Source organism: Nocardia sp. NPDC052566 (assembly GCF_044547285.1).
GTDB lineage: Bacteria > Actinomycetota > Actinomycetes > Mycobacteriales > Mycobacteriaceae > Nocardia.
This window is the reverse complement of record NZ_JBIUAF010000001.1, coordinates 1,730,147-1,787,817: the sequence shown is the minus strand read 5'-3', so window position 1 is coordinate 1,787,817 and position 57,671 is coordinate 1,730,147. Positions and strand designations below refer to the sequence as shown.

The following is a 57,671-nucleotide window of genomic DNA, read 5'->3' as shown; positions in this document are numbered from 1 at the left end:
CGTCGATGCCGAGACCCAAGCCGAGGCCGTCGCTTTCGCGTCCGGCGAGAAGTGGGCCGAGAAGCTGGCAGACGAGACATCGGCAGAGTACGTCCGCGGTCTGATCGAGACGGTCGTGCGGCGGATGGTCGCGCAGGACTCGCCCATCGACCTGACTGCCGCCGAGAAGGCGATGACGGTCGAGTTGGCAACGGCCATCCGTGCCGGAACCTCCGATGCCACTGTCCCAGCCGACGTCGACGCCTTCGCGCTCGGCGATATCGAGCTGATTCTGGCGCGGTTGGCTGCGGGTGACCGGTACCTGGTGCGGTTCGCCAAGATCCTGCTGCTGCGAGATATCCGTAAGCAGATCGAGGCGGTCGCGGCGCACGCACCGTTCGATCTGGCACCGGCCGACGTGAATCCGGAAGCGGGACTGGCTGTCACGCTGAACCGTCTACACGCGATGGTCGAAGCGGTCGAAGACTACGACAGTGTTGCCGCATTGACCCGGCTCGCGGACGACTACGAGGCCGCGAAGGCGGGGGAGGGGCGGCCCGGCCGACCTACGCCCATCGATGCGGCTAGCGCGCGTTTCGAGGTACTACTGCCGGAAATCGAGAAAATGCGCGCGCAGCGGGGCCGCGCGCGGCGGCGCCTGAACGCCCTGGTCTCGGAGGAACAGGTCGCCTTGGAGGACGGACACGTCGACGAGGCGCGCCGGGCCGCCTTGCGTCGGGCCGCCTTGACCGAGCAGGTGAACCGGTTCGAGCCGATCAAACGGACATTGGCAACCGCCCGCAAACTCAAACGGCAGTATGAGAGTTCGCGGGCTCGGGCACTGCGATTGAAAGACGAGCTGGATGAGGTCGATGCCCGCGGCCGCCAGCCGATAGCGGTCGAGCTCTGGGAGGCGCAGACCGAGACCCGTCGTCTGGCAGCGGAATTGGCGTTCACCGTCGCGACTCTCGAACATCAGGTGGCGCCCGAACTGTTCCTCGAACCGCGTCGAAACACCCGTCCGGCTATGGCCGACCCAGACAATGTCGGGTACGCGATGGCGTCCGAACACGATGGACGGACGCCGGGCGATCCGCTGCGGCCCTCGGCGGACCCGCACGGCGACGCAACGGACGCTGCGCCGACGACACCGCCGGATGCGTCGAAATCTGGTTTCCTGCAGTGGATTCGCGGCACCACCGAGCGCACGAATCCGCACTTCGTTCGGTTGTACACCGGGTCGGCGGTCTCCGCTATGGGGGGCGTCGGCCTTGGCATCTACATCCCGGTGCTGGTCAATCAGATGAGCGATTCCGGCGTATGGACGGGCCTGACGGTATCTGCCACCGAACTGGCGGGGGTGCTCGCGCAATACCCGGCCGGGCTGGTGGCCGACCGCTATGACAATCGCCGAACCATGCGAATCGCATCGATAGCTGGGCTGGCTGCCACAGGTATTACCGGTGGCTGGCTGCTCGCCGGTGCGCCAGGCGCACTGGGCGCGGTCGTCGGAACGGCGGTGGTCGTGAAGGTCGCTGTCGCGATCGGCGCGACCAGCACGACGGTCTACGGTCGGCAGCTGTCGCGCACCCAGGAAGAGCGCGCTACCGCGACAAATCTCGCACAGGTCTCCCGCTATGGCCCCGTAACCGTGGGTGCGTTCGGTGCCCCGATACTCGGGGGGATCTCGTCGGCACTGCCGTTCGGGGCGGACGCTGGATTGTTCGCGGTGAACCTGCGGATGCTGAGCAGACTCCCCGCGATGACGCCGGAGCCGACCGAGCGGGCGCGCGTGCTCGACGGTGTCCGCGCCTTGTGGCGCGACGTATACCTTCGCGGTGCGACCGGGGTCGGGTTCGCGGGTGGGTTTGGAAAGTCCATCAATGCCGTGCAGCAGGCGGCGGTTGTCAACGCCGCCGGTTACTCGGCGACAACGACCGGATTGCTGCTCGGGGGAGGAGGTGCGGGAGTTCTGCTCGCCGGGGTGGCGCCGAAGCGGCTCAGGGATCACATCAACCTGAAATGGATCCAAGCGCTGGCGCCGGCCACGGTGGCGGCTGTCGTCACCGAGCTCACTGTCACGACCAACCCGTGGATCATCGTGCCTTCCGTGGCCACTGCGGGTGCGGCCAACATGGCCAGTCTCACGAAGCTGGTCGAGTACCTGCCCGAGGTCGTTCCCGAAAGGGCTTTCGGCGCAGCGCTGTCCGGCTACGTGATGGCGGGCGGCACCGGCCTCTTCTTGGGCGGTGCGGTCGGCGGCTTGACTCTGGCGACGCTCGGCAGCACCGCGACCGGAGTAGTGGGCGCGGGAGTCTTGGGCGCAGCGGCGGTCGTGTCTGCGGGACTCGGCTACTACACCCGCAACTCATCCGGTCGACCGAGTGGACTGGGACAGGCCGGTGCTCGTACCCCGCAGCTGTGGGTCCCGGAGGGCGAACAGCCCCAATCGATTTGGGCGCAGCGGCCGGTACCGCCCGATGTACTGGTGTGGCCGCCGGCGGCAGGATCGGTGGAATCGGAGGCCACACCGCGAAATCCGGATACGGAACCACCGGCCGGTCGCGGCGAGATCGTCGGCCGGATGGCGAAACCGTGGCCGGATACGCGGGCCGAGGCGACGCCGTCCGAACCGGGAACCGGAGCGATGGTGCTACGCAGCGCGGACGACCAAGTGTTCCGGGCGAGTGGTTCGCGAACTGCGGGCGAGATCGTGGTCGAGGGGGAGGCGGTGTGGTGGCTGGTCGATGAGCCGTCGCCACCACTGCAGGATGAGCGGCCACTGAACCAGGTGCTGCAGAGACTGAAAGAGGAGGGTGTGCTTCGCGTCCGCACCATCGGTGCCGACGAGAAGAGGGTGCGAAACGCGTTGTGGCGCGAGGGGTTCGAGAACGTGCGAACGACCGCGGTGCGCGATGCCGCGACGGTACCGGATGGGCATCCGGCCCAGCGAGTCGAGATCACCGCGACAAAACCGGAGGCGCCTATCACAGATCTCGGGGCCGCTGCTGCCGCAAAGGTAGAGGTTGCCCGTCATTTTGGGGCGCTGGGCATCAAGACGATCGGATTCGACTACGTCGCGTTCCCGGTTGAGGTTGCGCGGCGGATGGAGTCCTCGATCATCCCGCTGACCCTGCAGTTGGCCGCCGACATCGACCTGACCGTCGCGGTCGAGCCCATCGACGAACACTCGTTTTCCATCACGCGCTACCGCGAAGGCGACGATGGGCGCGGTTCGGCAGAGTTGGTGATCAATCTCGCCGATGTCGGGGAAATGGCGGACTGGAGCGCCGAGGACTTCGCCAGCCTGCTGTCGCACGAGATGAACCATGTCGAGGACGCCGCGCGCAAGAGGCAGTTGAGCCGATACGTGCGCACCGCGCTGGAAGCGATGTACCAGGCGCACCGCGAGGAGATCGGCGACGACGTCGACTTCGGGACTTGGCACAACCAGATCGCCGACCTGGTCCGCAACCACGAAGGTGCTGGCACACCGAATGATCCCGAGATACTTCCCGATGACAACGAGTTGCTGGCAGAAGGCGTCGCCCACGGTGCCGACGACGCTCACACGCCGATCACGCCGCAGCAGGTTCTCCGACGCTGGGGAACGCCCGACGCCGAGATCCTCGACCTCGCCAAAGCGCGTCTGCTGGAGGACATCCGGGCACAGATCGCGGCCGTCGGCGAGCGGTCCCCCTTCATTTTGCGGCCGGACGAGTTGGCGATGTTCGGCGTTGAGCAGGCGCGTTCTCTCACGGCGACGGTGCACGATCCGGACGAGTCCGACTATGCCGAGAAGCGCGACTATGCCGAGAAGCTGCTGCGCCTCACCCTCGATTACGAGGCGGCGGCCCAAGCGGAACCGCTGGAATGGTTCCCGGATGAGCCGACACCGCGGAGCGTGTCGGAACGCGAGCAGGCGATGGCGGAGGAGATCGAGAACCTGCGATCGGAGCGGCGCACCGCGGAAATCGCGCTATCGCTGTTCGACCTCTCGCACGAAGACGAAGCAGATTTGACGCGCCTGGTCGAGCAAGTGCTGCGGATCGAACGGGCGTGGGAGGCAACGCAACAGGCGCGCGCCACGTCTGAAGAGGCCGAACAACGCGCATCCGACCTGGCCAACAACCTGATCGGACAACCCTCGCGGGGTGCGCCCGCTGCGGCGTTGCGACTCGCGTGGGCCGAGGTCGCCTGGCTGGTCAAGCAGCACGAAAAGGCTCTGGCGACAGTGGAAGCCAGCGTTATCGGTCCCCTCCGGCCCGCGAGCCCGCACAACCGGCCGCTGACCATCCCCGAGGCCGGCGCCCGAGCAACCGGAGACGACGGAACGACCGTTGTCGGCCACATGGCCAAACCCGATGGACACCTGACGCCAGAGCAGCGCGCAAGATTGGCCGAAATCCGCAGCGAAATCCGCGATTTGGGCGGCCACATATCAGAAATGGCGAGCGCCGCCCAGGTCCTGCGCACGCTGCGGACATTGCAGGCTGAAGTCACGCGCCGCATGGCCGAGCTCGGCACAATATCATCAGCACCCGAGTACAATGGAACGCAACCCCACGATCAACATACCGACGAACAAGCATCCCTCGGCCGACAATTTGTCGCCATCATGCGGTTGCAGCGCAGGCTGTTCGACGTGGCTCCCGAGCTGTTCGACACCGAAACAGCCACCGCGCGAACCGAACTCGACGATTCGGCCGCCGCATCATTGGTGTTGCCTTCACCTGAAGGCGATCGGTTGGACGTCGAGCATGAAGTTGGACGCAGGCTATCGGCGGGCCGCAACCTGCTCGACGAGCTCGACTATGACGAAATCGCAGCTGCTCGAGGCGATCACGAGAATGCGGGTGCTCGCCCTCTGCTCATGGCGATCTATCGTAGGCAGGGGTTCGACGGACTTCCCGAGGTCGCCAATCCGGCCGAACTCGACGCGATCGTGGCCGCGGGAGGAGCCGAGTTTTTCCGGGCTGTGTCGAGACGTGTCCGCGCGGCTCAGTTCCAGTCCGGCCCACATTTTCCCGGTGCCAGTGGCCAGGGAACATGGGTCACCACCCGCCGCGATGCCGCGATGGAGTATGCCAGTGGCGTCACTGCCACCGTGATGCGAATGGCCATGCGGCCGAACGCCAATGTCTCCGACGCGGACTCGTTGCGTCACCATCAGCGTGAAGCGCTCGCGGCTGTTCGGCGCGAGCAACAGAAACTGTCGCGACTGGAGCAGACGCCGGACGTCGTCGCGCGCCGCACGTCTCTTGGGCACAAAATGACAGTGCTGTCGGATCTCAGCTGTTTCGCCGCAGCGATGGGCATACAGGCGTACCGAATCCATTTCCGAGCCGATTCACCCGATGAGGACTGGTTGATCCTCGACCGTACGGCGGTGGTCGTCGAGGAAGTGGCGACGTGGGAGCAGACGTCCGACGCCGTACACGGCCTGCCGCTCGACGGCGTTCCCGGCGTTGCCGAACCTGTCGCCCCGGACAATCCCCGGGAGGCATACCAGCGCGCGCGAACAGCTGTGATCGATGCGTTCGAGATCTCGCTGGACGAGTTGCCCGAGAATCCCTTGCTTGTCGAACTGGCCGCGGCGCACGAGTCGATCGCTCGGCTGCTGGCGGTGGTTCGCAGCGCTCCGATCGACGAGCAGATACATCTGCGGATGCGGGTGGAGGAACTTGCCCGCGCGGTCGAGGCATTGCCCGAAGCTGGCGAGGCAATCCCGCAGGCCGACCTGCGAGTCGATATCGAGCCGGAGGGGCGGGTGTGGGTCACTGATGTCGACGAACCGGTCCGCGACGACGCTCCGCGAGATGACCCGCAGCGGCTTGCGCAGGTCCGGCGGCTCTCCGCCACGATCATCGAGCACGGCCGTGCGGAGCGGCGGGTCGCGGAAATCGAGCGTGCGCTCGCTGAGCATTCGCATGATGATCCGGATCGGCGTCGGTTGGCCGACGAACTGAACAGCGCTGTTGCCGAGAGTGATCGAGTTCAGGCCGAGGCTGATCGGCTGCTGGCGCTGGATACGGAATGGTGGCGGGCGTTCGTTCGGTACGAGCACTACCTCGGCGAGATCGATGAGCTGCGTCGAGAGTTGCGCACCGCACCGGCGGAGGCGCTGTCGCGGTTGGAATCGCTGCCGAACCTGGAAGCCGAAAGAGACGCCGCCGCACGCGAAATGGAACGCGTGGACCGGGGGTTGACTGCCGCGTTCCAAGCCAGGCAGCGCTTTTCGGACCCGGTCGACCCGGCTCAGCTCGAGGACGACTGCCATCCACTGGGAATGCTCACTCTCACCGGCCTCACCAACGCCCCTGTGCCGTCGTCGACACGGGAACCCGGTTTGGAAGGGACGCCGCTGTTCGTGAGCATGGCCGAGACCGGCGCGAGCTACCAACCCGTTCTCTCTGGCCGGGCCGCCTACGACAAAATCGTCGCGCGACTCGTCGCCGGGGCAACAGTACAGGTGGCAGTGGGGCTCGAAGATCTTGGCGGGCACGTACTCACAGTGATGAATAACGGTGGCCGATTCCGTGCGGTCTCCCACGGCGGCGCAAGATCACAGGCATTCACCGTGGACGTCCTCGGCGAAGGGCCCGTCCTCGTCATCGAGGTCAGCGACAGCGAATTCACTCATCCGCTGGACAGCGACGATCGGGCAGTACTCCTCGAACTCGCCGATCGTCGCGATGCCGCGTACACCGAATTGTCAACAGCCCGAAAGGAAATGGCGAGCCACCAGGAGAGCGGCGCCGAGCAGGCGGCGCGTGCCGCGGAATCCCGGGCTCGAGCCGCTGCACGCGAGGTCGAGTGGATCGAGCAGCTCGCTCTCGATCTGATCTACGGCGCGGACACCGAGACGGCCGCGATGCCGCAGCTGCACGCGGTGGTTGCTGACTCCGCTACGAGTGGGCCGGGGTGGGTGGATGCCGAGGCGGACGCGACGACGCTGGGGCACGCGGATCACCCGGATGGCGACGACGCGGTGCGGGAGCGTGAAGCGCTGGTGCGGGAGGAAGTCCGGCGGGCGGTCTACGGCGATGGGGCGGAGCCGGATGGCTGGTTGTTACATATTCCGGATGAGGAGTTCGTGCGGGTCTGGGAGGTGTTGTCGCACACCGCGATCGGGCGCGAGGCTGCCGCTGTGCTCCGCGAGGCGGGTGCGGCTGTGCGGTTCGCCGACCTCGGTGCCGGGCGTGTGATCGCTGCGGGCGAGGCGGACACGTTCAACGGCCGGACGATGGACATCGTCATCGATACGCATGATCGCTCCGATGCCGAGAAGGCCGCGGCCGTGGTGCGGATGGCGGAGCGGGTGCGGGCGATTTTGTCTGGGGTTGTCGAGGTGTTGTCGTCTCGGATCGCGGCGTTGGATTTGGCGGATCATCTTGCGGTTGAGGAGCGTATCGAAGCGTCTGCGTTCGGTCGGGAACTCGAGTTCGAGGAGCAGTTGGATGCTTCGGGGCTCGGGTATGTCACCGGTGTAATGCTCTCGAAGGTGGAGGTGGTGTATCGCGGCGAGATGCGGTCGGTGTACCGCGATGCCTTCCGGTCGGCTACCGAAGCGAGTGTTCGTACTGATCCGGAGTCGTCTGGGACGCGGCTGCGTGCAGTCGGTCATGAGGCGGGAATCGGTGCGTTGCTGGCGAACTCGCTGTACGGCGAGTACGGGCGGCCGGGTTCCGGGGCTGCATACCGCGCGGTGCAGCATGCGGAGTGGGAGGCGGCGAGACAGCCGGGTGGTGCGGCGGAGTCTTGGGTGGAATATGTGCCGCGGACACGAGACGCCGCGCGGCAGGTGCAGCGGTTGGTACGCGAGCACGCGGCGACCACCCGCGAACTGTGGCGGATCGAGGGCGCCTGGGATCGCGTGCTCGACTGGATGGACGACTTCCTGTTGGACGGATACGGGCGCAGACCTCGCCTGACCGCCGACACCTGGGCGGCCAGGCTCGAACTGCTCAGCCACGCGCACGAGGAGTTCGACGGTTTTGATTATATTGGCAGTTCCATCACCGCACAGTGCCTGATCGCCGAGCTGACCCAGCGCCATACGGAGCTGTCCGCCCGGCTCGAGGACGTCGGCCGCGCGATCGCGACCAGGGTCGGAGAGGACCTGCTGGACACATCACCCGCTGACGCCGAACTGGTGCGGCACGCTCATCTGGAGCCCGCGGATCTGGTCCGGGTCCTTGTCGACGAGTCAGGAACGGTGCGGGCGGCCCGCGTTCCGGACGCCTTCGACGTGCGGCCCGCCAGGTCCGAGGCGCTTCCGCAACCCGACGACGGCCGCGGTCATGCAACCGGTGACGCCGAAAACACGACGCGACACGAGAATCCGCCTTCTGAGCCGCGAAAGACGCTCAGCGACATAGCTTCAGATCATTGGGACTCGCAGCGGGAGCCGTGGACAAAGCCGCCATCTACCGATGGGGATAACGCGAACCGGATCTTCATGTGGGCGGTGTCGTTCATCGAACGGCACGGAATCGATGTCCGCGTGAGCCTCGAGCCGGACGCACGGGGCAGATATTGGTCAGGTGTGAACAACGAGATCGTCGGGTATCGCCCGGCGACGAATACCGTGGTATTGCCCCTCGGGACGGATGTTCATCAGGTCATGATCCGTGCTGCCGCGATGGCCGACATGCAGCGGGAAACACCCGACTGGGCGCGGGAGCGGTCGATCTTGCATCGGGAGGACTATGTCGGCCGGATGCTCGATCGGTGCGCCGAGGCCTATGCCCTGTCATTCGAGAGTGAACGCCTCTACCTTCCCGATCCAAATCTTGCCCCTCCCGACAACCTGGAGATCGTTTACCGGTTGGCCTTTGACAAGGCGTACAAGGTCGCATCCAAGGACTATCGTTACAAGCCCGCCATGCCTGTCGCGGCGCTGAACGCCGCCGCTTTCCGGGCGGGTGTGCGGGCGGTGCGGGCGGTGCTCCACGCCGTCGGACCGTTCGAGAATGGCGAGAGTTTCGCCACCAGGTACGGTGCCGATTGGGATCGGGCGCACGGGGTTCCGCCCGCCGCCGAAACGATTCCGGTGCCGCCGCCTGCTGATACTCCCGCCACGCGTATGCGGCGCAGCCGAGATTTCGCCCGGGAGTTCGAAACGTACCGGGAGCTGCGGAACGCGGGTCGCCCGATCGCGATCGGACATGTGGAGGGGGTCTATACCCGCGCCTACGACAAGGCGTACCGGAAGGCGGTCAAGGCGGCGGAACGTTCGCCTGATGCACCGAATCCGGAACGAGTCGCTTACGAGGCCGGGCTGAAGGGGGTGCGTCGCTTTATCGATGAGGTCGGGCTGGAGGCGGCCGAGATCGCCGTCGATGTGGTCCGCGCCTACAACGAAGGTCCGCATCGGCGCTGGGGCAACCCCTCGGAGCTGTCCGGCGACAAGGAGTCGCGGTCGGATCGTGACGATGTCGCGCCCCAGGTCTTGCGCTCCGGCCCGATGGCCGACTCCGGGCCGAGTTGGCCGGCGCGCGTGGATACCGACGTGGTCGAGGTGACGTTGGGGCACGCGGATCAGCCAGAAGGCGACGACGCGGAGTCGGAGCGCGTAGCGCTGGTTCAGGAGGAGGTCCGGCGGGCCGTCTACGGCGATGGGGCACAGCCCGATGGATGGTTGTGGGAGATTCCGGATGAGGAGTTCGTGCGGGTCTGGGAGGTGTTGTCGCACACCGCGATCGGGCGCGAGGCTGCCGCTGTGCTCCGCGAGGCGGGTGCGGCTGTGCGGTTCGCCGACCTCGGTGCCGGGCGTGTGATCGCTGCGGGCGAGGCGGACACGTTCAACGGCCGGACGATGGACATCGTCATCGATACGCATGATCGCTCCGATGCCGAGAAGGCCGCGGCCGTGGTGCGGATGGCGGAGCGGGTGCGGGCGATTTTGTCTGGGGTTGTCGAGGTGTTGTCGTCTCGGATCGCGGCGTTGGATTTGGCGGATCATCTTGCGGTTGAGGAGCGTATCGAAGCGTCTGCGTTCGGTCGGGAACTCGAGTTCGAGGAGCAGTTGGATGCTTCGGGGCTCGGGTATGTCACCGGTGTAATGCTCTCGAAGGTGGAGGTGGTGTATCGCGGCGAGATGCGGTCGGTGTACCGCGATGCCTTCCGGTCGGCTACCGAAGCGAGTGTTCGTACTGATCCGGAGTCGTCTGGGACGCGGCTGCGTGCAGTCGGTCATGAGGCGGGAATCGGTGCGTTGCTGGCGAACTCGCTGTACGGCGAGTACGGGCGGCCGGGTTCCGGGGCTGCATACCGCGCGGTGCAGCATGCGGAGTGGGAGGCGGCGAGACAGCCGGGTGGTGCGGCGGAGTCTTGGGTGGAATATGTGCCGCGGACACGAGACGCCGCGCGGCAGGTGCAGCGGTTGGTACGCGAGCACGCGGCGACCACCCGCGAACTGCGGCGGATCGAGGGCGCCTGGGATCGGGTGTTCGCTCGTTTCCAGGGCCTCAACCGCCGAATCCCCGAGGCGGAACAGGCCGACACCAGGGCGGCCCGGGTCGAGCAACTCTGGGAGCTTCATCGCCACACGGCCACTTACTTCGCCGGTGAGTTGAGCCTGATCACCGAACTGACGCAACGGCACAGCGACGCGTCCGCAGGGGTGAGGGCGACCGAGCGCGCGATCGCGACCAGGGTCCGAGAGGACCTGCTGGACACGTTACCCGCTGACGCCGAACTGGTGCGGCACGCTCATCTGGAGCCCGCGGATCTGATCCGGGTCGTCGTCGACGAGTCGGGAACGGTGCGGACGGCCCGCGTTCCGGACGTCTTCGACGGGCGCCGCGTCGGGGCCGAACCGCGCCCGCGTGCCGACGATGGTCCGAGGCAACCGAGCCAGGATGCTGAAAATACGGCGCGACAAGCGAATTCGGCAGCTCCGCCTCGGAAAACGCTCAGCGACTACGTTTCCGATCTCCAGAATGTGGTGCGCAGACGTACCAACCGGATGAACAGGGGTGCCACCCATATCGGCAGGTGGGCCGTTTCGTTGCTCGAGCAGTACGGAATCGACGTCCGCCTGAGTAACGAGGCGGAGGTTCATGACCGTTCCGGCGGCCGAGACGGGTCTAACGGCCCCGCGCATGGGTATCATCCGGCGACCAATACGGTGATGCTGGATACAAACTGGAGTCCTTCGTTTAGTCGGCGCTACTCCACTGATCTGATCCGTGCGGTCGCGATGGCCGATATGTTGCGGGAAACACCCGGCTGGGTGCGGGAGCGGTCGATCTTGCAGCGGGAGGACTATGTCGGCCGGATGCTCGACCGTCAGGCTGAGGCTCATGCGTTGGCGTTTGAGGCTGCAAGGAGCCTTGGTTGGTTCCGCGGCAAAACGATGCGCGCACGCTTACGAAAAGAAGTCAGCCGCTTACGAAAAGGAGTCAGCATTAAGGAGCCCGACTCCCCCGACGCGTTCCTCGTGGAGTTCGTCTATCTCGAGGCGTACCGCGACGCCCTGAAGATCACGGAGGATGCGCACCGCCGCGACGCGAGCGTGCCTGGCTGGGCGCTGAACGCCGCCGCTTTCCGGGCGGGTGTGCGGGCGGTGCGGGCGCAGTTCCACGTTGTCGGCCCGTTCGTGGGCGGCGAGAGTTTCGCTACCCGGTATGGTGCGGAATGGGATCGGGCGCACGGGGTTCCGCCCGCCGCCGAAACGATTCCGGTGCCGCCGCCTGCCGATACTCCTGCCATGCGCAGGTTGCGCAGCCTTGGTTTCGCCCAGGAGATCGAAACGTTCCGGGCGCTGCGGAACGCGGGTCGCCGGATTGCGATCGGACCTGTGGAACGGGCTTATACCGACGCCTACCATAAGGCGTATCAGAAGGCGGTCAAGGCGGCGGAACGTTCGCCTGATGCACCGTATCCGGAACGAGTCGCTTACGAGGCCGGGCTGAAGGCGTTGCGTCGCTTTATCGATAAGGTTGGTCTGGAGGCGGCCGAGATCCTCGTCGATGTGGTCCGCGCCTACAACGAAGGTCCGCATCGGCGCTGGGGCAACCCCTCGGAGCTGTCCGACGACAAGGAGTCGCGGTCGGATCGTGACGATGTCGCGCCCCAGGTCTCGCGTTCGGGCCCGATGGCCGACTCCGGGCCGAGTTGGCCGGCGCGCGTGGATGCCGAAGTGGCCGAAACGGCGTTGCGCAATGCGTGGAGCCGATTGGGGGCGGCGGGATGGATCGATGTCGAGTTCGCTCAGTGGCGGGAGTCGGTGCCCGAGATGGATCCGGCGAATCTGGTGGAGACGCTGACGAGATCCGCGGCGTTCATCCAGGAGAACGGATATCGGTACACGCGACCCGAATACGTCCTGTGGCGGTTGCAGTGGCCCGCGGAGGAAGCACCGCCTGGGATGACGAGTTTCGCTGAGCGGCTGCAGGACGCCATCGTGATGCGTGATCCGACGGTCGAAGACCTCACCGATGTCGGTGTCAGAGGGGCCGGACCAGTGGTTCAGAAGCTCACCTTCGGTGCTGACCTCATCGCGGTACGTAAGTACGCCACTGCCCGGAGCTGGGCCCACAAGGAGTATCTGGGTTCGTTGGTGGGCAGCAGGGTGGCCCAGGCGAAAGTGGCCCCCGTCTTCATCACGGATAAACCGATCATGGTCGACGGGAGCGTGCGCTACGAGGTCTACTCGGAATTCGCGGCCGGACGCTCCATCGCCGACGTGCGCCGTGATGCGGTGCTGGCGGGCAAACTGAAGAATTCCTTCGACCTCTGGTTCTGGTCATATGCCGACTCGGAGGAGGGGCGTCGCCGCGGGTTCCACGATCTCCTCATCGCAGAAACCGATCGCAACTCGTCAAACGTGACGGAAGATCTGGTCGCATACGACCACGAAGAGTCACCCGAAGCGCCCGTGTCCTCTAGCCATTTCGCAGCACGTCTCCGTGACTTCGTCGCCTGGTTCGGCCTTCGTGCGCTGGAGCGGTCCGCGCCGCAGGAGTATCTGGCGCACGCCCAAGCGGAACTCGAATCAGTGCGATCCGAGTACGAGGCGCTCGGGCATGGTGACTGGTATGCGAAGGTCCGGGGGCGGTTCGACGAGTTCGTGCAGACGGCCACCGACAAGGTTCGCGCCCGCATCGAGATGGAAATCGGAAAGGCGCGTGCCGAAGTGCGTATCGCCTCCGCATTGCGGGTGGCGTCCGGCGAGGATAGTGCCGTCGTGGCCGATGCGTTGTCACGCCGCCTACAGCCCGACGACCACACCGCCGTGGCTGCCGCGCTATCACGCCCGGAACGGACCATCGATGCACTGCGCGCGGCGGGTGTCTCGGCGGAGCTGCTCGACGAACTCGGTAAGGCAATGTCCGCCTACGACCGGATCATGGAGAACATTCGCGAGGCCGATATCGACGGCACGGTGTGGATGCGCCGCCTGGCCCATCGGGAAGCGTTGGTGCAGCACGGCGTTCGGCTCGCGCGGGAGGCGGGCGCCAGTCTCGCTGGGCTTCGTCCCGCCGGCAATCCGCTTGACGGGCTGCACCCGACGGACGACGCATGGTGCGGTCCTGCGCTTGCGGTATCCCTCAATTGGATTTACGGCCCGCATCGTGATGGCGATCCGGTGGCCGTGATTCCGGGCGAGCCGATCCAGCATCCGGGGATGGAGCCGGTCGAGTTCTCGGGGATCATGGGGGCGTTCAAGGAGCCCGACGCAGGTGGTCGCGAAGGGATCGCGACGTGGCTGTTCGGTGGCGAAAATGGGCAGTCGTATCGCGATGTGCCGGACGGGGTCCGGTTTGCCTACGCGGGTCGCGGTGCGGTAGTGGTCGAGACTTATGGTGAGGGAGCCGCCGCGCGGTCGCACACCTATCTCGTGATGAACGAACCCGTGGAGCGCGAAATTCTCGACTCCTACAGTCGGCGTACCGTCGTCGAAACCGGTGAATTGCCGATGTTCGACTTGGGCGGACACTTCGTCGGCATGTTTGATCCGGCTACTGCCAGCTCCCGGCCTGACCAAGTCCACGTATACAAGCGGCACGGATTCGGCGCCGCGGCTCGTGCGGAGGCTGTCGCAGCGGGAGCACGTCCAGGCGATCCGCTGTATCCGATCGATGCGGCCGGGTCACCGTTCCCGCATCAGTCGCGACCGGGACCAATCGCTGGCTGGTCGACACAGGATCGGCCGAATGACCCGTGGCCGGAGCATCGATTCGTCAGGGAGGTGGATTCGGTTGGGACGGCGGCGATTCATGCCTCCGTCGTCCGGATGCTCGGTGAGCGCATCGCGCGCGACGCGATTCTGGTTGGCGATCACGCGATCTACGAATCACTGGGTGCAGGCATGTTGCCCCAGCCCCAGGATTTCCGGGTGTCTGTTCCTGAGGCCGCCTACCGCTACCTGCGCGAGCAGCCGGGGTGGGTGGAAACACGGACGCCGGACGGTCGTGTGGTCGTGCGGCAAGGCGATTGGGAAGTCGGAATCGGGTTGGGCGTCGGCTTTTCGCACGAGGCGTTGCACAGCCGGGCTTGGCGCATGCGGGAACTCATGCCGGACGGGCACGTCAGGAAGGGACTGCGGATCGCGAGCCTGCCGGATGTCTACGCGTGGAAGCAGGGGCAGACCGGTCGGGACCCATGGCTCGCGACCCTGCGGCGGCACCTGCAGGACCCACTGAATCCGCCTTTGCCGCAGCATTTTCTGGCTCGCGAGATCGAGATGGTCAAGTCGATCCTCCCGGCCGATGTGCTCGGTCACCCCGAAGCCGAACGGTTTATCTGGCTGGCGGCCAACGGAATGCACACTGTGTTCACGCTCTACGGCGACCCGGACATCGGGCTGGCGAACCAGATCATCGGGGCTCTCGAGCACGAGGAATTCGGTGTTCCCGCGCTGTATCACAACGGGTTCGACCTGCTGGACGGTCTGCGGGAGCTGGTCCAGGACATGATCAACAACGGCGCCTCGCCGTTGGCGATCCTGACCGCGCTCGCCGCGGACGCGTACAGCGACGCCAAGTACGGCGGCGGCCGGTTCCGCGACAATCGCATCGGGTTCGATGAACTCCTTTCGGCCAGACTGGTTCACACCCACGCCCGCATGCTCGGTATCGACCGTGTGGCCGCGATGCGGCTGTATCAGGCAGTCCGTGGCACAACCTTCACCGAATCGATCGGTGCGCAACCTGGCGCGCGGCATCCGAATGACAGCTCGCGGGCAGTGACGGATGCGGATCTCGGTGGGCTCGGACGCGCTGATGCGGTGTGGAAGGCGCTCGCCTTGGCCGTCGAAGATATCTTCTCCGTGCGGTACTCGGCGGCGCGTGTCGGCGGCCGGGTCGCGGCCGAGCATGGCGTACGGATCCGGACGGTCGAGGAAGGCTTGGCCTTCGTCGACGCGTACGCCAACGCCCGCCCCAGCGACCTGCCTGCCGGTGTGAAGTCGAAGACTGTCCGGGAAGAGTTCGCCGAGCGTGTGCTCGAGAACCTCGGGTTCATGGATCCGGATACCGGACATCAATACTCGCCGAGCTATACCTTGGATGTTCCTGATCTCCGCCGCGAAAATGCGTATGTCGCAGGTGAACTCGGCTACATGCTGCTGCACGGCGAGATCACCGCAGCCAAGGCTGGCCGGATCGCCACGGAACATGGCGAGCGGATGGTCTTCAAGTACGACATGGCCCCCCCGACCGACTTCTTGGGCGCGGCACGTCGAGGGACCGACCCGGACCGGTCGTTGCGGGTAGCGTCCTGGAACATCGCGGGTGGGCGGCCGATGCGGTTGTCGGACAAGAAGTTCGACTACCTGCCGATCGATGCGCTGGGATTCGCACAACAACTGCGGCTGCTCGATGTCGATGTGATCTGCCTACAGGAGGTGGAGATCGCCGCGGACGGCACCTCCATCGCGGACCGGCTGGCCGACCTGCTCGGCTACGACAACGTTTTCGTGAGCCCGATGTGCCCCTCGCACATGGATACGACCAAGACGCTCGGCTTGGCGATCATCAGCAAACTCCCGATCGACGATGGTGTCTCGCACGAACTGCCGTCGCCGGATTTCGAACTTCGCTTCGGACCCAACCTCGTTCGGGCATACCCCCGGATCGTGCAGGTGGCGCGAATCGCCGGTGTGTCGGTGCTCAACGCACATCCGACACCGCTGGGTTCAGAGCACAGCTTCGAGCACGGGCCGGGTGCCGAATTCGCCATCGAGACCGGACAAATGCTGCGTTCGCTGATCCAAGGCCCGTCGGTCCTCGTCGGCGACTTCAACACACCACGGCCCGCCGCCGTGTACGGCGATCTCTTCGAAGGGCTCACGCCCTCGCGCGGGGACATCGTCAGCACAGTGCCGCAGGGCGGATCACAGGATCTGATCTGGGCGACAAGCCATTTCGGCGTTGCGGTCGGTGGAGTCTCCCGCCTCGGCCGTCGTACGGGCTTCTCGAGCGACCACTGGCCGGTGTGGGTGGACCTGTCGGTCACCGACCAGGAAGTGCGAGACGCACTGCAGGCAGCCCGCGACGACGACGCCACTGCTCCTCCATTGGCCGAATCGCTTGCGATGGTGCGTACTGCGCGCCGATGGGAGCTGCCGTCGGAGACCCGTCAACATATTCAGGATCTGGTGGACCATCGTCGCTTGATCGAGACACCGGCCGAGCCGCGGTCCGAGATCGCCGAGCTCAGTAGAGAGCTCGGCATTCCAGACAGCGAATGGCGCAAGAAGTCGCACCTCCACGATCGCCGCCAGGAGGCACGCGCTGCTGGCGATGTCGACGCGCTCGCCAAACTCGACCGCCTGGCCGAGGTGGTGCGCCAAGCGAAGGAAGTGGACAGCTTCGCCATGCAGATCTCCGCTGAGGTGGGGATGATCGCGGCCCGAGACTATCTGGAATCGCTTGGCGCCCGCGTGATTTCCGGGGGCGAGGAGTGGGTGCCCGATCAGTTCGGCCGTCTCGATGTCGTGGGGATTCTCCCAGGCGCCTCACCGCGGCTCATCGTCATCGAAGCCAAATCCAGCCTTGCTCTCCTCCAGGGCGACGTATCCGACATCGACGAGCTCCGCCTGGGCACCAGGACAATCGACGGGATCGATTATCAGCAGGGCACCCGGCGATACCTCGAATGGATGCTCGACAACGACCCCGCCCTGCAGGCAGATCCCGACGTGCAGGCAGCTCGTGCTGCGGGAGCCATCGATTATCTGCTCGTGCACACGCGGGCCCGCTACGACACATTCGCCGTCGTGATGGAGTTCGACATCACGCCCGATCATCCTGATGCGCAGCCGGGCCTTCCGAATAGCCGGCCGTCGGAACCTACAGGGCAGCACACTGATTCGAGCGCTCTAGTGGACGATGCGATTCCGCGCCCGCACCCGGGCGAACCCGCCGCCAGGTGGGCAACCGCGATGCGCACGCACCTCGCGCTTTCCACTGACCAGATGGATGCCCTGATCGAGGCGGGCACCGGCACATGGGAGGCGATCGAAACCGGCGATCGACAGCCGATGGTTCACGAACTGCTGGGGTTGATGCGCGCGGTCCCAGAACTTCGCTCCCTCTATGCCGTTCTCGGCGAGAACCTCGCCCCCGGACTCATGGACCAGGGCAGGCCAGCGTACCGGGAAGGCTACGCGGATGACGGAGAGTTCCTCCGGTACCGCCGTGAACGAGCAGGACTTGCAACTGAGTCCGCCGCCGGCGGCCGCGGTGCGGCTCAGTTGCCTGTCGGCGATGCTGCGGAGCGGCCGCAGGTACGTGACAAGGAACCGGATAGCGTCGAGGAGCGGTCGACGTCCGACGATTCGACGAACGAATCCACGATTCCTCAACCTGAGCCGGGTTCACCTCTATCGGTGTGGGCAGCCGATATTCGCCAGTATCTGGGGGCTGAGCCCGCTGAAATGGATTCGCTCACGGAGGGTGATGCCGGCTCCTGGGCGGCTATCGAAGCGGGCCATAGTGAGCTGACAGTCGAGCTTGCGCTTTCGTTGATGCGAAACGCTCCAGAAGTCCGACAGGTCTATCCCGCATTGGGTGAATCGCTGGTACCCGGCCTCAGGCGTCAGGATGTCCCAGAGTACAGCGAAGGTGCCGACCTTGTCGGCACGTACCTCCGGCGCCGCCGGGTGCTAGCTGGACTGAGCCAGAAGGTCGTCGCGAGTCGCTTGCACCTGGTTCGGCAGGCAATTTCATACATAGAAGCAGGTAAGCGTTCGCCCGAGCCACAACGCCTCGAAGAGATTGGACGGGTCCTCGGAATACCGCAGGGTGAACTCAAGGCCGCGCGGCGGTATCTGGATCTTCGCGCGGCGCAAGGACAGCCGCGGGGTGAAGGGCCGATAGATCCATTGGGTTTCACGCCACGACAGGGTGGCGAGTGGGCGCGGACGAGTCGCGTGGGTACGGGGTGGACGCAGGCCGAACTGGCTCGCCGTATGGGGTACTCCAGGCACCAAGTTGCGATGGTAGAAGCGGGGTTGGCGCCGCTTTCGGTGCAGTTCGTTCTGGCATTGGGCCGAGTTCTGCGGTTGCCGTCCGCGAATGTGTGTGCCTCCATCGAGCGCTTCTGTCCCCGCAATACCCGCGCCGGAGGAGCGGTGGATCCAATGGGGTTCACGTCCGCACAGGGCGGCGAGTGGGCCGGGAGAAGTCGCGCGGGTACGGGGTGGACGCAGGCCGAACTGGCTCGCCGTGTGGGGTATTCCAGACATCGGGTCGTGATGGTTGAAGCGGGGTTGGCGCCGCTTTCGGCGCGGTTTGTACTGGCGTTGGGCCGGGCTCTTGAGCTTCCGACCGTGATTGTCGCGGTTGCGATCGAGCGGTTCTGTCAAAATAGTGGCCGGTTGGCTGAGCGCGAACTGGCAGCCACGCGGACGTTTCTGTATCTCCGCGAGAAGGGGCCTGTGCATCCACTGAGTTTCGCTCCTGGGGATGGGCATGAATGGGTGCAGGTAAGTCGCCTGGGTGCTGGCATGAGGCTGGTCGACCTGGCTGGGGGCATGGGATACACCAGCAACCAGGTCGCGAGGGTCGAGGCTGGGGACTCACAACTTTCGGAACGGTTTGTTCGGGAGATGGGCCGGGCTCTTAGGCTCTCGGATGCCATTGTGTCTGCGGCAATCTCACATTTCTGCTCAAGCGCAGGCAATCTCGGCAGAGGCCGCTCAAAGCGGGCGTTCGAGGCGGGGCGGCGAAAGATTGTCACCGCGTACATCGAGGGGCCGACCAGTACTGAGCCCAGCGACACAGTACGGGGCGATCCGGGGGATGGGAGCGGTTCGGGCGGGTCGACGTCATCCAAGGGTGGTGCAACGGACGATATTCCGCCGATCGGCCGGTTGCTGGACGTCACTGAAGAGTTGGCTGACGATCACGACCTGACTGTCCAACTGCGTTGGCTAGAGCGGCAATACGGTCCCTTCCGGTTAGCCGGGGTTATCGCCGAGTACACCTTCGATCGATCGGCCGGTGCGCCGGCGCGGCCCGCTATCGATGTCGAGGCCGCTGTGGTTGACGATGCTGTGCGGCAGGTCGGCCGGATGATGGGGACGTTCCGGCGGGACGATTCCGGCAACGTCGTGTTCGAGGATGTCTGGATACACCTGGATGAAGACGCGCAGGGGCGTGGATTCTCTCGGGCGATCCTTGCCGCAGCGGAGTCCTTGTTCCCGCGCGCAGGGGTGCAGCGGATGAGGGTCATCGCCGATCACGATGGTACAGGGGTGTGGGCGAGGCTCGGATTCGCCTGGGATCCGGAGTATTTGGCGGATTCTGTCGGTGCGGTGATCGCGGGAATCGTGGAGGTTGACCAGTTCGCTACGCCTGCGGATCGGGAACAGTTGGCGCAACTGCGTGCCAGGTTTGCGGGTTCGCCGGATCAGTATCCGTCGCCGCGGGAGGTTGTGACGCTGCGCGGCGAGGACACTCGCCTCGGTGCGCGGATCATGGAACACGTTCGTTGGTGGGGGGTACGGGAATTCGATGTCATCGAAGCGGTGAGCGACCATGTGGAACAGCAGCCCGGTGGTGAGTTGGTCGGTCCGCATGTGCTCTCGACTGAGACCTATGACGCATGGCTCGAGGGTTTGCGGGCACGGGGCGTGGACACCGACCGGATGCTCGCTGATCTGACGACCGTGTGGGATTTCCTTCGGCATGACCCGAAGTGGGCACTGGATCCCGGTTGCGATGCAGTCGTGGTGCTCGGTAGCCAATGGGACAACATCGCGGCGGCCACTGCCGCGAATCTGTTGCAAGAGAAGGGATTACACGTCCCGGTCGTGTTCTCTGGCTATCGAGGGGAGGCGAGGGCGTTCCGGATGGAAGCGCAGCGGTTGGGTTTGCGGTCCCCGCTGGTGATTCAGGAGCCGTCGGCCGAGAACACCCAGGGGAATGCGCTGGAGTCGGCGAAAATGCTGGAGCGGGAAGGGATCGAGGTCGGGTCGGTGCTTGTGTTCGGCGCGCCCTTCCATCTGCGGCGGATACGGGCGACGTTCATGCGACAGTGGCCCGGCATTCGCCATGTCAGCGTGGTCGCTCCGAACGTTACGGTGGAGAACTACATCCGATTCGGTTTCCGGACCGACCCCGAACAGATCCCGGCCCCGGACGCTGTGGTTGCTGTGATCGTTTCCGAAGTGACCGGCCTATACGAATTGCCGGGTAAGGGTGTCGTGGTCGACCAGCCGATACCGGTGGAGGTTGCCGAGGCGTATCACAACTTGGCCGACACGTTCTCCTTGCGCGCCAGGAAGCTGTCGCTGGAGGAACAGGTGCGCGCCGCATTCGCGCAGGGCGAGCCGACCGTCGAGACGCTGAAGAAGGAGAGGCGGAACCAGCCGAGGGCCGCCGTCATAGTTCAAAAACTCACCTGGGACACAGCCGATTTCGCGTTCAAGGTGATCCGTAAGACCGTTGGTTCCGTCGTTCAGGCGAAGGCGGAGCTGCTGTTCTCACGGTTCGCGGCGCGTCTGTTCGACAGAGAAGATAATCCGATACCCGAGGTATTCGTCGGCGAGATCGGTGAAGGGGACACCCATGGTGTCACCGTCTATGTGGCCTTCGTCGAGGGTGTGACCGGACGAGAGCTGCCCGCTGTGTTCGGTGACATGCGCCGACTCGGTGACGACGCATGCTGGCCGTATTCAGACACCCTTGCGGGGCGCCGGATCGGGTTCCTGGATATGGCGCTGGGCCATCACGGTCGGGAGCGGGACGACTGGATGGCCGATCCGTCGCGTTCGGGAATCAGCAGTCCTTACGGCATCGACCACTCCAACGCCTTCCGCGGCGACCTCGAGCACGATCCGTTGCCCAATGATTACTTCGCCCGCCGGGCGCGCAGGATGATCGCACTGTTCGGCATGGCGTGGTTCGAGGCGGCGGGGGTGGACCTCGCCAAGGCGCGGCGGGTCGCGCAGGAAATGCAACCAGAGTTCGAAGGTTTGTCGGTTCCGGAATGGCACCGGCAGACGGGGGTTCGGCTCGACGCGATCGAGGAGCTGGCTGTCGACCGTGGCCGAATGGTGGCCGAGCTGCACGTGAGGGTGGGTGTCCAGCGTGATCTGGTGGAGCAGCGGCTGATGGATGTGTTGCGGGCGCGCGGCGCGTCGGCGGCGTTGGACGCAGCGCTGCGTCCGCTCGAATCGGCCGGGATTCTGCAGGAGCTAGACCTCATGCCCGACAGCGAGGCGATGCTCGAGCGTGTGCTCGCTCAACCATCCGAAGCGGTCAAGGCGCTGCGCCGCGCTGGTGCGAATTACGAACGCAGACAGGCACTTCTGAAGGCACTGGTCGACCATCGACGGATCGAACGGCAGCGTCGAGAGGCCATGGATTACCTTTCGTGGCACATCAGAAGGCTGGTCGACGAACAGGCTGACTTTGCGGAGAAGGCGCGCCGGGCCGGCATGTCGGAAGCGCCGACAGAGATTCCAGAATCAATGACCGCGGATGCGCGCCAATCCGATCCGTTGTGCGGGCTGCTGCTAGGAATCGTGGCCAACGCCTATCACGCCGACGAGGTCGTGAAGATCCGGGTGAACACGCTCGAAAGGACACCCGCCGCCGTCCTGGGGTGGTGGGCGCGCGCGGAGCTCGACCAGATCGGTGTCGGGGTCGTTGCTCTTCATACTGTGGCGGATCGCCTGCTGGGTGCGCGAGCCCACCAGTCCTACCGCGACGTCGACGAGAAGACGCGCTGGGAGAACCGAGGCCGCAGTGCGCTTCTCGTCAAGACTTGGGACACCGCCGAGCGCACAATTTCCCATGGTGCCTTCGTGTTCAACCACAACGGCTCGTTGCAGATGATCGATCTGGCGTCAGGATACTTCGGAGGATGGGATCCGGCGGTCGGGATCCCCGATGTCGACCCGAGTGCGGTGCACGCGTTCTGGCTGTCGGCCGGCGAACCCGATCACCCGCTGCTCGCGAGGAGTACGAACAAGGCCGCGTCCAAGTACGAGTTCCCGACTTCGCGGCAGAGGATTCCGCATCCCGACGAAATCGGCGAGCTGCCGCCGGATGGTGAGAACAGTGAAGCCGCTTCCCGCTCCGCGACACCGGCGGATTCGAAGGAGACAACACAAGCCGTCGAACCGGTCGCGAAAGTGCTTCGTGAGTACCCGGCGTTCCGCAAGGTGTGGGTCGGTGGCGCCCTGTCGGCGTTGGGCTCTGGAATTCAGCTGACCGCGCCGCCGATTATCGCTGTGCAACAAGGTTCGACCGAGCTCGCGGGTGCGATGTATTTCATGGCGCTGGCGCCGACCGCCTTCGAGCCTTTCGTCGGCGCGCTTGCCGATCAGCGGAGTCGCTGGCGGATTATGCAGGTCAGCGAGGCGGCGAATGCCGTCGTGATGGTCACCGCCGGCGGGTTGGTTTGGATGGACGCGCCCGGCCTGGAGTACGCGTTGGCCGCCGGTGTCCTTGCCAGCGGAACCGCGGGCGTGTTCTTCCGCAGCGCCCTGCGGGGCAGCGTGATTGATCTGATGCCCCCGTTGCCGCGGCAAACGGGCAGTCGATTGATCGAGAACACAACATCCATCAGGAGTGTTGGTGGCCGATTCGTCGGACCGATCCTTCTGGAGGCCAGGGCGCTGCCGTACTTTGCCACAGCTCTATTGAGCGCGGGCAACCTGGTGGGCTTGTCCAGGATTCGCGGTGACTTCGCACCCGCGAGCAATGAGGGGCGGCAGGATTTCCGCGCGGTACTGGAAGGCATTGGCAAAGGGACTCGGCTGATCAAGGCCGACGACCTGCTCCGGCACGTTACTGTCGGCACGGCGGCGACCACCGCCGCGTTCTACGCGCTCTCACTGCGGGGCTTCAAGGTCATGGTCGACTCCGACGTGCCCGGATGGCAGATCAGCGCGGCGCTCGGCGCACAGGCGATGGGCGGGATTGCCGCGGGCTTCGCGCCAGGCTCCCTATACGCCCGGATCGGTCTGGAACGACTGTATCCAGGGGCGCTCGTGGCGTTCACGGGACTGGCTGCGGCTCAAGCGGCATCCGATGGCCCGTTTGCGCTGGGTGCCACTGGTGCTGGCATTGCGGCGGTCGGCACAATTCTCAACGCGAGTTTGGCGAGTCACAGGGCCCGGGTGTTCCCGTCGACTCTGTTCAGTAGCGCGACCAGCGCTCAGCTCGTGCCGAGTAATGTCGGTGCCTTGCTCGGCGCCCTCGGCAGCGGGTTCTTGCTGGCCGAATACGGTGCGGAGTCAACGGGATGGATGGCGGCCGGCACCATCGGCGCCTTCGCCGCCACGACCATGTTGCGGACCACATTGAAGCCGTTCGGCCCAGCGCGCCGACTGGAACTCGAACCATCCGCCGAATTGGCGAGCGATGGTGCACACATGTTGGTGCGATACCTCGATGATATGGGGGTCTATCGGTATCTCGTGGTTCGAGCCGAGGATGAGCCCGGTGTGTGGCAACCTCCCGCAATCAGCTCGGAAACGGTCGACACCGCGCAGCGAAACCTGGCACCAGCGCTTGCGGCGGACCTCGGCGTCGATCCGGACCATCTGCGCCACTTGATCGTCACCGGACGTGATGCTCAGGGAGTTTCGACGTCCGCACCGCGCGGCACGGTGACGGCGGAGGTACCGGATCGGTTCGACCCGGCCGTGGGAGTACGCGGAGCCTTGGCTGGACGGTGGGTTGATCGGAACACCTTGCACGCCATGGGGATCGGTGGCGAACTGCATCCCGAGGTGAGCAGGCGGATCGGCAGCATGCTGGAGCTGTTCGAAATGCCGGAGGTGTTCGCGCGGTTCCCGGCGCACTACCGTGCGATCGGCGGCAATTACGCCGAGACGTTGGCCTGGGTTCGTGCGCACTTGCCGACCAATCCTGAGTGGCGTGGGGTCCCCGTGCCGGCGGTTGCCGCACTTTATGCCGCTACTCGCTCGGACTTCGTTTCGGGCCACCGCGAAGCGTTGCGAGCAAGCCACACGCAACTGCTCCTGGACCGATACGACGCCATCATGCGCGCGGCGGTTTTCGCGCTGCGATCGATGTCTCCGGCCGGCGGCCAGGTGCCAGCGGTCTTCGCCGATGCCGATGCCGACGTTTCTCTGGTTTCCGAATGGCATCGTGGGCCGTACGACCAGATGTTGCCGGAGCCACTCGCCGAGACGCTCGCTCGCACCTCGCCGACGAGGGAAGACGATCTGGACACCTGGCGAATTCGTCTAGGCAATCGAATTGCGGATGACCAGCACTCTCCTCCGTATGTTCTGCATTTCGGGGGCACAACGTCCGGGGATGCCAGGCAACTCCACATTGTCGTGGCTGATCACGTGAGCCCGGACGCACCGGGATTGCCCGGACTATTGACGGTCAAGCAGGTCATGGCTGACGTTCGGCCGGATATCGTGGTCGTGCTGGAGGATCCGACCCACGCCGAGCCGAGCGCTATTGCACGGACACCCCTGCGACGCATTGCGGCGCTCGATTACGCCTGCTATTTGGCGCGCCGAAGCGATACCCCAATCAGGAACGCGGCGCTGCCGCTGGCGGAGCTGGTAGATCGGATCTGGAACTTCGGCTTCACTCAGGATGACGTGGTGGCATTGGATCTGGTGCTACGCGTGCCGGTGTGGGCGCGGGATCGACAACTGACCGCCGCGGAATTCGACAACCTCGTTGCGGAGCATCTGGAGCGGATATACGCGGATCACTTGTCCGACACGGCCCCTGGTGACCGTATGGGTGTCGCCGGATTCCGGGCGTGGTGCGTTGAGCACGTTGACGTATCAGGTCGGACGGTCGCGACCCTCACCAGTGGAGATTTGGTTCCCCGCGCGGACGCGACCGATTATTTCGGTCAGCTGCTCTACCGCCGAGAGATCTTGGTCCTGGAACGGACTGTCGAGGTCCTCAACCGGGCCATCCGCTTCGGCTCTGTACTCCTGGTGTCGACCGAATCGCAGCTGGCGGGGCTGCGCGAGGTCTTCGAGGACGGCTTCCGTCACCATGATTCGAGGAAGCTGTTCGATGCGGTGGAGTCCAGTGAACCCGACATCGTGCGGGTACTGGAGTTGCCTCGGCTCGCGACATCCGCACTGCTGGATCCCGGCCTGCGGCAGTCATCGGACCCGTGGCAGGTTCGCGAATCGCCTGCACCGCCGTATACCGCGATCTATCGGGATGTGTTCGGGGAACACGAGAAACGTGTCCACTATTTCGCGACCGACAGGCAATACGGCAGGTCCGTCCGCCGTGCCATCGAGCAGCTACTCGATGAGATCGGTCCGCAATGTGTCGTCGTTGGTCTGCCGATGACGGCTCAGATCACCGAGTCGGCCACCGTGGACAGCGCGACCCGCGGCGTCGTTGCGGGAGACTACGCATCGATCGGCGCCATCGCACGCGGCATCGCCTGGGCAAGTGGGGAACCGGCAACCGCTGATATCGCCGAATTGGCGGCGCACGCGTCCAAGGACGAGGTGGCTCGGCATGTCCTGCATCAGATTCCGCGATGGAACAGGGACGTGCGGCTATCGGACGTCGAATTCCACTGGTATGTCGAGCAGTACCTGGACAAGGTCTATCGGGAGAATCTGTCGGGCGTGCCGAGCCGAGAGCGGTTGACGGCGTTCGAATTCGCGGGCTGGTGCGCCAAACATGTTGATGTGCCACAAGAATCGATCCGGCATCTCACCGAGGGAGAGCTCGAGCGACTGACTGCCGTGCCGGACTGGCTGGGCGTCTTGATCGAGGATCATGACCGGCTGCGGGACCGGGCGCTGCTGTCAGCTGTCGAGACGGCTCTGGCCGAGCATGACGTCGTCGTGATCGTCGGCGATGCGGCGAGTCACGGTCGACAACATCCCGTCTTCGAAAGTGTCTTCGGACATTGGGGTTATGACAGGCCCATCGAAACCGGCGGCCACGAACTAGGAGTCCGGTGGCTCGAGCGCTACGGCCCGAAGATCGACAGGCACGATCAGCCTGCTCCGAACTCGGCCAAGTCGGAGGGGTCCCGTTCGGCTGTGCAGATCCTCGACGGTGGCATCGCGCATGACCGGACGCTCGACGAGCGTCGGTTGAGGGTTTCGTTGGCGTTGTTCGCGGTGGCGATCGAGCAATCGAATGCGCGTGAGGGTGCTGTTGCGGTTCGGTTCGAAATGGATCGGGGGCGGCTGGACGCCGACAATTGGGGACCGACGCGGGATCGGCTGGAGAGTGGAGGATTCGACCATCCGGATGCCGGGGTATTGCTGGAGTTGATGCGTCGGCATGATGAGCTCGATGCCGAGCTGACATGGTTGATGTCGATCGAGGCCGATCGTTGGAATGCGGTGCGAGAGGTCGATTTCTGTGCGCGGCAGCTGCGGAAGCGAATGGAGGAGGCGAACCTTCCCGACCCGGATTCGATGTCGCAGAGGGATTTGCGCGCCCTGTTGCGAACGCATGCGTTTGAGCCGGGTTTGAAGTTGCTGGCGCGGCGGGATCGGTTTGCGGGTGAGGTGGGGGAGTTGGATGTGCGTTTGGGTGCGGCGTTGGCGGGGCGTCAGCGGGTGCCGGTTCCGGTGGATCCGGTGGAGTGGGAGAGTTTTTGTTCGCCGTTGGCTCGGTTGGCGGTGGCGGGGTTGACGGGGGATCGGTCGGTGTTGTTGATGTTGCGTGATGTCAGCGGTTTTGGCACGCCGAGTTTCGAGACGCAGGCTGGGTTTGGGCGTCGTTATGACTCGTTCGGTGGTCGTGCGGAGTTGGAGGCGTATGTAGAAGGCCTGCCGGATCGGGCGACGGTGGTGGCGTCGTTTGAGGCGGGTGTGCGTGAGGTGGATGGTTCGGGGACGCGGCATGTGGTGGTGTTGCATAACAATCGTGGTGCTGTGATGGAGTTGGTTTTGAATGGTGCGGTGGCGCCGGATCAGCGGGTGGTGGTGGGCCGGATTGATGCTGTGGAGATCACCACCAATGCTGCCAAGCGACCGACTCAGCGTCGCTGGGTGCGGGTCGGCCGGAATTCGGCGGGATCTGCCACGGCGCCACGGTTGAAGGAGTCGACGCGGGTCAAGTTGCTCGAGGCGGGTGCGTCTCGGCAGTACCTGCTGGCTGAGCGTGAAGCCGCGGAGCAGTTGCGCAATGAACTCGCCGAAGGCCTTGTGCCGGAACCGAAGACGAGTTTGAGCGAGCGTGAGCTGGTCGCGACGCTACAGGGGTTGCGGGTTCGGTATCCGGCACTCACCGCCGTGGTTGATTTGCTGGGTGAGGCGGCGAAGTTCTTCATCTTGGTGGACAACAAGATTCGTGACCTCGAACAGCGGGCACTGACGGCGTCGGGGCAGCCCGGTCCGCTCTGGACCGATCGAGGCACGAAGCCCGACCCCGCCAACCGCGGTGAATCCAATGCCACCCAGCCCGAAGCGGCGCTGACTTTCGTGCCGATGTCGGACCTGGTCAGAGAGAATCCAGCGTTCCGCAAGCTGTGGATCGGCAGTGCGCTGACAGGGATGGGCACTGGAATACAAGTGACGGCGCCGACGTTCATCGCCCTGCACCAAGGATCACCTGAACTTGCCGGTGTCGTTGCCTTCTTGGGAGTGGTTCCTGAGATTCTTGTCCCGCCGTTCGCCGGGGCATTCTCCGATCGGCACAGTCGTTGGCGGATCATGCAGGTCAGCGAGTGGGTGAAACTCGGAGCGGCGATCAGCGTCGGTGGTTTGGTCTGGAGTCATGTGCCTGGTCTGGGTTGGGTGCTGGGCGCGGGAGCCCTTGTCGGGGGGACTGCGATGGTGTTCTACGACAGCGCGGATCGTGGCAGCGTCATCGACCTGGTGCCCGTGGCGTCCAGGCCGACGGCGACTCGTTTGATCAACTCGACAGTGGCGATCAGGAGTGTCAGTGGCCGATCCGCCGGGCCTGTGCTGCTGGGAATCAACCAGTCGTTGCCGTATGCGGCGAACGGTTTGTCAATCGTAGGGAATCTGGTGAGTTTGCACCGGGTTCGTGACGACTTCGCCGCGGCGCGCGGAAATGGTGCGCGGACTGCACGCGGACCACTGAGCCGCATCGCGGCGGGTTGGCGGGTCGTGAAACGTGATGACTTCCAGAGTCATCTGGCTCTTGCATCGCTCGCTACGAGTTTCGCCTTTTCGGAGCTGACCTTTTGCACATTCAACACGGTGACCGCTGCCGGGCTGTCGGGTGTGGAAGTGGGCGTGATCCTCGGTTCCCAAACAGCGGGTGGGTTCGTAGGTGCGTTCGCGCCGGGATCCGTGCTCGGGCGAGTTGGAATCGCACCGCTGTACACGGGGGCACTTGTCGCATGGACGGGAATTGCCGCCATCCAGGCGATGACAGAGAATCCGCCTGCTCTCGCTGCGACCGGCTTCGTGATGACGGCTTTGGGCGCGGGTGTGAATGTGGGTGTGGAAGCATATCAGCACCGGTCGATTCCTGCGCCGCTCTACAGTTCGGCGACCAGCTTCAATAGGATGGGACAGGCTTTTGGCGTAGCACTCGGCTATTACACCGCCGGGGCGATAGTGAACGAACTCGGTGTGGGGCCAGCGAGATGGGCGTCGGTCGCCCTCTTGGGTACAGTCGGCACCGCGACATTGCTGCGGACCGTTTTCAAGCCGTTCGCTCCGCCGAGCACCGAGGGCGCGTATGTGCTGCTGCGGTACCTCGATGATCTAGGTGTCTATCGGTATCTGGTCGCGCGGGTCGAGGACGACGGTTGGCAACTTCCGGCCCTCACATCGAAGGCGGCCGATACAACAGGACATGAGCTGGTGGCGCCGCTGGCGGAGGATCTCGGTATCGGTGCGGAACACGTGCGCGACATGATCGTCGCCGGACGTGATCATGCCGGCGATTCGGGCGAGTCGGCCACAGTGACCCTGACGGCTGAGGTGCCGGACAGGTTCTCCCTCGCAGACGAGGACGGAGCGCTGGCCGGACGGTGGGTCGATCGGAACACCCTGCACGCCATGGCCGCCGGGGGCGAACTTCCCCCCGAAGTCGCTGAGCGAATCGATGGCGCCCTGGAGCTGTTCGAAGCGCCGCAAGTGTATGCACGGTTCCCAGCGGACTTCCGTGCGATCGGCGGAGAATACGCCGAGCTGCTGGCCTGGGTACGGCAGCAGGAGTGGCCATCCGACTGGCACGCCGTCCCGGTGGAAGGACGTGCCGCGGTTCGCGCCGTCACTCGCGCGAGCTTTGTGGCAGGGATGCGCGCGGACGATCGGTCCGAACATCGGCCACTGCGATACCGGTACGAGAACATCGTGCGGGCAGCGGAGTTCGCATTGCGATCGGTGCCGAAGAGCGAGGACATCGTGCCGTCGTTCTTCGTTGATGCCGACGCCGATGTTTCGGCGATCGAGGATCAGCGCGGGCGGTCGAACGGTTCGATACATCGCGAGTCGGCCGCCGACATGTTGGCACGGATTTCGCCCCCCGGGGATGCTGCATTGGACCCCAGGAGAATCCGGCCGGCAGCCGCCGTGACACCGGAACAGGGCGAGCTGCCATATGCCCTTCATATGCGGAAGGGACGGAAGGATGTATACGTCGTCGCCACCACCAGCGCCGACAATGATCCGCCCGGTCGTCCGACGCTGTTGACCATCAAGGAGGTGATGGACGAGGTCCGGCCGGATGTCGTTGTCGTGCTGGGCAAAGCGGTTCGCTTCAAGCGCAGCGACATCGCGCGGACGCCGCTGCGGCAGATCGACTCGCTTGATTTCGCGTCGTATCTCGCGCGCAGTAATGACATTCCGGTGATGGACGCATATTTGCCGATGGCGGAGCTGCGGCGGGAAATCAGAAGGTTCGGTTTCACCGAGCATGATGTGGTGGCGTTGGATGTCCTGCGGCAGGTGCCCGAGTGGACACGAAACGGGCAGGTGACCGACGAGGAGTTGAACGATCTCGTCACCCAGCATTTGGAGCGCGTGTACTCGCGTGAGTTGCCGGATACCGCAGCCGGTGATCGACTGGATGTGAACGGTTTCCGAGCATGGTGTGCCGATCATGTCGATGAGCCCGGCCATACGGCGTCGACGATCACCGGCGACGATCTGGTGCCGAAGGCGAACGCGGCCGACTATCTAGGTCAGCTGCTCTTCCGTAGTCAGACGCTGGAATTGGAACGAGTCGTCGAGCAACTCGACCTCGCCGTGAGCTTCGACGCGGTGCTGATCGTGGGCGGCGCGGATCGGTTGGGTCAGCTGCGAGGGGTGCTCGACGCTGCCTTCGGTCGCGCCGAACCGAGCACGCCGTCCAGCATCGCGCCGATGAGTGAGGCGGAAACGGTTCGGGAGTTGGCGCTACCTCGGCTCGAGGCCTCGGCATTGCTGGACCCCGGATTGCGACGTCGATGGGACCCGTGGCAGTTCTGGGAAGCACCACAACCTCCTTATGTGGTTTGCTACCGCGACGAATTCGGGGAGCGTGCAAAACGCGTCTACTACTTGGCGACCGGCGCCCAGCAGGGTCGGTCTGTCCTCGGTGCTGTCGAGCGAACACTCGACGAGATCGGCCCGCACCATCTGGTCGTCGGACTGCCGTTGGCGGCTCGTGGCGCGGATCCCGCTGTGGCGGACAAGTTCTCGCACCGCGTCACCGCGGGGGACTACGCGACCTATTGCGCGACGCTGCGGGGCGTTGGGTGGGAAGGCGGCGACCCGACGACCGAGGAGCTCGCGGCGGCGCTGGTGGGCCACGCGACCAAGGATGAGGTGGCATGGCATGTGCTGCACCAGGTTCCACGGTGGACCAGGGACGCGTCGCTGTCGGATTTCGAGTTCCAGTGGTATGTCGGGCAATACCTGGACAAGATCTATCGCGAGAATCTGACTGCCGTACCCAGCCGGGAGAGGCTGACGGCATTCGACTTCGTGAGCTGGTGCGCTGGGCACGTCGACGTGACGCGGCGACCGATACAGGACATGACGGAAAATGACCTCGAGGAGCTGCCCGCGCCCGTAGATCGACTGGGATCGTTGATCGAACACCAGGATCTGCTTCGTGACCAGACGCTGCTGTCACGTGTCGGGGCAGCTCTGGCCGACCATGACGTCGTGCTGGTAGTCGGTGATTTCGCGGGCCATGGAAGACAGCACGCGGCGTTCGAAGGTGTCTTCGGACAGTGGGAATACGACAAGGCGACCAGCACTGGTGCCAGTGATCTGCAGGCTGGGTGGCGCCAACGGTATGGCGCCGAGATCGTTGTCCGTTCTACGAGCGAGTCTTCGCCTCCGGCTAGGTCGATCGGACAGCTCGCCGCTGGTGACCGTGCTGTCGCCGAAAGCAGGTTGGATGTCTCGCTACGGTTGTATGGGGTGGCGATCGAGCAGAACAATGCGCTGTTGGGCGCGATGGCTGTCGCGTTCGAAATGGATGAGACACGGTTGGACTCCGGCAATTGGGAACAGGTGCGGGATCGGCTGGAGGGTGGCCAGATCGACCATCCGGACGCGGGCGCCTTGCTGGAGTTGATGCGCCGTCATGATGAGCTCGATGCCGAGCTGACATGGTTGATGTCGATCGAGGCCGATCGTTGGAATGCGGTGCGCGAGCAGGATTTCTCGGCACGTGCGCTCCGCCAGTGGATGGCGGCGTCGAACCATCCGGACCCGGATTCCCTGTCCCCGCAAAGACTGCGGATGCTGTTGTCGGGCGACGCGAATCGTGCGGGGGCCGAGTTGCTGGCGCGGCGGGATCGGTTTGCGGGTGAGGTGGCGGAGTTGGATGTGCGTTTGGGTGCGGCGTTGGCGGGGCGTCAGCGGGTGCCGGTTCCGGTGGATCCGGTGGAGTGGGAGAGTTTTTGTTCGCCGTTGGCTCGGTTGGCGGTGGCGGGGTTGACGGGGGATCGGTCGGTGTTGTTGATGTTGCGTGATGTCAGCGGTTTTGGCACGCCGAGTTTCGAGACGCAGGCTGGGTTTGGGCGTCGTTATGACTCGTTCGGTGGTCGTGCGGAGTTGGAGGCGTATGTGGCGGGGTTGCCGGATCGGGCGACGGTGGTGGCGTCGTTTGAGGCGGGTGTGCGTGAGGTGGATGGTTCGGGGACGCGGCATGTGGTGGTGTTGCATAACAATCGTGGTGCTGTGATGGAGTTGGTTTTGAATGGTGCGGTGGCGCCGGATCGTTGGGTGGTGGTGGGCCGGATCGATGCTGTGGAGATCACCGCGAATGCCGGCGCGGGGTTGCGACGTGGTCGTTTGCGGCGCGGGTTGAAGGAGTCGACGCGGGTCAAGTTGCTCGAGGCGGGCGCATCTCGGCAGCTGCTGCTGGCCGAGCGTGACGCGGCCGAGCAGTTGCGCAATGAACTCGCCGAAGGCCTTGTGCCGGACCCGAAGACAGATTTGAGCGCGCCCAAGCTGGCTGCGACCTTGACGGGGTTGCGCGCCCAGTATCCGGCGCTGAGCGCGTCTATCGAGCTGCTGAAGGAGGCTGCCGAGTATTTCGTGTTCGTGGACGAGAAGATTCGAGATTTCGAGCACAGCGCGGCAACAGCGTTGGGCCGGCCTGGGCCATTGTGGATCGAACGAGGCACCAACCACGACCCCGCGGAATCGCAAGAGCCACAAGAGGTGCGGGAACAGGTCGAAGAGGACGGCAAGCGTTCGCAACAGGATGAGCAGTCGCCTCTTCCAGGCCCAGGTGATCGAAAGGTTTGGCCGATCGTAGGGCCGCGATCTGCACCGACTACGGCGGCGAGTGGCCTGTATCCCGGCGACGTGCGGGTCTGGCCAGTTGCGGGGCGGGGGGAACAATCGTCACCGCCGTCGCCGGCGGCGGTGAACGATGGAGCCGGAGGTGGGAAGGAGCCGCCGATTCCATCCAGACCGGCGGAGGGTGAGCCGGAAGAGCAGGATGATGGTTCGCCAGAGGGTCGGCAAGATGTGGAAAGCGTTTCGCAGCAACCAGATTCGCTGGACGATGTGCCTTTGCCGGCGGAACGCGAACTCGCGGACTTGCGTGCGAGTCGAGCTGAAATGGCCGATCACCGTGATCATCTGAGACAGCGACTGGATGCGGCGGCGGCGCGGCTCGGCTGGACACTGAAGCGGAAACGGCACCTACCCGACCCGTTCGGGCGAGAGATGCTGGCGGACACACTGAACAGGCTGCGGGCCGCCCACCCCTCACCGCCACACGCACCAACGGTGAGGGCCCTGAGCACTGTGGATTCGGCCGAGAATCTGGACTGGTCGCTCTGGCCGGATGATCCAGACCTCATGAGTGTTCTGCGGGCGGAGCACCAACAGCTGCAAGCGGCGGGCATGGGTCCCGCGATCGACCAACTCGAGCTCCTGGCTTTGCAGGTCATCGAGGCCGAGGACAGTATCAAGGAGGTTGACGCCAAGCTTGCGCGATTGCGTCGCGCGCGCTTGCGGCAGGAGGAGTACGACAGATTGGTCGTGGAGCGTCGCCAGCTAGCTGAACTCCGAGACGAATGGGAACTGCGGCGAGACGGACTTGTCACGTATCTCGGGCCGCATGAGCTGTCCGGTGATGCCTTCGACCAGCGAGTAGCCAACCTGTACCGACAGGCGCAAACCGAGATCGTAGTGGTCCGAGGTGGACCGGAGGAGACCATACGTGTTGTTCGCCGACGAGTTTCGGCGGCCAAGTTGGCGGCCCGCCACAACGCGTTGAAGATGCTGGTCGAGAGCGTCGAGAAGGGCGATCGGTTCGACGCCGACATCCAGGAACTCGACGTCCGCATCAACGAACTCGAACAGCTCGGGGTGGACCGCGACCAAGCGCACACTGGCCGAGACATCGCGGAGTTGGAACGGATGCGGCTGGATTACGACGACTATGTCGACACGGTCTACTATCTGCATACCGCGCTCGCTGACACCGCGAGTGAATTGGGTATTCGGCCTGCGGACCTCGGCCCTACGCCGGCGCAACTCGAGGCGACGCTGGAGCATCACCGCGGGCGCGCGACACAGCGCGGCGATACAGGCCGACTGGGTCGGTTGGACGGCTTGGATGACCTGGCTCGCCGTGCCCTCGATCTCGAAAATGTGATCGACCGGTTGCGAGATGAGATGGCGGGCCTGGAAGGATCTTGGAGGCGCCTGGTCGTCTTCCTGGGCGGGCGAATGGTCACCGGTCGGGTAGCTGTCTTCGATAGTTACCCGACGCGCATCGTGGTATTCGGCCCGCGCGCGGAGCTGGGACTTGTACGTGGCGAAGTGGTTTATCCGAGCGCAGGTCACGATCGGGCGCTTGCGGACGCGATATACCGGGATGCAGGTGTGGCGCAGGCGATGACGCGGCAGCCGCAGATCGAATTCAGGCAGGTTGGTGTTGACAACGTCGGCCAGTTGCGATGGACGACTCTGAACCCGCCCCGTATCGAGCGCGTCGTTGCGGGGTGGCAGGGCGGTGATGTGGGTATGGAGCTGGTGCGCTGGCAGGACGGTGTGGGCACATGGAATTCGGTCCGCCCCAGCCGTCCGGATTGGAAATTCAAAACCAAACGTGATTGGGGCGATCCGCCTTTCGAGGATGAGGAAGGAGACCCCTGGTGGTCGGGGTTTGCCGACTTCGTCAATGACATATCCCTGGTGTTTTCCGTGCCGTGGGTAGACTCTGCTCGGGACCGGATATGGCCGGATGCTCTGAACTGGATGCTGCCGCCGAATGTCCCGGACGGGATGATTCCGAAGAACACGTTGCAATTCAATATGATGGCCGCACCGACCACCTATTTCCATGAAGGTGTTCCGGATAGCATGCTCTACGAGCTGCCAGGTGGTGCGCGGGTGTATTACGTGACGCGTCTGATTCGAATGCTGCTGGAGGCGATCAAGACGCCGCGAAATATGAGGAGAATCCAGAATCGCCCGACGATTGCTGACTGGCTCGATCGGCGCCCGGGGCTCATGAAATGGCCACCTTTTGCCACTGTATGGTCTGATTTCCCGTGGCGTCGCCCGCCCGACCCCGACGTGCAGCCGTTGGCGCGACGCTGGGAGGTCGCCAAACATGTGCCGGAAGATCAACTGGAGGTTGTTCCGGAACCACTTCAGCGTCAGTGGGATCTCGATGTTGCACGATGGCAAGAGGTGCAGGACTGGGCCGACGTCGAGTACGAGCGGATGCGCAACGACCCGGAGCTGGCAGATAAGTTGGTGGAAGGCCTGCGCCGCTATCGCGAGAAGATGCAGCACCTGGCAGCGCGGAATATGGTCAAGTTGGTTGCCAAGGAGCTGATCGACGACGAACGGATCGACAGGATTCCGGGTCCCGTTCCGCCGCGTCCTGAGCGCATCGGCCTGTTCGCGCGGCACATGCAGGACCAATTCGTAGAGAACAACGTTTCCGAAATCGTGGACATAGTTCTGAAGATTCGAGATGCGTTACTGGACGGGCAAACCCCGGTTCCCCTCGCTGACGAAGACATCGACCGCATCGCTCATGGCATCGCAGACCAGATGCGTAGCGGTGCGGCCGTCGCCGATGATGCGCCGCCGCCACCGCATTTCAAGCGGGAACAGATGCAGCAGCTCATCGACCACTTGATGTTCGACGAGCACCTCGTCGCTGATTATCTCGATCCGAACGGGCGGTTGACGCGCAAGCGGCTCGATCACGTCGCCCACGTCGTTGAGGCGATCGGCCGTATCGTCGACGGCAATTTGCTGAAGCAGGACATCGTATTTCTGGACGGTCACCTCGCTGAATCCAAGTACCTGCGCGACCACAAGGACGATGCGAGGACATGGCACGCGGCGCATACACATGCCATCGTGCTCGGCTTCGACTGGGACGCCGACCGGCCACCGCTGTCGGGCCGGTTCAAGGATGTGCCCTACGCGCCGCCGGCACTGCCGAAACCTGAGCCGCTACTGCCGCTCGAACGGTACGAACGCGATCTGGAATCGGCGCGACAGCATTTGCTCGACTGCGCGAATGCGGTGATCGAGCTCGCCGGATCGCTCTCGATCGATCCCGATGTGAGGTTCGAGCGTGATACTCCGATCGCCGCAGACGAGCCGCAGCAACAAGACACCGACCTGGTGCGAGTATTGGATGCCTTCGGTGCCGCTGCCGACGCTGTGCTGCGGCTCGAACAGGTCGTCGAAGAATACGAGTTGAACGGCGCGATGCGACGCTCGCTTCGCGACCTTCCCGCGATCGAGCCTGTCGCACAAGCAGATTCGGACGCACCGGAACAGCGCGAAGATATGTTGAATCGGTTGGCCGCGGCGAGTGCGGCTGCGGTGCGTGAGCGGGATGAGGCGAGAGCTGCCGGTGATCCGGACCGGATCGCGCGGATCGAGGCGCGTGTTGAGCGGCTCGACGAGGCGATGGCAATCGCACTGTGGGGCGATGGACCAGTGCCCGCCAGAGCGGTTCCAGCCGCGGAACAGGCTTTCGAACCGCTTGCGGGATCTCCTGATATCGCTCCGAGTCCCTGGCGCCAAGGGGTATTGGATCGGCTGGCGGCTGCGATTGCGGCGGCAGTGCGTGAGCGGGATGACGCGGGGGATGCGGAGCGGATTGCCAAGGCCGAGGCGCAGGTCGAGCGCCTCGATGAGGCGATGGCGGTCGCCCTGGAACGGCGTGAACGTATGTTGGATCGGTTGGCCGCGGCGAATGCGGCTGCGGTGCGTGAGCGGGATGAGGCCAGAGCCGCCGGTGATCCGGAGTGGATTGCGCGGACCGAGGCGCGTGTTGAGCGACTCGACGAGGCGATGGCGATCGCACTGGAGCGCGACGCGGCCGCCGCCCCACAGTTCCACGACGTGGGCGCGCAGTCTCTGGAGGAGGCGCTGGAGAGAGAGTTGGCGCAGGCGCAGGATCGGTTGGATCGAGCGGACGAGGCGCGCCGGACTGCCGAGGATTACGCCGACGCGGAGGCCGCGATAAGTCGCATCGAAGGTGAGCTGGCAGATGCTGAGGCCCTTGCCGAAGCGTTTACCGTCCAGGGTGATGAAACCGCCTCACACACCGGCGATGTCGGCGAGGCCCTGTCGACACAGCCGAACCTGGATGCACAGGAATTGCGCGATCTGCGGGCATTGCAGGAGGTCCTGGAACGCGAATTGGCGTACGCCCTGGATCGGTTGGATCGAGCCGAAGAGGCGCGCAGGGCTGCGGAGGACTACTCCGACGCCGAAGCCGCCGTGGCTCGGATCGAGGAAGAACTCGCTCGCGCCCAAGCAGAGCGCACAGATGTGGCTCCGGCCGCCACGGAACCCGAACCCGCGACGGAAACGTCGATGACTGGCGGCAAGATCGGGGCCGACCGCGATCCCGCCGGCGACCGGCCCGGAGATCGCGCTGCGCACGCAGGTTTGGACTCAGAGCGGGATCATGGCCCCTCCGATGCGCACCTGGCTGATCGCAACGATCGCCCCGGCAACGACGCCGACGCGTCACGGTGGCCGCGAGTGCCTATCCCGGCTGGGCCATCGATTCCGCCGGCGCCGCCTGTGCCTCCGGGACCCCCGATCCCGCCGGGGCCGCCGGCGTTGCTGCCGATCCTGCCGATCCCGCCAGGTCCACAGATACCGCCAGGTCCGGAGATCCCCCCAGGTCCGGAGGTCCCGCCAGGTCCACCCGTGCCGCCGACAGACGCCGCGATCTAGATGCGCATGTCTCGTCTCGTCAGGTGGTTGGGCGCGGCGGGAAATGTTGACCGCGAGTGGCTGATCGCGCGGTTTGAAGCCCACATGCTCCATCGCCGATCGTTCGACACGCCAGGGATTCCGGAAAACGTTGTCCGCAAACGCGAACGCCCCCACTCGAGGTCCAGCGGGGGCGCTTTCGTCGTGTCCGGGCTACGGCCGAGGCTCTGGCGGCGTGTACCTGGCGACCACCTCGAGGGGTTCAGTGGTGTGCTTCTTGGCGATTCGCATCGCCTCGACGGCACGCGGGCATGGGGGGTGGCAGTTGCGGTGGAGCTGCAAGATGCCGGTCGCCTGCTCGACGTCGAAGATGAAGGCTGAGCTGGTGCAGCCATCCCCACACCAGCTCACCTCGGTCTCGGCGGCCTTCACCGGAATGCCTTCGGCTCGGCCTGCGGCGGCAGAGGCGTGTACATCAGCGCACTCCGCAGGCGCAGGCACAGCGGCTCGTGGTTATGGTGCCTTCGGACCTCGGCCAGCGCCCGCTCTGCGGAAGTGCCGGGCAGCAACTTTTTGCCGCAGGATTCCCAGATCATGCGAGCCTCGCCGAGACGGTGCCGAGCCCGTGCGGGTCTGCGACGAGCGCAGGGGAGTATTCGGCGAGCTTGCGGGCTCCCAGCCAGCGAGGGCAGCGGGGTAAGCAGCGGTCGTTGATCCAACTCATCGGATGCTCCACTGGCCGGGGCGGACCTGACCGCTCTCGAAAAGCAGCTCTTGCGCAGCGGCTTTCGCTTCGCAGTCGTCGGTGCAGTTGTCCAGCGCCCGCAGGACGTAGAACGCATCCTCGGGGGTGTAGCCGTCGTGCGGAACGGAGTGGCACACGGCTCGCGGCAGCGAAAGCTGCTCTCGCGCTGGGAGTTCCCGGGCGGTGGTGGTCTGAGCCGGTATCGAGGTGCGTTTGCCGTCGAGCGCGAGCGCTCTGCGCAGGCGCGGCATGTAGTAGGGCGCGAACTGGGCCGCGATTCCGGCCGCGAGAACGACGACGGCGGCGGTTACCAGGATGATCGAAGTAGCGGGCATTGGGCGATACCCCTTGGTCACAGTGTTCCGTTGGTTAGGTGCACCCGGTGCCGGGGTGGTTCCGGCCACCGGGTGGGATAGGTGGCGGAGCCGGTTGAGCCATGTTCGGGGCAGGGCATCGACCCGACGCCGGGTACTGTGACCACGCTAAATTCGCGAACTACACCCAACAGGTACGGTCCGTACCCCATGCTTTCCAGTTACGCTTGAAACTGGATCGAGTGGTGGGAGGCCCGCAGTGGTGTACAGCCAAGACCAAGACGCGCCAATCGGAGAGCGGATCCGACGGCAGCGTGAACGGGTCGGGATGTCGCGCCCGGTACTCGCAGGCTTGGTAGGCAAGTCCGCTGAGTGGTTGAAGGCGGTGGAGAATGGCCGCCTCCAGACTCCTCGCTTGCCGATGTTGCTGCGGATCGCACGAGCCCTCGAACTTCAGGACCTTGCCGAATTGACTGGGAATGAGCACGCGGTGCCCGTTGAGGTGTTCGCTGGCGAGCGGCACACGGCGTTGACCGCGGTACAGGCGGCGCTCACAGACTTCCGTCTCGCTGTCCCTGACCGGACGGCGAGTATCGATCATCTCGCCGCCCGGCTGCGTCAGGCGTGGACAGTGCGCCACGGTAGCCCTGATCATCGGACACAGCTCGGGGCCGTGTTGCCGAGCTTGATCCGAGACGCCCAAACCGCCGCGCGAACGCAGCGGGACGATCGGCGCGCTGCGCGCCGAGTACTGGCTGGTGTCTATCAACTGGCAGATTTCTACGTCGCCTATCAGCCTGCGCCGGAGCTGGTTTGGTTGGTGGCAGACCGAGCGCTCAACGAAGGCTATGAAGCCGATGATCCGTACGTGATCGCATGCAGCGCGTGGGGAATGATCCAGGCGCTGAGGGACTCCGGCCGCTGGGAAGAGGCGATTGCGTTGGCACGCACGTCGATCGAGCGCCTGCAGCCCTTTCTCGAACTTGATACGACGTCGGATGAATGGCGGGGGATCGCGGGTGCGCTGGAGGCTGAGATTGCCTATGTCCACGCTCGTCGCGGTCGACATGGCGAGGCATGGGCGTGGTGGGAGCGCGCCGACAATGTTGCGAAGAACCTCGGCCCCGGGTACCGCCATGTGCAGACGTCATTCTCGATGCCGGTAATGTCCGCTCATGCAACAACCTTGGGTGTGGAGCTTCGCCGGTCGAGCGAGGCGTTGAAGGCATCGAAGGGGTTTGATGCCGAGCAGATCGTCTCGCTGCCGCGGCGGAGTCGGCATTTCATTGAGGTTGCCCGCGCGCATTTCCTGAAGGACGAGTCCATCGCTGCACTGGCGTTGCTGGTGAAGTCCGAAAGCACAGCGCCGGAGACCATCAGGTACAACGGGTTCGCGAGGGACATGCTGTACCAGATGACAAAGCAGCCACCGTCGGGCATGCGCCAAGACGTACGAGATCTGTGTCGCAAGGTCGGTCTTGCGAGTTAGCTCACCAGGGCGCGCACGCGCTGTATGACCGCATCGGGATCCTCGCCAGGCGCGAACTGGAGAGCGGGCTCGTCCAGTAGACGCAGAACGGCCGCGACCTCTCCAACCGTTGGGAAGGGAACCAGGTCATCGGCGATCACTCGGAAGACAGCTTCAGGGCGCGCCGGTGTTCCTTGCTTGATGGCGGCCACAACGGCGGCGAGCAGTTTCGCGATGTCGTAATCCACGTCCCGGCCTCCCGATAAGCCAGAATACCCGCGGTCTGGCGCAGGCGGGCGCGTCCCATGAAAGGGGACCGCTACTCGTCGCCGAGAGGCGGCGCCGGACTACTTCCGGAAGAGTCGCGGCGAAGATCGCCATTCGGACGTGTCGACGGCCGACCAGGAGCGTTGCGCCAGCGATTCGCTGTGCTCGCTGTTTACGCGAATATCACGGACTGATCGCGATGGACGGCCGTTGGCAATACCTCGCCCGTCGCTTGCCGTTCGGTGGGTTGGCCTCTGATATTGATGCCCGTCCGCTGGCCGCCGAGGTGCTGGAAGCCTTGCGGGGACCCGGAGTTGGAGCCCTCTCAAGTGCATCGAGGTGCCCGACAGGCCCTCTCGCTAGTCACCGACGAATGGTCGGCATACGCAGAGCTTGTCGCGCGGTCGATGCTGGTGATATGAACATGACCAGCCGTGTTGCTATACCTGCCTTGCCTCCCGGATTTCTGACCTTTTGGCAGCCGTTTCCCGCAGAAGAAGGTCCTGGAGGCGAGCGGCTTCGCGCGGAATGTACTGCCTGGGCACAGAGATTCAACATCGGAGGCAATGCTGAGCAGGCAATGGTCTACGGCGCTGTCGCGGCGGCGCTGGTTACCCATGTGCTACCGCACACGCCCAGCCCGATCAAACGACCGCTGGCCGACTATCTCGGGTGGGGCTGGTTCGCCAACGACCTCGCGATGCCGACCACTCCGAATGTTTCGTTGGCCGACTGCGTTCGAGCGATGAGCCGCTTCGCGCGCATGACCCACTCGCCGCGTGTATGGCAGGACGACGGGAACCCTGCTGAAGCCCCATTTCAGGAAGTGCTGCCCCGGTTGCGCGCCGCACTGAGTGACGCCCAGTTCCACCTGCTTATGCGCACGCTCGAAAGCTGGCTGTTCAACATGCTTTGGGAGACCGCACTGCGCGACCGCGGCACGCCCCCTGGCGTCAACGAGTATCTGGCCATGAGGTACGGGTCCGGCGGGCTGGACGTCATGGTTCCTCTGGTCTGCATTGCGGAAGAAGTCGAACCCTACTTGGCCACTTTCGGTTCCCCGCTGGTGGTCGCCGCCTCCGAGGCGGGGTTCCTGACCGCCGCGATCGACAACGACCGATACTCCTACTTCAAAGAGGTGGCGCTCGGACAGCGAAAGTACAACCTGGCGAAGGCTTTGCAGGCAGACGATCCCGACCTGGGCTTCGAGGAAGCCTGGCGGCAGGCCATCGTGATGCGTGACCAACTTCTGGCGCTGTACCTTCGTCTGCGCGACAAGGCGCTGGCCACAGCCGGTCCCGCGATGCACGGCTATTTTTCCGGCGTCGACCGGTCCATCGCCGGAAATATGCCGTTCTGCATCACGGCGCTGCGCTACCTCGATGCGAAGGCTGCCAACACCGTTCGCGTCACAGCTGACCGTCCGGCCCACGCGGTCTCGGACCGTGTTCCCCCATATCCCACAGTGACCCAGTGGGCAGACCTGCTATAACTTCGCCGCCACGGTCCTCACCATCGGCCGGCTCGGTTGAGGGCAATCCCATTGTCACGCAGGCGAAGAGCTCCGCATCGGTTATCCGCAAACGGTTCGTCACCAACTCCACCGCCATGTGTACGACTTCTCGCAGCGTAGGGGCGACGACCTGGGAATGCTCTAGGTGCTTCGACTTGTGTTCGATGCGGACGTGACAGCGCCACCCGCCGCTGGCCGGATACGGTGCTGGTCTGCTCACCACGATCGATGCTCGTGTGTGGGTGCTGAGGAGTTCGCCGGTGAGGAGGGGAGTTGCGGTGGTCGCGTCTTGTGAGCTCATCGCGCGAGATTTCGTTCACCACAACCGGAATGGATATTCTTGTTTGTCACCAGGGTCTCCCAAAAACTGCGGTCCCGAGGGAATGAGCGGTGGCTGATACGCCACGAATCACACGTGAGCGCAATGTTCCAGCAATTTTTACCCTGTCTGTTCGGGGACTAAACCCCACAGCTCGCGCTACATGAGGGTTCGCGGTAGTCCGGAATGACACGAACCCTGATGTCATCGCAGTTGCCCAAAATGGTGCAGCCTGCTGGAAACCGTTGGCGAACAATCACATACAGGCGATGACTCCGTCCCATCACGATGGACCGCTATTGGCGGCGGGTCTCGAAACGTGCGTCGGGGGTTGTGAGGTGATCCCACCAGCTGCGGATTACCGCATTGGGCAGGGGGCCTGTAAAGGGGGCTGGTGGATTGGCGGTGACGGCCATCGGGGGCTGGCTGCCGTAGCGCGGATTGCCAGCGTGCCAGTGGATCACATTGGTGATCATGTTGCCTGTGTCCTCGAGGAATCGGGACAGCGCTGGTCCGGCTGACACGGCGAGCTGGTTGCGTAGCCGGAGGTAGAGGTCCATGACGCGGTTCCAGGTGGTGATGGCCTCGACCGTAGCCTCGGTGAGGCTGTAACCGTGGTGATCCATCAAAGCGGTGACGAGACTGTTCTGCCCACCGCCTTGCTGGCGGTCCTTGTCCGCAGAGAAGAAATCGTTTACCCACGTCAACAGGAGCCCGGTGATCTCACGCAAAGTGCGTGCCGCAGGTTGCGCGTACTCGTTGCCGGGGATTTCCAGATCGTTGTAGACCTCCAGGGCGGAGAGGAACGCATTGAAGCCTGTCGACCACGCACGTATGACCGGATGGACGGTTGGGCTGATGGGGCTGCCCGCGATGCGATAGCTGGCTTCCCACGGGATTCCCTGGTGGTAGGTGCGGTATCCGGTAACGATTCGGTCGTACTGGATATCGGTGGCATAGCGGCGGAAACCACGGATCAGCTCGGCGAAATGTTCGGTGAACGGCAGATCGGTCAGAGGCGGAGCCCCCGGGTTCTCCAGCATCTGCTGCATTATGGCGCACGTCTCGATGATTTCGTCAAGGGAGGTGCGGGTTTCGAACCAGTCGTCCATCGCGAAGGCATACAGGAACCACTTGCCGCCCAGTTCCAGTCGTTCATCGATACCGTGTGGGCTGCAACAGGCCACATACGCGGCACTGTGGGAGTTCAGCAGTCGGGTGCGACTGTCGTCGTCTTCGGGTATCGGACAGGTGCTCATCCACAGCCGGGCACGCTCGTCTATGTCCAAAGCACGGGGGTGCACTACGGGGGCGATAGGGCAATACAGAGGTGGCAGGGCAATCATGATTCTCCTCGGGTGGCAGGCGAGCTGGATGGGCTGGAACGATGCCGCTTAATGAGGAGCGGGAGATCGTCACATGTCTCCAGGGGTGGGATGGCGATCTCAAGGTCGTGTGACGGTCGTCTGTTTGGTCGTGCTGCGGGGATTCGGTCAATGATCAGCGTCAGCAGTGCGGTGAGCGTGGCGGCACAATCGGGGTCGGGCATGGCGGTGTTTAGACACGTTGTGGCCAAGTGGAGTTCGTGTTCGATTTCGTGTAGCGCCAAGGTCCTGGCGCCCGTTTGCTCGATGGGGCGGACGGCCTGAGTGATCTGTTCGTCGGTGAAAGCTTCGGCGATGGGCTGGTAGAGGCGGGTCAACCGGGCTCCGGGCTCGGTGCCGGAGGTGAGGGCGGCTACCACGGGCAGCGACATCTTGCAGCGGCGGATGTCCGAACCTGTTGGTTTACCGGTGATCTCGGGGTCTCCCCAGTTGTCGAGCAGGTCATCGACGAGCTGCAATGCCATAACCAAATGCATACCGAACTCCTCCAGGCCGCGTTCCACGTCGGCGCCGCCACAGACGGCGCCCAGGGTGCAGGCGCATTCGGTCAGGGCCGCGGTCTTGGCGCGGGTCATGGCCAGACGCTGTGACAGCGTCACCTCACGGCTGGTTTCGAAGGTGACATCGGCACGGTACATCGTCGGACTGGACCACATCATCAGCGGCAATTTGGGCTTTGCCGCCGCGGCCGTTCGCTACCTTTCCCCGGAGGCAGCTCAGGCGATCACGCGCGTGGACAAGCCCAGCGACCGGGGACGGGAACCATTGCCGTACCCGATCATCGCATGGTGGGATCAGCTCGACGATGGCCGCCGGTCCGGTTGATACCCCGACCATCGTGGTGTCGACGGTCTGTTCAATGACGTAGGACCTCGAGCTGACTTCGCCACATCTGTCGAACCGTGTCACGGAGATTGTCGGGGGCTGCGAACCACATCGGCTGGGTTACCGGCATTCCATCATGACCGTCTCGTTCGACACTCGAGATTTCCAACTCGAAGCGCTCCAGATTCTCGGTGGACGCGGGTGGTAGTGGGCGAGGACGAGCCTTGATGTGGAATGTATCCGGGGGGCGCGCGCACGTTATGAGCGTCGGATTGCCCCTGTAGAGGTTTGCCGTGGTCCTGCTGTCCGGCCACACCACAATTCGCAGATGCCGATCATCGACCAGCAGTATTTCGCCGATGCTGAGCAGGCATGGGCGCGGGGTGTAGTCCTGGTCGGCGGTGACCACGATGAAGCACTGACCTTCGGCGCGCTCGCGCTCCGCGGCGCCGAATAGCTCCATGAGCTCGGCAGGAAGATGATCTGAGATGAATGTGGATATAGTCGATACCTCGTATGGTGTCTGGCAGATCAGGGTTCATCGGTCAAACGGTTTGACCGTTTTCCCGGCCCGACTTCGGCAGGGTCGAATTGTGCAAACTCGGATCGACCCGCCAGCGGCGCGTCAGCTGATTGTCGATCCGGAATTGATCCAAGACGCGGGCGACGATGTGCAGCACGATTTCGTCGACCGACTCCGGGTGGTTGTAGAACGCAGGCGTCGGAGGGACGATCGACACACCCACCTCACTTAGAGCCAGCATGTTGCGCAGATGAATTGTGCTCAGTGGAGTCTCTCTGGGCACGAGCACGAGCTTGCGTTGCTCTTTCAGCGTGACATCGGCCGCACGGTGTATCAGATTGTCGGCCAGTCCATTGGCGAGAGGGGCCAACGTGTTCATGCTGCACGGAATGATCACCATGCCGTCCGCCGGGTATGACCCGCTCGAAACCGGAGCGGCTTGATTGCCCTTCTGGTAGTAGGTATGGGCCAGCGCGCACACATCGGCCACGCTGTAGTCCGTTTCGATCCTGATGGTGCGCTCCGCCCACTCACTCATCACCAGATGCGATTCCACCCCCAGATCGCGCAGTGCCTCGAGAAAGCGGATGCCCAGGATGGCTCCGGTCGCGCCGGTGATGCCGACCACGAGGCGAGTCGGCCTATCGTGTCCCGCGCTGGGATGTCCGTCGCGAGTCGTCATGTCTGAGCGGCCAATTCGACAATTCCGACGGTGGCGCCGTGCGGGTCGCCCAGCAGTGCCGTCCGCTGACCGTGCACCGTGGACTCGGGGCGCACGAGTACCCCGCCGAGTTCGACAGCGCGGGCGATTGTTATCGCAACGTCGGTGACACCGAGGTATACGAGCCATCGATTCCGATCGCGAGCCGACTCCGTCGTCCGCGGGGATATGACAAGTTGGAGGCCATTGGTATCGACAGTGCCGAATCCGGACGTATCGCCGGCGCTGTGGTGGGCGAACTCCAGCCCAAAAATTGTCGAGTAGAAGATTTTGGACTTCTCGATATCAGGGGTTATGAGTTCGGCCATGCATATCGTGCCGGGCTCACCGATCACGTGGGTGCCGGGCACCGGGCCGCCCCGCCACAGATCGAATACCGCTCCGAATGGATCGGCAGCGAACGCGATGCGACCGAATTCCCCGATGTTGCGCGGAGCCATGGCCACATTTCCGCCGCACTCCACAATAATCTTGCAGACATGGTCCGGATCGTCGACCGCAAGATAGGGGCCCCACCCGGTGGGAACCTTGTCCGCGCGTGTGACGGTATGTGCCAATCCTGCGCAATCCATACCGCCGATGGTGGCGATGTAGTGCGGACCTACTACCCCGGGAGTGTACTCCCAGCCGAACAACTGCGCATAGAAGTCGCAATCTCCGGCCAAGTCTGCGCATACCAGCTCGGGGTGGACCAGGTCACCCTGGCGATGAATAGTCGATACCGCGGGCATGTGTCGAGTTCCCCTTACCGATAGAGGGCCAGCATCGAACGAAGGTAATCCCCGGCGGTTACCGAGGGGCCGGTGGATACCGGCCGAGGTTTCGTGCCAGCGAAAGGAAGCAGATCCAACGTGGCGTCGTGGTTGGGATTACAGAAGAACACCAGCGTCTGCCGTCGTCGACAGTAACCGACCCCGTCGTCGACCTCGATTACCCGATGCATTCGCGCGACCCATCGCCGCCCGGTCCAGCCAGCCAGCATGCTACCCACGTTGACGAGTAAACTTCCAGGAATGTTCGGAATGGACGCCCATTCCCCTGACTCCAGCTGAACCTCGAGGCCCGGACCGGTTGTCGAGAGAATCGTGAAGAAGCCGCGGTCTCGATGTGCGCCGAACCGAAGCGGTCCGTGGGTCCGAGCCGGTCGATTCCCGGGGTAATTGATCGACGTCAGCCAGCTGGTTTGAATATCCATCCGCTGGATGAAGAAATCCCAAGGAACTTCCAGTGCGGCGGCGAACAGAGCGCCGAGCCGCGAAGCCAGCGATCGTATCTCGGAATAGAGGGACTCGAACTCTTGGCGAAAACCCGCTACATCGTCGGGCCAAATATTTGCGGGAAAGAACTCCGACTCGCTCGGCTGCAGGCCTGCCTCCGTCTGGTCGAGGCCAATCGTGAAGGTCTCCTTGAGATCGTGTCCAGCGCTGGTTTCGGAGGTCGACGCGTGTAGCGTGCTGACGCCCCGGTAGCCGAGAAAAGAACTGTCCGCCGAATTGCATTTCGCTTTGGCATGGTCCGGCTGATCGAAAAAGGATCGCGAAACCGCATAGACCGTGTCTATCAAATCGTCGGATATGCCGTGACCTTCGATACGGAAGAAGCCGATTTCTCGGCACGCCCGATCCACTTCAGCGGCGACCACCTTCAGTTCTCCGGCCTCGACGGTGCGGCTCAGCTCAACTGTTGGAATCGAGTCCACCGTAATCCTGCCCATCCGTTTCACCCGCGTCCACAGGGCCTGTTCTGAACTGCGGGCATGCTATCCAGCCAGTTCGCCGGAGCCGACCGATATCCCCACGAGCGGGAATGCGAGGGACAGATCGAACGAAGACGCACGCCGCCCGACCCGCCGTCGACCCCGAACGACGGCGGCAGCAACCGCCACGCAGAACCGCTGGTCAGCACGTAAACCACTGTGGTGAACACCGCCCGTTCGTCGACCGGCGCGGTACCGCCGTCCTGAGGGCGACGTTCGAAAGCTGGCAGCAGCGGCTCGACCAACTTCCACAACTCATCGGGCACCACCCGCTTGGACAGCACGTCGGTCACGGCCGAACATCATGCTGCCCGACCGATTGCGACATACCGAAAACGACGTGAGACACTGTCTACCAACGGCATAAATCAACTGCCCGTTCAACGGTGTAGGGATGGGCAGGCATTGCGCGAACCCGGCTCCGTTGGCCATGACCGGAGCGGTCGAGGTGGCAGCTGTGGCCTGCGGAATCGAGCCGAATCCTGTTGCAGTGCAAACGTATCCGCGCCGCCTATCCCGAACGTGGCGACCGGTCCGCCGATCGGGCGGGCTGCCGACGGCGCCGATCTGGTATCGGTTCGGCGTCCGGGTGGTGGGTTGCGGCGATTGTCGGCTAGGGCTTGCCGTAGCCGCAGAACAGCGAGAGTGCTACAACAGCTGGATAGTTCGCCCAGCTCAGCTCGGGATTCCGCGTCGCGAGCACTGCCTGGTACAGCGGCGGGCCGAAGAACTGGCATGCGGGCGCGGTGTTCGTCGGCGGCTCTGCCGGGCCGGGAGGATTGGCGTTGGCGATGCCGGCACCGCTACTCGCCACGACCAACGTTGTCAGTGCGATCCCCAACGGGTAGGCGACGCGCTTCATCTCGGAACCTCCTGCGTATTCAGCGACCACCTGAACCGCCGAGCGAGCCGACCGCCGCATAGGTGATACTCACTGTCTCATGTACGTTGTTTGCGATGAGCCTATAGCAACTGTCTGGCTACCGTCCAGGCGTTGGGTTGAGGCGTACGTCGCAATTCCGGTGCCATCCACCTGTAGCACTGACTGCTGGGCATTCGTCGATCAGCATGATGCGCAGAAGCTGGTTGACGTCGATCGATCTCGTACGCCTGGACCTGTTGGTAGCCAATGCCAGCAACCGCGCCGGTGAGCGAAACATGCCGCTGCACAGCACGATCCCCGCGGCGGAGCGGATGTTGGCGGTGGTGGCCCTACAAGTCGGGTCGGCATGCCGTCAAGTTGTGATAGCAATGAAGCTATCCAGGCCGCTGACCGCCGGGCACACAGCAAGGCGCCGCTGATTGTCGGCCGACGGGGAGAAAGACGATGACGCTCGACCTACCGCAGGGCTTGCTGACCTTCTACTGTCCGCTCGCGGGGCCGGTCAGCGGTGAAGCCGATGCTTTGCGCAAACGCACCCTGGCCTGGGCCCATCGGTTCGACCTGGGCGAAGGCGACGATCAGCGCGCTGCGCTGTTCGCCCAGACGGGCGCAACCATGGCCGCCTACCTGAGTCCCCTCGCGAAGGGTGATGTCGCGCAGGCATTCTCGGACTACAACGCGTGGGCCTGGGCCGCCAATGACCGCAGCGGATCGGCTGAGCATGGTGAGAATCAAGCCCGTTCCCCGCGGAGATGGTGCCACCACCAGGCTATGGTCGGATAGGGCAGCGGTTCGCGACTGAGTCCTTCCGGAGTGGCGGATGTGGTCTGGTATGTCCGGCCGGCGGCGGGGTTGAGGTAGCGGGCCGCACGGGCGCCGAAGGCGACATTGCCGGCAATGACAAGGTCGATACCTGTGAAATATTTGTGCAGGTCGGGGCTGGCATCGGTGCGGACTTGGTCGCGTAATCGCAGGTAGAGAGCCAGGATTCGGTCGCGGATGGTTACCACACCGCGCATGGATTCCGCTGCGGTCAGGCCGGGGGAGTCGACGCGCAGCGCGCTGGCGAGGGCGAGCTCGTCCTGATCGAGTGCCCGCTCTCTTACGCTCGAGTAGCGTTCGTTGTCCAGGGTGGCGACCGTGAGGCCCGCTTCGGCGGCGGCCTGAACGAGGGGGCGGGCGAGCTCGGCGTTGGTTGGTTCGATGTTCTCCACGAGGTGGATGTATCCCTGGGTGGCGTACAGGCCGACGGAACCAATCCGCATGGCCATGTACTCGTTCACGCCGGGAGGGATTCCGCGTTCCCGCAGTGCGGTCGCCCACACCAGCTGGAACAGCCAGATCTCTTGGCGGCGCCAGAACCGCTCGAACTGCACTGCGCTGCAGTGGGCGCGAATTCGGATGATCGTGTCCCGCAGGGCATTCTCTGAAGTCGTGGTGTCATCAGCCCATGAGTCGGGTGATCGTGTCATACGTGCCAACCGGCTCAGCTCGTGGACCACCTCACAAGTCCGTGGTGGCGATCCATTGATTGTTGCGTCGGCGACGTCGTCGGGGACGAAAGCCCATGCGCTGTAATCCGCCAATGCCCGCTGCATCGGCCCTGTAGCATGTGGAAAAGCATATGCCAGAAGCGAGGCGCCGGAGTGGCCGTACACGGCGGCCACGTCGGGATCGCCTCCGCCGATGTGCTTTTCGCGCGCCCAGGCGACGCACTCTCCAGTGAGAGTCTGTCGATTCGGGGCGACTTGGGCCTGGATCGGCATCCAGAAACTCAGAAACCCTTCGGGCAGATCCGCAGTCATCACAGGCCCCCAGCTATTGATTCCGAACGTGCGAGCTCTTGGCCGCAGGATGACGAATTGATAGGTGCTGCAGAACTCTGATCCCGATGGCCTCATCCCGTGACCCGGTACCCATCATGTCACCGCGCCCTCCGAAAGCGCTGCCGAACCCGCTTCACTTGGGGCTGGACGTCGGACCGGCGTCTACCGCAGTCGGTCGGTATCACCCGGCCATCCAGTTCCGCTGCGGCAATTCGCGTGTTTCTCTGTGGCTGAAGGTTTTTGGGGTCGGCTGTCGAGCCCGATCTCTCCGACCAGAGAGGCTTGCCAGCACTGGGAGCAGATGGGTCGATTATCCAACCGAGCCCCAAGAATACAGGTTCTGATCGGTTCGACGGCGGCAAGCGGGCGCTGTTCGCATGGTCGCCCGGGGCATATGCGGAGGCCGCACGTATAGATCCCCAGCAGCGCCTCTTTCTCGAGACGACATGGGAGGCGCTGCAGGATGCGGGCATCGTTCCCGAACGCCTCGCTGGCACGAAAATCGCTGTGTATAGCGGTATTTCGAGTCACGGCTATGCCGTACTCCAGATGAATCCGGTCAATCGTTACCTCATCGGCGGTCATACGATGACGGGAATCACCAATTGTATTGTCGCCAACCGTGTCTCGTACTTGCTCGATCTGGACCTGCTCACGGACAAGACCGCCGAACAGTGCTTCCGCGATATGCGGCGCAATGTCGATCGCCTGGAATCGTGGGCGGATTCGTTTGAGCAGGAAGTCGCCAAGCGGTTCGAGCTGCCCAAGCAAATGCTGGCCGCGACGGCGTTCGACGGTCCTGCTGCTTAGCGGCCGACAGCAGCGCAATCGATTCCGGCACACCAGATGCGTTGAATCCGGCGGGTGGTTCGGATGTCGGTCAGTGGATCGCCGTCGATCAGAACCATATCGGCGCGGAGTCCTGTCGGCAAACTCGTACGGTGAGTCGCCCGCGGATTCATACTGGTTGACGAGGGACGTTATCCCGGATCGCGAGATCGCCTGCTGGACAGGAGAGCTCCATGCCCGAATACGGCACAATGCCGGCGGCTACGAATCGTGACCCGACGTGGGCGCCGGCGCGTCGCGTGTTGGCCGATGCGCGCACGCTGGCATGGCCAGCGTTGCGAGCCGCGGTGAGTACCCTTCCAGGCTCGATACGACCGGTCTGCGAATACCACTTCGGTTGGCACGACCACACTGACGGCGCAGGCGGTGGAAAAGGTATCCGGGCCGCGCTGGTCCTCGAATGTGCCCGAGCGGTTGGCGGGTGTCCCGATGACGTCGTTGCGGCGGCCACCGCGGTCGAACTGATCCACAACGCATCGCTGATTCACGACGACATCATCGACGCCGATGCCGTGCGTCGTCACCGGCCGGCGGTGTGGAGTGTCTTCGGTATCCCGACGGCCATTCTCGCGGGGGACAGCCTGTTCTTCCTCGCGATACAAGTTGCCGCCCGTTGCCCGGCACCGGCGGTGCTCGAGGTGGCCGACGCTACCCAACGACTCATCGACGGTGAGCACGCCGATATTGCCTTCGAAACAAATCGCCGCGCCACCCTCGAACAATGCGTAGCGATGGCGCAGGCCAAAACCGCGGCCCTCATGCGATGCGCGTGCGTCCTCGGTGGGCTGTGCAGTGGCGTCGACCCCGAACGCAGCCATCTGCTCGGCCAGTTCGGCACGCACCTTGGCATGGCATTCCAGCTCGTCGACGACCTGCTCGACATCTGGGGTCACCCCGAAAACACCGGCAGGCCAACCGGTTCAGATCTGCGTCGACGCAAACTGTCCCTGCCCGTGGTAGCCGCGCTCGCCTCCGGCACCGACGCCGGAACCCGGTTGGCCGACTTCTATGAGCCCACCGCCGGGTCCCTCACCGACCAGGAGACGACGCAGGTTGCAGACCTCATCGAGGAAGCCGGTGGCCGACTATGGGCGCGACAAGAGATCGAGAACGAACTCGAGTCGGCCACGGCGTGCTTGAAAACCGCTGTTCCCAGCCAAGGTGACGCCATCAAGTTGACCGCGTTGATCGAACTGATCAAGAACCGAATTCCGTAGCACGTCAACAAGATAGCCCTCTTCCAGCCCAGCATGGCCGCGAAGGCACGAACGGGAGCCCAACCGTGGACGCCGCCGATAAGATCTCCTCCGCGATCCCCACTGCGCCTCGGGCGATGCCGCTGCTCGGGCATATTCCCGCTCTGGTGCACAACCCATGGCGATTTCTGATCTCCCTGCCGCAGTACGGCGAGATGGTCCAAGTTCGCATCGGCCCGAAAAGGGTAGTTGTGGTGTGCGATCTGGACCTGACTCGCCGGATGTTGCGTGATGACCGCACTTTCGACAAAGGCGGACCTACTTTCGACGGGAGCCGTGAAGTGGCCGGTGACGGCTTGGTGCTGTGCTCGCACAGTCGCCACCGTCAGCAGAGAAGGCTGGTCCAGGGCGCATTCCACCCAGACCGTATTCGCGGCTACGCGCAAACGATGACCGGACAGGTCACTCGGGTGATCGACTCCTGGCGCGACGGACAGGTTCTCGACGTATACGCCGAGATGAAGAAGGCCACCTCCAGGGCCACGACTTCCACCCTGTTCTCCAATTCGCTGCCCGAGCCAATCCTCCAGCAGGCGGTTTACGACTTGACGGTACTGTTCGAGGGGTTCTATCGCCGAACACTGATGCCGCGGTTGCTGACCAGGGCTCCAACTCCCAGCAACCGCCGTTTCGAACGTGCGCTGGCCCGGCTGCGGCACACCATCGCCGAGGTTGTCGCCGATCGTCGCACGTTCGACGGTGACCGAGGTGATCTGCTGTCGGCGCTGGTGACCGGGCGCGCCCCAGTCGCAGCCGACGGCGATCGTTCGGAGATGTCCGATGCCGAAATCATCGACCAGGTCATCACCTTCTTTCTCGCGGGCACCGAGACCACTGCGGCATTGCTGGCCTGGGCGTTGTACTTCGGCGCGGCCAACCCGGATATCGAACAGCGGCTGCACGCCGAGGTAGACATCGTCCTTGCCGGGAGATCGCCCGCCCACGTCGACCTGAACCAACTGAAGCTGACCGGCCAGATCGTCACCGAGACCCTGCGTATATGTCCGCCCGCATGGCTTGCCACTCGTGTCACCACCAGCGTTACGCGCCTCGGCAAGTACACGCTGCCGGTCGGCACGTCGGTCGCCTACAGTCCGTACCTGCTTCACCACCGTGGCGACCTATTCACCGAGCCCGAGCGCTTCGACCCCGACCGATTCGATCCGGCCCACCACCTCGTTCCGCGTGACGAGAGGTTGCTCCCCTTCGGGGACGGCCCTCGCACCTGCATCGGTGACCGGTTCGCTATGACCGAAGCCACACTCGCCCTCGCGACTATCGCCGCCCGCGTGCGGTTGGAGCTCGTTCGTGGCCAGCCTGTTCGTCCTGCCCTCGGCATCGTGCTGCGGCCGGCTCACCTCCGCATGCGGATGCGCTTACGCACTCGACCAGATTCTCCGAGAGCCGACAAACACTGAAAGCGGAGCCGGGCACGATTCATCACAAGTGGGAGGCCGGGAAGGCGATGAATATTGCGGAATACTGGGGCTTCTCCGGCAGGGGAGTCACGATCTGGTGCCCCTTTCCCTCCGGGAAGCACCCTGAAACCGACAAAGTGCAGGTCGAATCAACGAAGTGGGCTACCCGATATGGCCTATGTCAGGGAGGAGAAGACAGCAACGCGCTGAACTTGGGTGGATCGATGGGGCTTTGTCTCCCGTTCGCAAGGTTCGAATCTCTCCTTGCTGTCGCCTGTTACAGTCAGTGGGGATTTCTTTGGGACAGCTACCTGGACGACCTCGCAGCTGATCCCGTGGCGCTGGGCCTGCATGTTGCCGAGGCGGTCCGAGTGGCACGGGAGCCCTGTGCGGCGCCTGTTCCGGATGATAAATGGTTGCAGAGCTTGCGTGACTGCTTTCGTCTGATGGAGGGATGTTTCGGTCCCACCGATATGTACCGGCAACGAGCGGAGGGGTTCGCGTGGTACACAGGACAGATGTGGAAGGGTATGCTGCAGAATCGTTCGCAGCCGCCTACTGTCGCCGAGTTCCTGCGGATGCGCCTGAATAAGTCAGGTATGGTGATGGCAATACCATACACGGCGGCGGCCAGCGGACATTCGTTGACGGATGAGGAATACTGCGATATCGCCGTACAGGCATTCGCCGAGGCGACGGTCCTTTCGATTGTGATCGCCAATGAGGTGATCAGTCTTCCCAAAGAGATCATCGTCGGCAACGCGAAACTCAATCTGGTCCAAATTGTTGCCCGGGAGCGAGGAATCGGCGTCGCCGAGGCCGCCGGCGCGGTGTGGGAGCTGTACGAGCGGATGGTGTGTTTCGTACGTCGGCGACAGAAGGCCCTGCTGGCTGATCCTCGGCTGAACGTGGCCCGCCTCGCCGTCGAACTTCCGTTCTGGATTTCCGGTGGCCTGGAGTTCATGATTCGCAGTGCGCGGTACGTAGGCGAGTCGGTGATCGGTCGCGACGCAATGCCCCGAGTCACGATGGTCTCGGAGGAACCGGTGTTCTGGAGTCAACGCGACCACACCGCGCCCCCCTATCCGGACATCGCCTGGTGGTGGCGTACTGAGCAGACCGCGGCAACCGCATTTCGATAAGGGTGGCAGGTTCAGGATTCCCAGTGCTGCCAGAGCAGCGCGCGCGCCTGGGATGTGTCCAGTTTGGCCAAGCCCCAGACGGCCCAATCTCGAAGCGATTTGTCGGGGTTGTTGAGCTGTGCGGACAGGATGGGCAGCGCCTCTGGTGATTTTGTTCCTCCGATGAGTTCGAGTAGCCAGCACCGGAGTCGGCGGTCTTGTTCTTGTTCGAACTGTTCGATGAGGTCGTCCAGATGCTCGGCGGCGTGCTGACGCAGCTGATGGAATCCGTCTTCCTGCTGCTGCGGGTTGCTGCCTCGCATGAGGCGCATAGCGTCGCGAAATTCACTGCCAGTCGATGGCGGCTGTGGGTAGGTTGGTGCGGTGAGGGTACGCCAGCGCTGTGTCACGTACGCCTGCTTCTGGATTTCGACGCCGCCGCGCATGAGCCGCTCCCAGGCCGCCGAGTAATCGGGAATCCATTCGTGATTTTGCTCGGCCGCGACCTTCGCCAGGCATCGGCCGAAAACCTCAGGCCCTTCTTCGACGAGTGCGAGTGGCAGCTCTGCTCGTGCGTGCGCTGTCCCCACGGCTTCGAAAACGTGACCTGTCTGATCTGTCTCGAATGGCACCGTATTGACCTGTCCGATCAGGAAGGCGAGGAGTTTGGCGGTGGATCGGATTCTGGTCGGAAGGTCGTAGAGAAACCGCTGGCCGCCGGGCAGTTCGGCGAATTCGGCATAGATGTACTCGGCTGCGGTCTGCAGATCCGTGCTGTCGAAATCAGCCGCGCTGCGCCGCAGTAGTTCCAAATCGGCGTCGGTCACGTGCAGCGTGATTTTCGCGGTTGTCATGATGCTCCTCGGCAGAAATGGGTTCCCTGTCCGAGAGCGGTTGTCGTCGGTACTCGCACAGACACATGTCCCGGGAGAGGATGGCAGACGTCGATCGTAGGAAGCGGCTAGTGACAGAGCCCGTTGTGTTCCCAATCCTGGGGAGTGGTTGACATTTCGCGGTCGGCGGGCGAGGCCGTCGCATTCCGGCGATCCGAGAGAATCCCGCTGAGGGCATCTCGCGCGGTGCCCGGGGTCAGCGGATCGGCCTCGATGTGGACTGCCGCGAATCCGGATCGCCGCAGTGCGGCTAACCGCCCTTCGGTACGTGCCCAGCCTCGTACCGTCAGCAGCTCGGGCCGCGAGTACAGCGGCCAGGTACGGCCACGAGGAATCGCGAACATCACGACGATCGTCTCGCTGAGTTGATTGCGGCCAAGCGCGCGCCACGCCCGTTCAACCGCTCTCGCTGTGGCGGCCGGCCCACCGGCGCGGCGTGGGCCCGCACTCAATCCGGTACCCGGCTGATCCACGATCAGCACATCGATGTCGTCGTCGAAGTCCTGTGCGAGGTGCGAATAGAATCGCGCGTGCAACCCCGGCGCCGGAACGACCAATACGGTGAGCGACGGTGTTCGACGCGCGGTGTGGTGTTCCACGTGCACGGTCGCTCCGCCTGGCGATTCCAGCTGGTGATGTTCCGGCGGTCGGAGCATCGGCGTGCTGACGCCGGGCTGCGCCGCAATGAATTCCGTGGTCGGTCGCAGGACCGTTTCGCAGGCTTGCGCGCGTCGCGGCACGAACGTGGCGTCGAGGATCGGCCTGGCTCGGTGGAGCAGCATGAGGGCGGCGGCCTCGTCGGAGGTGAGGGTTGGCGCCCATCCGGTGTGACGACGGAAGCGCGAAGCGTCGACAGGCGGCTCGCCCGCGGTAATCCAGTCGCCGGAGTATTTGCTCAATCGCAATGCAAACAGCAGATCCGCTATCGGCTGTCCGAGCTTCATGGGCAGGTCGGCCAGCACCTGACCATGCATGGCCGCAAGCCGGCGCACGGGTGTGGTCTCCCGTGGCGCGATATTGAACACTCCGCTGAAAGGCTGGCGCACCACGAGGTGGTAGGCCGTCGCGAGGTCATCCTCGTGCAGGTATTGGAAGCTCGATGAGTTCGCATCCGGGATGGCCAGGAATCTTCCCGCCATGGCGGCGATTCCGTCGTTGGCGAAGTGGGGTCCGACGATGTAGGTGGGACGGAGGACGGTGATTCGCATGGCGTAGGGGTGACGCCGCTGCCACCATTCCACGTAGTGCTCGACCATCGCTTTGCCGTGATGGTGGTAGCAGTTGCGGTCGCCCATCGGAAAGGTGTTCTCGTCGAGCGGATCTCGGGTGCCCGGGTTGCCGTAGGCGTTGACGCTGGAGGTGATCACCAGATGTCGCGCACTCGCCCGCGCCGCGGACTCGAGCACATTGATCGAACCACCGATGTTGATGTCATCGGTCAGCTTCTTGTCCCTGATCTCCGATACCACGAACGCTAGATGGATCACTGTGTCGCAGCCGTCGAAGGCATCCTCGATCGCCGGATCGCGGATGTCCAACCGGACGTGGCGGAACTTGGCATGACGAATG

The 57,671-nt window shown here is 64.1% G+C and carries 21 protein-coding genes and 1 pseudogene (2 of these 22 running past the window's edge); 9 read left to right on the top strand and 13 right to left on the bottom strand.

Going from position 1 to position 57,671, the window contains the following annotated elements; all coding sequences use genetic code 11:
* Nucleotides 1-38,041: the 3' portion of an MFS transporter gene (locus ACIG5A_RS07290; protein ID WP_397238713.1), read on the top strand. 5,189 nt of this gene lie to the left of the window's left edge; 38,041 of the gene's 43,230 nt are visible here — the last part of the coding sequence; its start codon lies off the left edge, out of view; its stop codon occupies nt 38,039-38,041.
* Nucleotides 38,042-38,448: 407 nt separating this feature from the next.
* On the opposite strand, the gene ACIG5A_RS07285 is transcribed toward ACIG5A_RS07290, so the two are convergent.
* Entirely contained in the window at nt 38,449-38,616 is a 168-nt protein-coding gene (locus tag ACIG5A_RS07285) for a hypothetical protein (protein ID WP_397238711.1), read from the bottom strand.
* Nucleotides 38,617-38,740: 124 nt separating this feature from the next.
* On the bottom strand, nt 38,741-39,100 hold the full coding sequence (locus ACIG5A_RS07280) for a hypothetical protein (protein ID WP_397238709.1): 360 nt from the start codon (nt 39,098-39,100) through the stop codon (nt 38,741-38,743).
* A gap of 238 nt (nt 39,101-39,338) precedes the next feature.
* Here ACIG5A_RS07280 and ACIG5A_RS07275 point away from each other — a divergent pair, with 238 nt between their 5' ends.
* Nucleotides 39,339-40,568, top strand: a complete 1,230-nt coding sequence (locus tag ACIG5A_RS07275; protein ID WP_397238707.1) for a multiprotein-bridging factor 1 family protein — start codon at nt 39,339-39,341, stop codon at nt 40,566-40,568.
* Here the strand turns inward: ACIG5A_RS07275 and ACIG5A_RS07270 are convergent.
* Nucleotides 40,565-40,795 carry a hypothetical protein gene (locus ACIG5A_RS07270; protein ID WP_397238705.1) on the bottom strand — a complete coding sequence of 77 codons (231 nt, stop codon included), beginning with the start codon at nt 40,793-40,795 and terminating at the stop codon, nt 40,565-40,567. The genes ACIG5A_RS07275 and ACIG5A_RS07270 overlap by 4 nt on opposite strands.
* Nucleotides 40,796-41,232: 437 nt before the next feature.
* On the opposite strand from ACIG5A_RS07270, the gene ACIG5A_RS07265 reads away from it, so the two are divergent.
* Complete coding sequence (locus ACIG5A_RS07265) at nt 41,233-42,306, top strand: hypothetical protein (protein ID WP_397238703.1); 1,074 nt, start codon at nt 41,233-41,235, stop codon at nt 42,304-42,306.
* Between the two features lie 636 nt (nt 42,307-42,942).
* Here the strand turns inward: ACIG5A_RS07265 and ACIG5A_RS07260 are convergent.
* Nucleotides 42,943-43,935: a hypothetical protein gene (locus tag ACIG5A_RS07260; protein ID WP_397238701.1), complete on the bottom strand. Its 993-nt coding sequence runs from the start codon at nt 43,933-43,935 to the stop codon at nt 42,943-42,945.
* Between the two features lie 53 nt (nt 43,936-43,988).
* A complete protein-coding gene (locus ACIG5A_RS07255; protein ID WP_397238699.1) occupies nt 43,989-44,690 on the bottom strand; it encodes a polyprenyl synthetase family protein in 702 nt (233 codons plus the stop codon).
* Nucleotides 44,691-45,184: 494 nt separating this feature from the next.
* On the opposite strand from ACIG5A_RS07255, the gene ACIG5A_RS07250 reads away from it, so the two are divergent.
* Nucleotides 45,185-45,313 carry a hypothetical protein gene (locus tag ACIG5A_RS07250; RefSeq protein ID WP_397238697.1) on the top strand — a complete coding sequence of 43 codons (129 nt, stop codon included), beginning with the start codon at nt 45,185-45,187 and terminating at the stop codon, nt 45,311-45,313.
* Nucleotides 45,314-45,401: 88 nt separating this feature from the next.
* Here the strand turns inward: ACIG5A_RS07250 and ACIG5A_RS07245 are convergent, their stop codons facing one another.
* The 5 genes and pseudogenes from ACIG5A_RS07245 to ACIG5A_RS07225 all read right to left on the bottom strand — a co-directional run bounded on the left by ACIG5A_RS07245 (nt 45,402) and on the right by ACIG5A_RS07225 (nt 48,718).
* Nucleotides 45,402-46,061 (bottom strand): UbiX family flavin prenyltransferase, encoded by a 660-nt coding sequence (locus tag ACIG5A_RS07245; RefSeq protein ID WP_397238695.1) that lies wholly within the window; start codon nt 46,059-46,061, stop codon nt 45,402-45,404.
* Nucleotides 46,058-46,831 carry a VOC family protein gene (locus ACIG5A_RS07240; protein ID WP_397238693.1) on the bottom strand — a complete coding sequence of 258 codons (774 nt, stop codon included), beginning with the start codon at nt 46,829-46,831 and terminating at the stop codon, nt 46,058-46,060. The genes ACIG5A_RS07245 and ACIG5A_RS07240 overlap by 4 nt, the downstream gene beginning before the upstream one ends.
* 14 nt (nt 46,832-46,845) lie before the next feature.
* Nucleotides 46,846-47,799 (bottom strand): isopenicillin N synthase family dioxygenase, encoded by a 954-nt coding sequence (locus ACIG5A_RS07235; RefSeq protein ID WP_397238691.1) that lies wholly within the window; start codon nt 47,797-47,799, stop codon nt 46,846-46,848.
* Nucleotides 47,800-47,954: 155 nt separating this feature from the next.
* Nucleotides 47,955-48,122: pseudogene (locus ACIG5A_RS07230) on the bottom strand (transposase); the annotation flags it as partial.
* Between the two features lie 347 nt (nt 48,123-48,469).
* The gene (locus ACIG5A_RS07225) at nt 48,470-48,718 is read right to left on the bottom strand and encodes a hypothetical protein (protein WP_397238689.1); all 249 of its coding nucleotides are present in this window, start codon (nt 48,716-48,718) and stop codon (nt 48,470-48,472) included.
* Nucleotides 48,719-49,183: 465 nt separating this feature from the next.
* On the opposite strand from ACIG5A_RS07225, the gene ACIG5A_RS07220 reads away from it, so the two are divergent.
* The gene (locus ACIG5A_RS07220; RefSeq protein WP_397238687.1) at nt 49,184-49,522 is read left to right on the top strand and encodes a hypothetical protein; all 339 of its coding nucleotides are present in this window, start codon (nt 49,184-49,186) and stop codon (nt 49,520-49,522) included.
* Here ACIG5A_RS07220 and ACIG5A_RS07215 read toward each other — a convergent pair.
* Nucleotides 49,471-50,544, bottom strand: a complete 1,074-nt coding sequence (locus ACIG5A_RS07215; protein WP_397238685.1) for a hypothetical protein — start codon at nt 50,542-50,544, stop codon at nt 49,471-49,473. The two genes, ACIG5A_RS07220 and ACIG5A_RS07215, sit on opposite strands and share 52 nt — an antisense overlap.
* A gap of 303 nt (nt 50,545-50,847) precedes the next feature.
* Here ACIG5A_RS07215 and ACIG5A_RS07210 point away from each other — a divergent pair, with 303 nt between their 5' ends.
* The 4 genes from ACIG5A_RS07210 (at nt 50,848) to ACIG5A_RS07195 (ending at nt 55,230) form a co-directional block, all read left to right on the top strand.
* Nucleotides 50,848-51,375: a beta-ketoacyl synthase N-terminal-like domain-containing protein gene (locus tag ACIG5A_RS07210; RefSeq protein WP_397238683.1), complete on the top strand. Its 528-nt coding sequence runs from the start codon at nt 50,848-50,850 to the stop codon at nt 51,373-51,375.
* 212 nt (nt 51,376-51,587) lie between these two features.
* Nucleotides 51,588-52,631 (top strand): polyprenyl synthetase family protein, encoded by a 1,044-nt coding sequence (locus ACIG5A_RS07205; protein ID WP_397238681.1) that lies wholly within the window; start codon nt 51,588-51,590, stop codon nt 52,629-52,631.
* A gap of 65 nt (nt 52,632-52,696) precedes the next feature.
* Nucleotides 52,697-54,088 (top strand): cytochrome P450, encoded by a 1,392-nt coding sequence (locus tag ACIG5A_RS07200; RefSeq protein WP_397238679.1) that lies wholly within the window; start codon nt 52,697-52,699, stop codon nt 54,086-54,088.
* A gap of 47 nt (nt 54,089-54,135) precedes the next feature.
* Complete coding sequence (locus tag ACIG5A_RS07195) at nt 54,136-55,230, top strand: hypothetical protein (protein WP_397238677.1); 1,095 nt, start codon at nt 54,136-54,138, stop codon at nt 55,228-55,230.
* Between the two features lie 11 nt (nt 55,231-55,241).
* Here ACIG5A_RS07195 and ACIG5A_RS07190 read toward each other — a convergent pair whose 3' ends face one another.
* The gene (locus ACIG5A_RS07190; RefSeq protein WP_397238675.1) at nt 55,242-56,036 is read right to left on the bottom strand and encodes a HEAT repeat domain-containing protein; all 795 of its coding nucleotides are present in this window, start codon (nt 56,034-56,036) and stop codon (nt 55,242-55,244) included.
* A 134-nt stretch (nt 56,037-56,170) separates the two neighbouring features.
* A protein-coding gene (locus ACIG5A_RS07185) for an NAD-dependent epimerase/dehydratase family protein (protein WP_397238673.1) crosses the window boundary here: on the bottom strand, nt 56,171-57,671 show its 3' portion. 101 nt of this gene lie beyond the right edge of the window; the window shows 1,501 of its 1,602 coding nt (coding positions 102-1,602); its start codon lies beyond the right edge, outside the window — the gene reads right to left on this strand; it ends in the stop codon at nt 56,171-56,173.

Excerpts from the sequence above, each read along its gene's own strand:
- ACIG5A_RS07285 (WP_397238711.1), bottom strand. The coding sequence starts at position 38,616 with ATGATCTGGGAATCCTGCGGCAAAAAGTTGCTGCCCGGCACTTCCGCA.
- ACIG5A_RS07280 (WP_397238709.1), bottom strand. The coding sequence starts at position 39,100 with ATGCCCGCTACTTCGATCATCCTGGTAACCGCCGCCGTCGTCGTTCTC.
- ACIG5A_RS07265 (WP_397238703.1), top strand. The coding sequence starts at position 41,233 with ATGAACATGACCAGCCGTGTTGCTATACCTGCCTTGCCTCCCGGATTT.
- ACIG5A_RS07255 (WP_397238699.1), bottom strand. The coding sequence starts at position 44,690 with ATGATGTGGTCCAGTCCGACGATGTACCGTGCCGATGTCACCTTCGAA.
- ACIG5A_RS07250 (WP_397238697.1), top strand. The coding sequence starts at position 45,185 with ATGCCGATCATCGACCAGCAGTATTTCGCCGATGCTGAGCAGGCATGG.
- ACIG5A_RS07245 (WP_397238695.1), bottom strand. The coding sequence starts at position 46,061 with ATGACGACTCGCGACGGACATCCCAGCGCGGGACACGATAGGCCGACT.
- ACIG5A_RS07240 (WP_397238693.1), bottom strand. The coding sequence starts at position 46,831 with ATGCCCGCGGTATCGACTATTCATCGCCAGGGTGACCTGGTCCACCCC.
- ACIG5A_RS07225 (WP_397238689.1), bottom strand. The coding sequence starts at position 48,718 with ATGAAGCGCGTCGCCTACCCGTTGGGGATCGCACTGACAACGTTGGTC.
- ACIG5A_RS07220 (WP_397238687.1), top strand. The coding sequence starts at position 49,184 with ATGACGCTCGACCTACCGCAGGGCTTGCTGACCTTCTACTGTCCGCTC.
- ACIG5A_RS07215 (WP_397238685.1), bottom strand. The coding sequence starts at position 50,544 with ATGACTGCGGATCTGCCCGAAGGGTTTCTGAGTTTCTGGATGCCGATC.
- ACIG5A_RS07205 (WP_397238681.1), top strand. The coding sequence starts at position 51,588 with ATGCCCGAATACGGCACAATGCCGGCGGCTACGAATCGTGACCCGACG.
- ACIG5A_RS07195 (WP_397238677.1), top strand. The coding sequence starts at position 54,136 with ATGAATATTGCGGAATACTGGGGCTTCTCCGGCAGGGGAGTCACGATC.